This window comes from Aggregicoccus sp. 17bor-14 (assembly GCF_009659535.1).
Classification (GTDB): Bacteria; Myxococcota; Myxococcia; order Myxococcales; family Myxococcaceae; genus Aggregicoccus.
The window spans coordinates 55987-113077 of sequence record NZ_VJZZ01000008.1 but is presented as its reverse complement, the minus strand read 5'-3'; the positions used below and the strand labels follow the sequence as shown (position 1 = coordinate 113077).

Annotated in this window: 50 protein-coding genes and 2 tRNA genes (2 of these 52 running past the window's edge); 39 read left to right on the top strand and 13 right to left on the bottom strand. The window is 72.4% G+C overall.

All coding sequences use genetic code 11. The annotated features are described in order from the left end of the window. From rsmD to FGE12_RS16590, 3 genes are all read left to right on the top strand, one after another. A protein-coding gene (gene rsmD, locus FGE12_RS16600) for a 16S rRNA (guanine(966)-N(2))-methyltransferase RsmD (protein ID WP_153867464.1) crosses the window boundary here: on the top strand, positions 1 to 549 show its 3' portion. It extends 9 nt beyond the left edge of the window; 549 of the gene's 558 nt are visible here — the last part of the coding sequence; its start codon lies off the left edge, out of view; it ends in the stop codon at positions 547 to 549. A 31-nt stretch (positions 550 to 580) separates the two neighbouring features. Continuing rightward, positions 581 to 1063 (top strand): pantetheine-phosphate adenylyltransferase, encoded by a 483-nt coding sequence (coaD, locus tag FGE12_RS16595; RefSeq protein ID WP_153867463.1) that lies wholly within the window; start codon positions 581 to 583, stop codon positions 1061 to 1063. A gap of 61 nt (positions 1064 to 1124) precedes the next feature. Beyond that, the gene (locus FGE12_RS16590) at positions 1125 to 2315 is read left to right on the top strand and encodes a pyridoxal phosphate-dependent aminotransferase (RefSeq protein WP_153867462.1); all 1191 of its coding nucleotides are present in this window, start codon (positions 1125 to 1127) and stop codon (positions 2313 to 2315) included. Positions 2316 to 2333: 18 nt separating this feature from the next. Here FGE12_RS16590 and FGE12_RS16585 read toward each other — a convergent pair whose 3' ends face one another. From FGE12_RS16585 to FGE12_RS16575, 3 genes are read right to left on the bottom strand one after another with little or no spacing between them, the layout of a single operon-like run. Continuing rightward, a complete protein-coding gene (locus FGE12_RS16585; RefSeq protein WP_153867461.1) occupies positions 2334 to 3056 on the bottom strand; it encodes a hypothetical protein in 723 nt (240 codons plus the stop codon). 59 nt (positions 3057 to 3115) lie between these two features. After that, positions 3116 to 3670, bottom strand: coding sequence for a DUF2378 family protein (locus tag FGE12_RS16580; protein WP_153867460.1), 555 nt, complete (start codon positions 3668 to 3670; stop codon positions 3116 to 3118). An 8-nt stretch (positions 3671 to 3678) separates the two neighbouring features. Continuing rightward, positions 3679 to 4428, bottom strand: coding sequence for a hypothetical protein (locus FGE12_RS16575; protein ID WP_153867459.1), 750 nt, complete (start codon positions 4426 to 4428; stop codon positions 3679 to 3681). Positions 4429 to 4552: 124 nt separating this feature from the next. Between FGE12_RS16575 and carB the strand changes: the two genes are divergently transcribed. The 8 genes from carB (at position 4553) to FGE12_RS16535 (ending at position 15179) form a co-directional block, all read left to right on the top strand. Further along, positions 4553 to 7792 (top strand): carbamoyl-phosphate synthase large subunit, encoded by a 3240-nt coding sequence (gene carB / locus FGE12_RS16570; protein ID WP_153867458.1) that lies wholly within the window; start codon positions 4553 to 4555, stop codon positions 7790 to 7792. 177 nt (positions 7793 to 7969) lie between these two features. Then, complete coding sequence (gene greA, locus FGE12_RS16565) at positions 7970 to 8458, top strand: transcription elongation factor GreA (protein ID WP_153867457.1); 489 nt, start codon at positions 7970 to 7972, stop codon at positions 8456 to 8458. A gap of 114 nt (positions 8459 to 8572) precedes the next feature. Beyond that, positions 8573 to 11401 (top strand): ATP-dependent DNA helicase RecG, encoded by a 2829-nt coding sequence (gene recG, locus FGE12_RS16560; protein ID WP_194797947.1) that lies wholly within the window; start codon positions 8573 to 8575, stop codon positions 11399 to 11401. 65 nt (positions 11402 to 11466) lie between these two features. After that, the gene (locus FGE12_RS16555; protein WP_153867456.1) at positions 11467 to 12030 is read left to right on the top strand and encodes a hypothetical protein; all 564 of its coding nucleotides are present in this window, start codon (positions 11467 to 11469) and stop codon (positions 12028 to 12030) included. Next, positions 12027 to 13361, top strand: a complete 1335-nt coding sequence (gene thrC, locus FGE12_RS16550; protein ID WP_153867455.1) for a threonine synthase — start codon at positions 12027 to 12029, stop codon at positions 13359 to 13361. Before FGE12_RS16555 ends, thrC begins: the two co-directional genes overlap by 4 nt. Before the next feature lie 46 nt (positions 13362 to 13407). Then, positions 13408 to 13749 carry a hypothetical protein gene (locus FGE12_RS16545; RefSeq protein WP_153867454.1) on the top strand — a complete coding sequence of 114 codons (342 nt, stop codon included), beginning with the start codon at positions 13408 to 13410 and terminating at the stop codon, positions 13747 to 13749. Next, on the top strand, positions 13746 to 14432 hold the full coding sequence (tmk, locus tag FGE12_RS16540) for a dTMP kinase (RefSeq protein WP_194797946.1): 687 nt from the start codon (positions 13746 to 13748) through the stop codon (positions 14430 to 14432). Before FGE12_RS16545 ends, tmk begins: the two co-directional genes overlap by 4 nt. 12 nt (positions 14433 to 14444) lie before the next feature. Beyond that, positions 14445 to 15179, top strand: a complete 735-nt coding sequence (locus FGE12_RS16535; protein ID WP_153867453.1) for a molybdopterin-binding protein — start codon at positions 14445 to 14447, stop codon at positions 15177 to 15179. Here the strand turns inward: FGE12_RS16535 and FGE12_RS16530 are convergent, their stop codons facing one another. Next, the gene (locus tag FGE12_RS16530) at positions 15180 to 20237 is read right to left on the bottom strand and encodes a tetratricopeptide repeat protein (protein WP_153867452.1); all 5058 of its coding nucleotides are present in this window, start codon (positions 20235 to 20237) and stop codon (positions 15180 to 15182) included. Between the two features lie 153 nt (positions 20238 to 20390). After that, positions 20391 to 21917 (bottom strand): histidine ammonia-lyase, encoded by a 1527-nt coding sequence (gene hutH, locus FGE12_RS16525; RefSeq protein ID WP_153867451.1) that lies wholly within the window; start codon positions 21915 to 21917, stop codon positions 20391 to 20393. 152 nt (positions 21918 to 22069) lie between these two features. On the opposite strand from hutH, the gene FGE12_RS16520 reads away from it, so the two are divergent. The 4 genes from FGE12_RS16520 (at position 22070) to FGE12_RS16505 (ending at position 26985) form a co-directional block, all read left to right on the top strand. After that, on the top strand, positions 22070 to 23308 hold the full coding sequence (locus FGE12_RS16520; RefSeq protein WP_194797945.1) for an aspartate kinase: 1239 nt from the start codon (positions 22070 to 22072) through the stop codon (positions 23306 to 23308). Positions 23309 to 23313: 5 nt separating this feature from the next. After that, positions 23314 to 23718, top strand: coding sequence for a helix-hairpin-helix domain-containing protein (locus FGE12_RS16515; protein ID WP_194797944.1), 405 nt, complete (start codon positions 23314 to 23316; stop codon positions 23716 to 23718). Between the two features lie 37 nt (positions 23719 to 23755). Then, positions 23756 to 25657, top strand: a complete 1902-nt coding sequence (locus tag FGE12_RS16510) for a zinc-ribbon domain-containing protein (RefSeq protein WP_370459026.1) — start codon at positions 23756 to 23758, stop codon at positions 25655 to 25657. Between the two features lie 152 nt (positions 25658 to 25809). Then, the gene (locus FGE12_RS16505; RefSeq protein ID WP_153867449.1) at positions 25810 to 26985 is read left to right on the top strand and encodes a glycosyltransferase family 2 protein; all 1176 of its coding nucleotides are present in this window, start codon (positions 25810 to 25812) and stop codon (positions 26983 to 26985) included. A 10-nt stretch (positions 26986 to 26995) separates the two neighbouring features. On the opposite strand, the gene FGE12_RS16500 is transcribed toward FGE12_RS16505, so the two are convergent. Continuing rightward, a complete protein-coding gene (locus tag FGE12_RS16500) occupies positions 26996 to 27817 on the bottom strand; it encodes a CHAP domain-containing protein (RefSeq protein WP_153867448.1) in 822 nt (273 codons plus the stop codon). A 109-nt stretch (positions 27818 to 27926) separates the two neighbouring features. Between FGE12_RS16500 and FGE12_RS16495 the strand changes: the two genes are divergently transcribed. From FGE12_RS16495 to FGE12_RS16435, 13 genes are all read left to right on the top strand, one after another. Next, positions 27927 to 29621 carry a HEAT repeat domain-containing protein gene (locus FGE12_RS16495; protein ID WP_153867447.1) on the top strand — a complete coding sequence of 565 codons (1695 nt, stop codon included), beginning with the start codon at positions 27927 to 27929 and terminating at the stop codon, positions 29619 to 29621. A 59-nt stretch (positions 29622 to 29680) separates the two neighbouring features. Continuing rightward, positions 29681 to 31780, top strand: a complete 2100-nt coding sequence (locus FGE12_RS16490) for an ATP-dependent helicase (RefSeq protein WP_153867446.1) — start codon at positions 29681 to 29683, stop codon at positions 31778 to 31780. A gap of 89 nt (positions 31781 to 31869) precedes the next feature. Further along, the gene (locus FGE12_RS16485) at positions 31870 to 33492 is read left to right on the top strand and encodes an Hsp70 family protein (protein WP_153867445.1); all 1623 of its coding nucleotides are present in this window, start codon (positions 31870 to 31872) and stop codon (positions 33490 to 33492) included. Between the two features lie 10 nt (positions 33493 to 33502). Next, complete coding sequence (locus tag FGE12_RS16480) at positions 33503 to 33931, top strand: SCP2 sterol-binding domain-containing protein (RefSeq protein ID WP_194797943.1); 429 nt, start codon at positions 33503 to 33505, stop codon at positions 33929 to 33931. A gap of 59 nt (positions 33932 to 33990) precedes the next feature. Continuing rightward, a complete protein-coding gene (locus FGE12_RS16475) occupies positions 33991 to 34269 on the top strand; it encodes a hypothetical protein (protein WP_153867444.1) in 279 nt (92 codons plus the stop codon). Between the two features lie 55 nt (positions 34270 to 34324). Further along, positions 34325 to 34396, top strand: a tRNA-Val gene (locus tag FGE12_RS16470). A 147-nt stretch (positions 34397 to 34543) separates the two neighbouring features. Beyond that, positions 34544 to 35098, top strand: coding sequence for a hypothetical protein (locus FGE12_RS16465; RefSeq protein ID WP_153867443.1), 555 nt, complete (start codon positions 34544 to 34546; stop codon positions 35096 to 35098). 58 nt (positions 35099 to 35156) lie between these two features. After that, positions 35157 to 35230, top strand: a tRNA-Arg gene (locus tag FGE12_RS16460). 21 nt (positions 35231 to 35251) lie between these two features. After that, positions 35252 to 36523: a CCA tRNA nucleotidyltransferase gene (locus FGE12_RS16455; protein ID WP_153867442.1), complete on the top strand. Its 1272-nt coding sequence runs from the start codon at positions 35252 to 35254 to the stop codon at positions 36521 to 36523. Positions 36524 to 36597: 74 nt separating this feature from the next. Then, a complete protein-coding gene (gene mnmA, locus FGE12_RS16450; protein WP_153867441.1) occupies positions 36598 to 37641 on the top strand; it encodes a tRNA 2-thiouridine(34) synthase MnmA in 1044 nt (347 codons plus the stop codon). A gap of 43 nt (positions 37642 to 37684) precedes the next feature. Next, the gene (locus FGE12_RS16445; protein WP_370459043.1) at positions 37685 to 38038 is read left to right on the top strand and encodes an integration host factor subunit beta; all 354 of its coding nucleotides are present in this window, start codon (positions 37685 to 37687) and stop codon (positions 38036 to 38038) included. A gap of 5 nt (positions 38039 to 38043) precedes the next feature. Further along, positions 38044 to 39201 carry a tetratricopeptide repeat protein gene (locus FGE12_RS16440; protein ID WP_153867439.1) on the top strand — a complete coding sequence of 386 codons (1158 nt, stop codon included), beginning with the start codon at positions 38044 to 38046 and terminating at the stop codon, positions 39199 to 39201. 117 nt (positions 39202 to 39318) lie between these two features. Further along, positions 39319 to 40164 (top strand): SPOR domain-containing protein, encoded by an 846-nt coding sequence (locus FGE12_RS16435; protein WP_228530856.1) that lies wholly within the window; start codon positions 39319 to 39321, stop codon positions 40162 to 40164. Here FGE12_RS16435 and FGE12_RS16430 read toward each other — a convergent pair. Further along, the gene (locus FGE12_RS16430; RefSeq protein WP_153867437.1) at positions 40161 to 40853 is read right to left on the bottom strand and encodes a hypothetical protein; all 693 of its coding nucleotides are present in this window, start codon (positions 40851 to 40853) and stop codon (positions 40161 to 40163) included. The genes FGE12_RS16435 and FGE12_RS16430 overlap by 4 nt on opposite strands. 69 nt (positions 40854 to 40922) lie before the next feature. On the opposite strand from FGE12_RS16430, the gene FGE12_RS16425 reads away from it, so the two are divergent. The 10 genes from FGE12_RS16425 (at position 40923) to FGE12_RS16380 (ending at position 50957) form a co-directional block, all read left to right on the top strand. Then, a complete protein-coding gene (locus tag FGE12_RS16425; RefSeq protein ID WP_153867436.1) occupies positions 40923 to 41102 on the top strand; it encodes a ribbon-helix-helix domain-containing protein in 180 nt (59 codons plus the stop codon). 20 nt (positions 41103 to 41122) lie between these two features. Beyond that, positions 41123 to 42097 carry a UDP-glucuronic acid decarboxylase family protein gene (locus FGE12_RS16420; protein ID WP_153867435.1) on the top strand — a complete coding sequence of 325 codons (975 nt, stop codon included), beginning with the start codon at positions 41123 to 41125 and terminating at the stop codon, positions 42095 to 42097. Between the two features lie 57 nt (positions 42098 to 42154). Beyond that, entirely contained in the window at positions 42155 to 43099 is a 945-nt protein-coding gene (locus FGE12_RS16415; protein WP_194797942.1) for an NAD-dependent epimerase/dehydratase family protein, read from the top strand. Positions 43100 to 43415: 316 nt separating this feature from the next. Then, positions 43416 to 45227, top strand: coding sequence for a translation elongation factor 4 (gene lepA / locus FGE12_RS16410; RefSeq protein ID WP_153867433.1), 1812 nt, complete (start codon positions 43416 to 43418; stop codon positions 45225 to 45227). Beyond that, complete coding sequence (gene lepB / locus FGE12_RS16405; protein WP_228530855.1) at positions 45227 to 46468, top strand: signal peptidase I; 1242 nt, start codon at positions 45227 to 45229, stop codon at positions 46466 to 46468. The genes lepA and lepB overlap by 1 nt, the downstream gene beginning before the upstream one ends. A gap of 97 nt (positions 46469 to 46565) precedes the next feature. Beyond that, the gene (locus FGE12_RS16400) at positions 46566 to 46964 is read left to right on the top strand and encodes a hypothetical protein (protein WP_153867432.1); all 399 of its coding nucleotides are present in this window, start codon (positions 46566 to 46568) and stop codon (positions 46962 to 46964) included. Between the two features lie 21 nt (positions 46965 to 46985). Continuing rightward, the gene (locus tag FGE12_RS16395; RefSeq protein ID WP_153867431.1) at positions 46986 to 47873 is read left to right on the top strand and encodes an aspartate carbamoyltransferase catalytic subunit; all 888 of its coding nucleotides are present in this window, start codon (positions 46986 to 46988) and stop codon (positions 47871 to 47873) included. Then, the gene (locus FGE12_RS16390) at positions 47870 to 49171 is read left to right on the top strand and encodes a dihydroorotase (RefSeq protein ID WP_194797941.1); all 1302 of its coding nucleotides are present in this window, start codon (positions 47870 to 47872) and stop codon (positions 49169 to 49171) included. Before FGE12_RS16395 ends, FGE12_RS16390 begins: the two co-directional genes overlap by 4 nt. Then, on the top strand, positions 49168 to 50283 hold the full coding sequence (carA, locus tag FGE12_RS16385) for a glutamine-hydrolyzing carbamoyl-phosphate synthase small subunit (protein ID WP_194797940.1): 1116 nt from the start codon (positions 49168 to 49170) through the stop codon (positions 50281 to 50283). The genes FGE12_RS16390 and carA overlap by 4 nt, the downstream gene beginning before the upstream one ends. Positions 50284 to 50297: 14 nt before the next feature. Beyond that, entirely contained in the window at positions 50298 to 50957 is a 660-nt protein-coding gene (locus FGE12_RS16380) for a hypothetical protein (protein WP_153867430.1), read from the top strand. A 15-nt stretch (positions 50958 to 50972) separates the two neighbouring features. On the opposite strand, the gene pyk is transcribed toward FGE12_RS16380, so the two are convergent. From pyk to FGE12_RS16360, 4 genes are all read right to left on the bottom strand, one after another. After that, positions 50973 to 52373 carry a pyruvate kinase gene (gene pyk / locus FGE12_RS16375; RefSeq protein WP_153867429.1) on the bottom strand — a complete coding sequence of 467 codons (1401 nt, stop codon included), beginning with the start codon at positions 52371 to 52373 and terminating at the stop codon, positions 50973 to 50975. 181 nt (positions 52374 to 52554) lie between these two features. Further along, the gene (locus FGE12_RS16370; RefSeq protein WP_370459023.1) at positions 52555 to 53244 is read right to left on the bottom strand and encodes a bifunctional nuclease family protein; all 690 of its coding nucleotides are present in this window, start codon (positions 53242 to 53244) and stop codon (positions 52555 to 52557) included. A 103-nt stretch (positions 53245 to 53347) separates the two neighbouring features. Then, entirely contained in the window at positions 53348 to 53725 is a 378-nt protein-coding gene (locus FGE12_RS16365; protein ID WP_153867428.1) for a hypothetical protein, read from the bottom strand. A gap of 147 nt (positions 53726 to 53872) precedes the next feature. Further along, complete coding sequence (locus FGE12_RS16360) at positions 53873 to 55183, bottom strand: citrate synthase (protein WP_153867427.1); 1311 nt, start codon at positions 55181 to 55183, stop codon at positions 53873 to 53875. A gap of 202 nt (positions 55184 to 55385) precedes the next feature. On the opposite strand from FGE12_RS16360, the gene FGE12_RS16355 reads away from it, so the two are divergent. Continuing rightward, on the top strand, positions 55386 to 55583 hold the full coding sequence (locus FGE12_RS16355) for a hypothetical protein (RefSeq protein ID WP_153867426.1): 198 nt from the start codon (positions 55386 to 55388) through the stop codon (positions 55581 to 55583). Here the strand turns inward: FGE12_RS16355 and FGE12_RS16350 are convergent. Next, positions 55556 to 56821 (bottom strand): 3-phosphoshikimate 1-carboxyvinyltransferase, encoded by a 1266-nt coding sequence (locus FGE12_RS16350; RefSeq protein WP_370459021.1) that lies wholly within the window; start codon positions 56819 to 56821, stop codon positions 55556 to 55558. The two genes, FGE12_RS16355 and FGE12_RS16350, sit on opposite strands and share 28 nt — an antisense overlap. Beyond that, on the bottom strand, positions 56818 to 57091 hold the 3' end of the coding sequence (locus tag FGE12_RS16345; protein ID WP_153867425.1) for a 3-dehydroquinate synthase family protein. 797 nt of this gene lie beyond the right edge of the window; only the last 274 of its 1071 coding nucleotides appear in the window; its start codon lies beyond the right edge, outside the window — the gene reads right to left on this strand; its stop codon occupies positions 56818 to 56820. Before FGE12_RS16345 ends, FGE12_RS16350 begins: the two co-directional genes overlap by 4 nt.

Here is a 57091-nt window from a genome sequence, read left to right as displayed (position 1 = left end):
GTCGCCGGCAGCGCGCGGGGCCGCCCCCTCGCGGGCCCCAAGCCAACCTCCTCGCACATCCGCCCCACGGCGGACCGCGTGCGCGAGACCCTCTTCAACATCCTCGGCCAGACGCTGGAGGGCCTGCGTGTGTTGGATCTCTACGCGGGCACCGGCGCGCTGGGGCTGGAGGCCGTGTCGCGCGGCGCCGCGCGCGCGGTGCTCGTGGACCAGGACCGCGAGGCGCTCTCCCTGTGCCGGGCGAACACGCAGGCGCTGGGCTTCGAGAAGCAGGTGGAGGTGCTCGCGCTGCCGGTGGCGCGGGCCGCCGACTCGCTCGCCAAGCGCGGGGAGCCCTTCGACCTCGTCTTCGCGGACCCGCCCTACGCCGCGCGCATGGTGGAGGGGGTGCTGGAGCTGGTGGCGGCGGGAGGGCTCCTCGCGCCCGGCGGCCAGGTGGTGGTGGAGCACGACAAGCGCGAGAGCGCCCCGGAGGCGCACGCGGGTTTCTCCCGCGTGGACCAGCGCCGCTTCGGGGACACCCTCGTGAGTTTCTTCACCACTTCTTGACCGGCTCGGGAGGGCGCCCGAGACTCGGGGAATGCCGGTCGCCATCTACCCGGGCTCGTTCGATCCGCTCACGAACGGCCACCTGAGCATCATCCAGCGCGGTCTGAAGATGTTCGATCGGCTGATCGTGGCCATCGCCGTGAATCCGAAGAAGGCGCCCACCTTCACCATGGAGGAGCGGTGTGAGCTCATCCGGGACGCGGTGAACGACCCCCGCGTCGAGGTGGACAGCTTCACCGGGCTGCTCGTGGAGTACGCGCAGAAGCGCAACATCCACGTGCTGCTGCGCGGCCTGCGCGCCGTGAGTGACTTCGAGTACGAGTTCCAGATCGCCAACATGAACCGCAAGCTCGCCCCGAGCATCGAGACGGTGTTCATGATGACCGGCGAGGACTACTTCTACATCTCGAGCAACATGGTGCGGGAGGTGGCCTCCTTCGGGGGCGACGTCTCGGGCCTCGTGCCGCCCAACGTGCACGACAAGCTGCGCGCGAAGTTCGCACGCAAACCCTGAATCGCTCGGCCACACACCGCGCCCCTTGTCGGGCTGGACGAGGAAGGATAGGTCCCGCGCCATGAAACTCGCCCAGCGCCTCAAGTCCGCGAAGCCCTCTCCCACGCTGGCCCTCAACGCCAAGGCGAAGGCGCTCGTGGCCGCGGGGCAGGACGTGGTCGGCTTCGTCGCCGGCGAGCCGGACTACGACACCCCCGAGTTCATCAAGCAGGCGGCGATCGACGCCCTGCACGCGGGCTTCACGAAGTACACGGCCACCAACGGCATCCTCGAGCTGCGCCAGGCCATCTGCGACAAGCTGCAGCGCGACAACCGCCTCAGCTACACGCCGGACCAGGTGCTGGTGTGCACGGGCGCGAAGCACGCGCTCTACAACCTCTTCCAGGCGCTGCTGGACGAGGGCGACGAGGTGCTCATCGTCGCCCCCTACTGGGTGAGCTACCCGGAGATGGTGCAGCTCGCGGGCGGCAAGCCCGTGGTGCTGCAGACGCGCGAGGAGGACGGCTTCAGCCCGGACCCGGAGGCCATCCGCCGCGCGCTCACCCCGCGCACGCGCGCCATCATCCTCAACAGCCCCAACAACCCCACCGGCGCGGTGCTCAGCCGCAAGGCGCTCGAGGGCATCGCCGCGGCCATCCGCGACCACGACTGCCTCGTGGTGAGCGACGACATCTACGAGAAGCTGCTCTACACGGGCGAGTTCCAGAACCTGGGCAACGTGGCGCCGGACCTGGTGCCGCGGCTCGTGGTGGTGAACGGCATGAGCAAGGCCTTCTCCATGACGGGCTGGCGGCTCGGCTACGCGGCGGGGCCCAGGTGGCTCATCGCCGGGATGGGGCTGGTGCAGGACCAGTCGACGTCGAATCCCTCGTCCATCGGGCAGAAGGCGGCGCTCGCGGCGCTGCAGGGGCCCGCGAGCTCCACGAAGGCCATGGTGGCCGAGTACCACGCGCGCCGCGACCTCTTCGTCGCGGGCCTCAACGCGCTGCCCGGCGTGAGCTGCCGCGTGCCGGAGGGCGCGTTCTACGTCTTCCCCAACATCACGGGGCTGCTGGGCAAGAGCTACCGCGGCAAGACGCTCACTACGTCCCTGCAGGTCTCCGAGCTGCTGCTCGAGGACCACAAGGTGGCCGTGATGCCCGGCTCGGCCTTCGGTGCCGAGGGCTTCCTGCGCTTCAGCTTCGTCACGGCGCGCGAGAACATCGAGAAGGGGCTCGCGCGGCTGAAGGCCTTCGTCTCCGAGGTGCGCTGAGCGGCAGCGCGGCCGGTCTCAGGGCTGCGGCGAGGGGGCGAGCACCTCGAGCGGGAAGGTGCCCTGCCGCTCGTGCACCTCACTCCCGTACGCGCCACCGAAGGTGAGCACGTAGGGGATGTTCACCGTCCCGGGCGAGACGTTGTCCTTCAGCTTCAGGTGCAGGGGAGCCGTCTCGGTGGCGTAGCCGAAGTTCGCGCTGCCGAAGCCCTGGGTGAACGGTCCGTCGAGCGGGACGTAGACCTGAAGTCCCTTCGTGAATCCATTGGTACGATCCACGGAGACGGTGACGTCGACGTCGCCCCCAGCGAAGGCGCTCGTCCGCTCGAAGTGCAGCTGGGGTTCGACGCCCGCGGGAACGTCCACCACCTGGAGGGGCAGGGTGACGTTCCAGGTTCCGCCGCCCGAAGTGACGACGTGGAAGGGCACGTCGAGCAGGCCAGGCATCGGACCGTCGCTGATGGCGATGGTGACCGAGGCGTCCGTCGCGTCGCCCGGAATGTCGAATGGCGCGAAGCTGAAGCCGAGCGACGGCTCGTCGACGGTGACGTGGAGAGGCCCCTCGATGCTGCCCTTGCGCTCGGCGTGCACGGTGTAGGTGTGCTTGCCGCCGAGCTGCAGGGGAGACGGGTCGACGAAGCTGAGTGCGATGCCTGCAGCTCCGCTCGGCGTGCTCTCGCCGCAACCCAGGGAGAGACAGAGGAACGCAAGGGGCGCGAGCCGAACAGTCCGGAGAGTCATGGGGGCGCAAGCTCCGCGAAACGCGGCGGGCGGGCAAGTCCTATGACCACAGAGCGCGCTCAGTCCTCGCGCCAGCGGATGTCATAGTCCACGTCCTCGGGGCCGAGCACTCGCGCCGTGACATCGCCACCCTTCATCCCGGCGACTCGCAGCGAGGACGTGAGCGCGCCCACGTAGAACTCCGACGGGATGGGGATGCCGCGGAACTCCAGGAGGTACTGCCCCGGGCCCACCTGGCGGATGGTGCGCGTGCCGAAGGGCGCGTTGCGACGGAAGAGGTCCGGCGACATCATCGCGATGCGGTGCGGGCCGAGCAGCGGCAGCGTCGCCAGCTGCAGCTTGCCCACCAGCGTCTGCTGGTAGCCATCCACGAGCCGCAGGCCCACCTCGTAGATGCCCTGCGTGGGGATCAGGGTGGGGAAGGCCGTGCGCGCGGCCCAGCGCATCAGCTCCACGTACGACTCCACGGGGACGATCGCGGGCAGCGCACCGAGCTGTCCACCCAGCAGGCCGGCGGCCTCGCGCCAGGCGGGAGAGCCCGGGGCGTGGCCGAGGCCACGGAGGATGGCCTCCAGGGCGCTGACGCGGACGGGGCGTTCGAGAGGGGTCGACATGCGTGCGCTCAGTCCGTGTACGCCACGGCCTTCACCTCGCCGCCGCTGAGCCGGAACACGGCCACCGCCGCGTGCCCGGAGAGGTTCGCCACCGTCACGAAGGTATTCGGCGCGCGGTAGTCGAGCGTGCCCAGCCGCTTGGGCGGAGCGCCGTACTTGCGCTCCATCTCCTCGGGCGTGAAGACCTCGATGTCGTAGAGCGTGACCAGGTCCGTGCGCCGCTGGCGCAGCGCCTTCACCCACTCTGACACCAGCGCCTCGCTCGTGTCGAAGCGGCGCGACTCGAGCTGGAAGGGGAAGTCCAGGCGGAAGGCGAGGGCGCGCACGTCCCCGGAGAGCAGCAGCGAGAAGAACACCCGCGCCTCGTCCGCCACGCGCTCGCGCGCGCTCACCTTGCCGGGGACCGCGGGCTCCCGCGAGGGCGGCGGCGCGGGGGGCTCCTCGGCGGGCTTCGCCGGCTCGGGCGCGGCTGCCGCGGGGAGGGCCGGCGGGCTCTCGGGCTTCGGGGCCTCGGGCCTGGTGGCCTTCGCGGCGGGCTTGGGCGCCGGCTTCTGGCGCTTCTTGCGGGAGGTGGGTGCCTCGGCCGGCGCGTCCGGGGACGGGGTCTCGGTGGCGGGGGCCTGCTCGCTGGGCGCGGGGGCCGCGGGCTCGGCCTGGGCAGGCGCCTGCGCCGGAGGAGGCGTCGCGGGGGGCTCGGTCGCCTCCTGGGCGAGAGCGGGGAGGGCGAGCAGGAGGGCGGTGAGCGTGAGGCGGCGCATGGCGTCTCCAGAAAGGGCGGAAGCGTAGCACCGCTGGGCGCCGGAGCGGGATTTAGCCGAGAGAAAATGCCGCGCCGCACAAGGGGCGTGCAAGGCCCCGGGAACGTGGTATGGCGGCCGCCCGATGCCTAAGCGAAACGACATCCGCAAGGTTCTCGTCATTGGCTCGGGCCCGATCATCATCGGGCAGGCCGTCGAGTTCGATTACTCCGGCACGCAGGCGATCAAGGCCCTGCGAGACGAGGGGGTCGAAGTCGTCCTCCTCAACAGCAACCCGGCCACGGTGATGACCGACCCGGAGTTCGCGCACCGGACCTACATCGAGCCGATCACGGTGGAGGCCGCGGAGAAGATCATCGCCGCCGAGCGCCCCGACTCGGTGCTGCCCACCATGGGCGGCCAGACGGCGCTCAACCTCGCCAAGGCGCTCGCCGAGCAGGGCATCCTCGAGAAGTACGGCGTGCGCCTCATCGGCGCGTCGCTCGAGGCCATCAACAAGGCCGAGGACCGCCAGCTCTTCAAGGCGGCGATGCAGAAGATCGGCGTGAACCTGCCCAAGAGCGGCTACGCCACGACGCTCGAGGAGGCCCTCGCCCTCATCGACAGCCTCGGCTTCCCCGCCATCATCCGCCCCTCGTTCACGCTGGGCGGCACCGGCGGCGGCATCGCGTACAACCGCGACGAGTTCGAGACCATCTGCCGCCAGGGCCTCAAGGCGAGCCCCACCAGCACCATCCTCGTGGAGGAGAGCGTGCTCGGCTGGAAGGAGTACGAGCTCGAGGTGGTGCGCGACACGGCGGACAACGTCATCATCGTCTGCTCCATCGAGAACCTCGACCCGATGGGCGTGCACACCGGTGACTCCATCACCGTGGCCCCCGCGCAGACGCTCACGGACCGCGAGTACCAGCGCATGCGCCAGGCCTCGCTCGCGATCATCCGCGAGATCGGCGTGGACACGGGCGGCTCGAACATCCAGTTCGGCATCCATCCGCAGGACGGCCGCATGGTCGTCATCGAGATGAACCCGCGCGTGAGCCGCTCCAGCGCGCTCGCGTCCAAGGCCACCGGCTACCCCATCGCGAAGATCGCCGCGAAGCTCGCGCTGGGCTACACGCTGGACGAGCTGCGCAACGACATCACCCGCGATACCCCGGCGTCCTTCGAGCCCACCATCGACTACGTGGTGGTGAAGATCCCGCGCTTCAACTTCGAGAAGTTCCCGCACGCGGACCGCACGCTGGGCACCAGCATGCGCGCGGTGGGCGAGGTGATGGCGATCGGCCGCACCTTCCAGGAAGCGTACATGAAGGCGCTGCGCTCCATGGAGCTGGGCCGCGTGGGCCTCGAGAGCCCGGACCTGCCGGCGGACGCGGACGAGCGGCGCAAGGTGCTCGAGGAGGCGCTGCGCGTGCCGCGCCCCGAGCGCCCCTGGTTCGTCGCGGCGGCCTTCCGCGAGGGGATGAGCGTGGAGCAGGTGCACGCGCTCTCGAAGATCGACCCCTGGTTCCTCAAGTACATCGAGCAGCTGGTGCAGGAGGCGCGCACCCTCCAGGAGCTGGGCCGGCTCGAGGAGCTGCCGGATGAGGTATTGCGCCAGGCCAAGCGCCACGGCTTCTCGGACAAGTACCTGGGCGTGCTGCTCGGCTACAGCGAGAGCGAGGTGCGCACGCACCGCCAGGCGCGCGGCATCCGCCCCGTCTACAAGCGCGTGGACACCTGCGCGGCCGAGTTCGAGGCCTACACGCCCTACCTCTACTCGACCTACGAGGAGGAGGACGAGGCGCCCCCGACGGACCGCAAGAAGGTGCTCATCCTCGGCAGCGGCCCCATCCGCATCGGCCAGGGCATCGAGTTCGACTACGCCTGCGTGCACGCCGCCTTCGCCCTGCGCGAGGCCGGGTACGAGACGGTGATGGTCAACTGCAACCCCGAGACCGTCTCCACCGACTACGACACCTCGGACCGCCTCTACTTCGAGCCGCTGACCATCGAAGACGTGCTCGAGGTGTCCCAGCGCGAGAAGCCCGTCGGCGCCATCGTGCAGTTCGGCGGACAGACGCCGCTGCGCCTGAGCGTCCCGCTGGAGAAGGCGGGCCTGCCGATCCTGGGCACCACGCCGGACGCCATCGACCGCGCCGAGGATCGCGAGCGCTTCGCGAAGCTCATCGAGAAGCTGGGCCTGAAGCAGCCGGAGAACGGCGTCGCGCGCAGCCACGCCGAGGCCTTCAAGATCGCCGAGCGCATCGGCTACCCGGTGATGGTGCGCCCCAGCTACGTGCTGGGCGGCCGCGCGATGGAGAGCGTGTACGACCAGACCAGCCTCGAGCGCTACATGCGCGAGGCCGTGAGCGCGAGCCCCGAGCACCCCGTGCTCATCGACCGCTTCCTCAAGGACGCGATCGAGGTGGACCTGGACCTCGTCGCGGACCGCACCGGCGCGGTGCTGGTGGGTGGCGTGCTCGAGCACATCCAGGAGGCGGGCGTGCACTCCGGCGACGCCGCCGCCACGCTGCCGCCGCACTCGCTCAGCCCGGACCTGGTGGAGCGCATGAAGGACCAGGCCATCGCGCTCGCGCGCGAGCTCAAGGTCGTGGGCCTGATGAACGTGCAGTTCGCCATCCAGGGCAAGACCATCTACATCCTCGAGGTGAACCCGCGCGCGAGCCGCACCGTGCCGTTCATCTCCAAGGCGACGGGCGTGCCGCTCGCGAAGCTCGCGGCGCTGTGCATGGTGGGCAAGACGCTGCAGGAGCTGGGCGCCACGCAGGAGGCGGAGTTCCGCCACGTGGCCGTGAAGGAGAGCGTGTTCCCCTTCGCGCGCTTCCAGGGCGTGGACGTCATCCTCGGGCCCGAGATGAAGAGCACCGGCGAGGTGATGGGGCTCGCGGACGACTTCCCGTCTGCGTTCGCCAAGAGCCAGCTCGCCGCCGGCGTGAAGCTGCCCAAGGGTGGCAAGGTGTTCCTCTCCGTGAAGGACGAGGACAAGCCCGCGGTGGTGGACCTGGCCAAGCGCCTGCGCGCGCTCGGCTTCCAGCTCGTCGCCACCAGCGGCACCCACGGCTACCTCGCCACCAAGGGCGTGGAGACGCAGCGGGTGCTCAAGGTGAAGGAGGGGCGCCCCAACATCGTCGACAAGATCGTGGACGGGGACATCCAGCTCGTCATCAACACCACCTTCGGCAAGCAGGAGATCAGCGACAGCTTCTCCATCCGCCGCGAGGCGCTGATGCACGGGCTGCCCTACTACACGACGGTGCAGGCGGCGCGCATGGCGGTGGGCGCGCTCGAGGCGATGCGGCGCGCGGACCTGAGCGTGAAGCCGCTGCAGGACTACCTCGGCATGGAGCGCCAGCAGCGCTAGCGCGGCAGGAGGGCAGGGGAGAACGGGACCGTGTGGGGATGACAGAGCCCCCCATTCCCGTTTGACCCCTGTCAGAGCCGTTGCCTACAGTCGCGGGCTCCCGCAGCGGCCGCCTGCCCTCTGATCGGGCGTGGCCGCGCGGTGGTTCAACCCAGGGTTTTGGAAGGAGCAGTTGCGATGAGCGGGAACATCCCGATGACCCCGTCTGGGCTCCGCAAGCTGAAGGAGGAGCTGAAGCTTCTCCAGACCGTCGAGCGCAGCAAGATCTCCCGCGAGATCGAGGTCGCTCGCGCGCACGGCGACCTGCGCGAGAACGCCGAGTACCACGCGGCCAAGGAGAAGCAGTCGCACATCGAGGGCCGCATCCTGGACCTCAACGACTGGATCGCCCGCGCCGAGGTCATCGACACCGCCAAGCTCGGCGGCGACAAGGTCGTCTTCGGCGCCACCGTGGACCTGGTGGACCAGGAGACCGAGAAGCCCGTGAGCTACCGCATCGTGGGCGAGCTCGAGGCCGACCTGAAGAAGCGCTGGCTCGCGGTGACGTCGCCGGTGGCCCGCGCGCTCATCGGCAAGAAGGTGGGTGACATCGCCACGGTGCAGAGCCCGGGCGGCGTGCGCGAGTACGAGATCACCGAGGTCCGGTTCGAGGACCCCACGGAGTAGGGCGAGGGGCTGCTCGCCCGCCGAGCAGTCAGGCAGCAGATGCTCCCCGTCCCGCGGGGAGCCCGCACTGTCAGGCAGCGCCTCTAGGATGCCGAGCTTTCAGCCCGGAGCGCCGTGACCCACCCCCTCGCCAGCCTCATCGGACCCCTTCGCTACGCCTGCCAGCGGGACTTCGCCCAGCTGGGGACGGTGAAGGATCTGCGCGGGCTGCTCGAGCGCGCGCTGGCCGGTGCGAGTGGGGTGAATCCGCAGGCGCTCTCGCAGCTGCGCTCGGCCCTGCCGCACGTGGACCACCCCGTTGCGGAGCAGCGCAAGAACGCGCTGCGCAAGGTGGTGGTGGGGCTGCGCGGCAGCGGGCTCGAGCTGCCTGCGGAGCTCGCGCAGATCGCGGCGAGCGCGGGCCCTCCTGAAGTCGCGACAGCGGCGCCAGCAGTCACTGCGTCAGGGAGCGCTTCGGTGGGGCGCATGAGTGGCGTCCCGGCGGGCTCCGCGGCGTCACGAGCAGCCGGTACCGTGACTCCCCCGCGGGCTACCGCTGGAGCGGGGCAGGGCGGGCCACTTCTGGCGGCGCGTCCGGGCGCACCGGGACGCAGTGCAGAGCGCTCTTCCCTCACCCCGACCCTCTCCCAGGGGGAGAGGGGACAGGCTTCGCGTCCGGGCTACGCCAATCCTTTCGAGCGGGGCACGGCGGCGGCGAAGGCGGCGTCGCCCGCGGCACCTGCGAAGGCCCGCAAGCCGAAGCAGCAGTCGCTGGGGACGGAAGGGGAGCGCCCGCGCAAGAAGAAGCGCGCGGCGGGCCAGGAGGAGGCGCGCGCCGAGGCGAAGCTGCTCTCCATCGCTCCGCGCGAAGGGCCGCTCTCCACGCTGCTCAAGGACGCCGGCAAGCGCATCAACCCGCGCCTCGTGGCCACCCTCAACAAGAAGGGCCTGCGCCGCGTGGGCGACGTGCTCTTCCTCCTGCCGCGCTGCTACGAGGACCGCCGCCGCCTGCTCACCATCGCCGAGCTCAACCCGGGCGAGCGCGGCGTCATCGTGGGCACGGTGAAGAGCGCGGGCGAGGTGCCGGTGCGCACCGGGCGCCGCGTGTTCCGCGCCGTGCTCGCGGACCGCTCCGGCAGCATCGCGGCGAGCTTCTTCCAGAGCGGCCCCTGGCTCAAGGCGCGCTTCCCCCTGGGCAAGCAGCTGGTGCTCTCGGGCGAGGTGCGCGTGTCGGGCGGTGGGCGCGAGATGGTGCACCCGGAGATCGAGCCCGCGGACGACCTCGAGGTCTCCTCGGTGCACTTCAACAGGGTGGTGCCCATCTACCCGGGCTTCGAGCGCGGCGAGCAGCGCACCTTCCGCGAGCTCGCGGCGCGGGTGAGCGAGCTGTACGCGGACCACCTCGAGGAGCCGCTGCCCGAGGCCCTGCGCGAGCGGCTCGGGCTGCTCACGCTGCCGGACGCGCTGCGCTCCATCCACTTCCCGCAGGACGGCGCGGACCTCGAGCAGCTCGATGCGCACATGAGCCCCGCGCACCGCCGGCTCGCCTTCGACGAGCTGTTCTTCCTGCAGCTCGGCGTGGGGCTCAAGCGCCAGGGCGTGAAGGCGGAGCGGGGCATCTCCTTCGACACCTCGGAGCCGCGGCTCGCGAAGGCGCGCGGCGCGCTGCCCTTCCAGCTCACCGGGGCCCAGGCGCGCGTCATCGGGGACCTCTGCCAGGACATGGCGCGCGCGGAGCCGATGAACCGGCTCGTGCAGGGGGACGTGGGCTCGGGCAAGACGGCCGTCGCGGTCGTCGCGGCGCTGCTCGCGCTGCAGGACGGCTACCAGGCCGCGGTGATGGCCCCCACGGAGATCCTCGCCGAGCAGCACGAGCGCACCTTCCGCAAGCTGCTCGAGCCGCTGGGCTACCGCGTGGGCCTCGTGACCTCTGCTGGCACGCCGAAGCAGAAGCGCGAGGTGCGCGAGCAGCTCGCGCGCGGTGAGCTGCACCTCGCGGTGGGCACGCACGCGCTCATCCAGGACAGCGTGAGCTTCCACAAGCTGGGGCTCGTGGTCATCGACGAGCAGCACCGCTTCGGCGTGATGCAGCGCCACAAGCTGATGAGCGCGGGGATGCGCCCGGACGTGCTGGTGATGACGGCCACGCCCATCCCGCGCACCCTCGCGATGACGCTGTACGGGGACCTGGACGTCTCGGTCATCGACGAGCTGCCCCCGGGGCGCACGCCCATCGTCACCCGCGTCTTCAACGACAAGCAGCGCGCCCGCGTCTACGAGGCGGTGGGCAGCGAGCTCGCGAAGGGGCACCAGGCCTACATCGTCTATCCGCTCGTGGAGGAGTCGGAGAAGCTGGACCTGGAGGATGCGACCCAGGGCGCGGAGAAGCTGCGCGCGGTGTTCCCCCAGGCGCGCGTGGGGCTGCTGCACGGCCGCATGAAGCCCGAGGAGAAGGACGCGATCATGGACGCGTTCCGCAAGCGCGAGCTGGAGATCCTCGTCGCCACCACCGTCATCGAGGTGGGCGTGGACGTGCCCAACGCATCCGTCATGGTCATCGAGCACGCCGAGCGCTTCGGCCTCTCGCAGCTGCACCAGCTGCGCGGCCGGGTGGGGCGCGGCGCCGCAGCGAGCTTCTGCTACCTGGTGGCGAGCCTCGCGCGCTCCATGGACTCGAGCGAGCGCCTCGCGGTGATGGAGCACAGCTCGGACGGCTTCGTCATCGCGGAGAAGGATCTGGAGATCCGCGGGCCGGGCGAGTTCCTGGGCACGCGCCAGAGCGGCCTGCCGGAGCTCGCGGTGGCGAACCTCGCGCGGGACGGGGACCTGCTCTCGCTCGCGCAGGCGGAGGCCCGGCGCATCCTCGCCGAGGACCCGGGGCTGCGCCGCCCGGAGCACCGGGGCCTCGTGAAGGCGCTCGAGGAGCGGTGGGAAGGCCGCCTGGCCCTCGCGCGAGTGGGCTGAGGAGGACCCACTCCCACCTGCCTCCTGCGTTGCCCGCCAGGAGGGCCCGCCGCTAACGTGGGGGCATGATCATCTGCCCGGTGTGCGAGCACCCCCAGGCCCAGGGCGACGAGTGCGACCAGTGCGGCAAGCGGCTCTCCACGCCCCGGAGTGCGGGCGCGGCCCCGGTGGCGCCCCTGCCGGAGCTCGAGCTCACCCCGCACGTCGGCGGCAAGGCGCCCGTGCCGGTGGAGCGCGTGGCGGAGCTCGCCCCGACCCGGGAGGCGCCCGTGGGGGCGCTTCCGCCCGAGCGGGTGCCGGACCTCGAGGCCACCCGCAGCGCCCCGGCGCTGAACGTGGTGGAGCTGCCCCTGGACGAGCTGGAGACGGGCCGCGCCGAGGACGACGGCGTGCGCACCGCGGCGCCCGCGGGGGCGGCGGTGTGCCGCTACTGCCGCAACGTGCAGGCCGAGGGGCTCGTCTGCGACAAGTGCGGCATGCGCCTTCCCCGGCTGCGGCCCACGGCCAAGGCGGCCGCCGAGCGCGAGGACGCGGACGCCACCTATGCCCGCTGCCCGCGCTGCCACGTGCGCGGCCGCGTGGGCCGGCCCTGCACCGACTGCGGCACGGTGGTGCGGGCCACCTCATGAGCCGCGCCCTGCACGCCGCGTACGTGTGCAGCGAGGGCTGCGGCTTCGGCGCGCCCCTCACGGAGATCGTCTACCGCTGCCCGCGCTGCGGGGCGCTGCTGGACGTGCAGCAGGACCTCGAGGCGCTCCGGGCCACCCCCGCAGCCGAGTGGCGGCGGCGCTTCGAGGGGCGCTCGGCGCTCGCGCGCGGGCCCCTGGGCTCGGGCGTCTGGAGCAAGCAGGAGTGGGTGTACCCGCAGCTGCCCGCCGAGCACATCGTCACGCTGGGCGAGGGGCACACCCCGCTCAAGGGCTTGCCGCGCATGGCGCAGCGCCTCGGGCTCGGGAGCCTCGAGCTGAAGGAGTGCGGCGTCTCTCCGACCGGCAGCTTCAAGGACTGGGGCATGACGGTCCTGGTGTCCGCGGTGCAGCACCTGCGGGCGCTCGGTGCGCCGGTGCGCGCGGTGGCCTGCGCCTCCACCGGCGACACCTCGGCGGCGCTCTCCGCGTACGCGGCCGCCGCGGGCATCCCGGCCGTCGTCTTCCTCCCGCGCGACAAGGTGAGCCTCGCGCAGCTGGCGCAGCCCATTGCCAACGGCGCCCGGGTGCTCTCGCTGGACACCGACTTCGACGGCTGCATGCGCTTGGTGCAGGCGGTGACGGAGTCGAAGGACGCGGGGCTCTACCTCGCCAACTCGATGAACGCGCTGCGCATCGAGGGGCAGAAGATGGTGGCGGTGGAGCTCGCGCAGCAGCTGGGCTGGGAGGTGCCGGACTGGGTGGTCATCCCCGGCGGCAACCTCGGCAACGCGAGCGCGCTGGGCAAGGGCTTCGAGCTGCTGCACGCGCTGGGGCTCATCTCGCGCCGCCCGCGGCTCGCCGTGGCGCAGGCCGAGCGCGCGAACCCGCTCGCCCGGGCCTTCCGCGGGGGCTTTCGCGAGCTGCTGCCGATGCAGGCCGGCGAGACGCTGGCCTCGGCCATCCGCATCGGCCACCCGGTCTCCTTCCGCCGCGCGGTGCGCACGCTGCAGGCCTTCGACGGGGTGGTGGAGGACGCCACCGAGGCCGAGCTCGCGCAGGCGGCGGCCGAGGCGGACCGCGAGGGGACGTTCACCTGCCCGCACACGGGGGTGGCGCTCGCCGCGGTCGCCAGGCTCGCCCGGGCGGGCACCATCGCCCCTGGGGCCCGGGTGGTGGTGGTCTCCACCGCCCACGGGCTCAAGTTCACCGACTTCAAGGTGGGCTACCACCGCGGCAGCCTGCCCGGGGTGTCCAGCGAGGGGGCGAACCCACCCCTGGAGCTGCCTGCGGACCTGGGGGCGGTGCGCGAGGCCCTGGCCTCCCTCGGCTGAGCCCCCAACTCGACGCGGGGGGCCCTCTTCGCGTAAACAGCCCCCTGTGAACGCAGATACCCAGCAGCAGCAGCGCGCCGAGCTCGAGCGCCTCCAGGCAGGCCTCGCGAGCCGCAAGAGCATCCGCCACTACGCCCACGCCGCCGTCAGCACGGTGGTGGCGCTCATCGTCACCGGGGCGGCGATCAAGCTGTTCCGCGACTCCGCGAAGGTGCCCTACCTCGGGTACGTGGCCGCGGCGATGGCCCTGGGCCTGTTCACCTACGCGCTGGTGCAGGGGCTCAAGGGCCGCCGCCACATGGCGGACGAGCTGGAGCGCTTTGCCTCGCTCGAGGCGCTGCGCCGCGCGCTGCACCTGGACGACCCGTCGCAGCTGCTGCCCCGGTGAGCGCGGCGAAGACTCCCCGCGCGGCGGCCTCCGCCCGCGGCCGCTTCATCGTGCTCGAGGGGCTGGACGGCGCGGGCACCACGACCCAGACGGAGCGCCTCGCCGCGGCGCTGCGCGCGGACGGGCACCGGGTGCTCACCAGCCGTGAGCCCTCGGACGGGCCCATCGGCACGCTCATCCGCCAGGCCCTGACGGGCCGCCTCGTCATCCCCGGCAGCAACGCCCCGCTCTCGCCGGAGACCCTGGCGCTGCTCTTCGCCGCGGACCGCACGGATCACCTGCAGGCGCGGGTGCTGCCGGCGCTCGCGCGGGGGGAGACGGTGCTGTGCGACCGCTACGTGCTCTCCTCGCTCGCCTACCAGGGGATGAACCTGCCCATGGACTGGGTCGAGGTCATCAACGGCTGCGCCATCTCGCCGGACCTCACGATCTTCGTCGAGGTGTCCCCGCAGGTGGCCGCCCAGCGGCGCGCGGGGCGCGGCGGGCCCCAGGAGCTCTTCGAGGCGGACGAGGCCCAGCGCCGCATCGCCAAGGCGTACGTCTCGGCCATCCGGCGGCGCGAGGGGCGCGAGCGCATCGTGCGCATCGACGGGGGTCAGCCCCCCGAGGCGGTGACGGCCGCCTGTCTGGTGCACGTGCGCAAGCTGCTCGCGCGCCGCACCTCGCGCCCGCGCGTGGGCTAGAGTCCGGGGCGCATGGAGCGCTCCGGGGCAGCCGCGGTCATCATCGGCAACGAGGTCCTCACCGCGAAGGTGCAGGACGCGAACGGCCCCCTGCTCATCCGGCGGCTGCGCGAGTGCGGGGTGCCCCTGCGCTCGCTCGAGGTGGTGCCGGACGAGATCGACGCCATCGTGGACGCGGTCTCCCGCGCCCGGGCGAAGGCGGCCCACGTCTTCACCAGCGGGGGCATCGGCCCCACCCACGACGACGTCACGGTGCGCGCGGTGGCGCTCGCGCTGGGCCGCCGCGTGGTGCGGCTCGCCGGCATGGAGCAGCTGCTGCGCGAGCGCTACCGCGACGCGGTGACCCCCGAGGCGATGCGGCTCGCGGATGCGCCCGAGGGCTCCGAGCTGCTCACCCAGGAGGGCACGTGGTACCCGGTGCTCTCCGTGGAGGGCATCTACCTGCTGCCCGGCGTGCCGCAGCTGTTCCGGCTGCAGCTGGAGACGGTGCTCAAGCGGCTCAACGGCAGCCCCGTGCACCTCAGCAGCCTCTACCTGGGGCTGGGGGAGGGGGCGATCGCCGCCGTGCTGGACCGCGTGGCGCTGGACATGCCCCACGTGGCCATCGGCTCCTATCCGGAGTTCGACCCGGCGAAGGACTACCGGGTGAAGGTCACGGTGGAGGCGGCCGAGAGCGCGCCGGTGGGTGAGGCCGTGCGCCGCATCCGCGAGGGGCTCCCCGCGGATGCGGTGCTGCGCTGCGAGTAGCTAGAGCGCGAGCCCCAGCTTCTGGCGCAGCCGGAAGAAGTCCTCGCTGAGGGCGAAGTCCAGCAGCGCCCCCAGGTCCGCGCGCTCGCGCACGGCGGCGAGCACGGGGTCCGCGCCCTCGAGGCGCACCGTGGAGACGTTGGGGTCCTCGCGCAGCACCACGCCCAGCGCCACCGAGACGTCGCCGCACAAGAGCAGGCCCGCGCGGTCCGCCGAGTAGCCGAGGGCCTCCAGCGTGGCCTGCAGGTCCAGGGACGCCCCGTCCGCGAGCGCCTGCGCCGGGGCCTCGAGCGCCTTGAGCGCCTTGCGCGAGTAGGCCTTGCGCAGCTGCTTCACCAGCTCGTCGTTGCGCCGGCCGAGGCCCGGGTAGGTGGGCACGTGGATGCGCACCGAGTTGCCCAGCAGCTCCGCCGTCTCGCCCGCCGAGAGCTTCTGCAGCACGGCGGACTTGTTGAGCAGCCCGAGCGCCGCGCGGCCCATGAGGAACTTCTGCTCGCGGGCGTTGAACTTGCGCACCACGTCCTGGCCCACCCAGACGGAGAGCGGCTCGGTGGTCTCCAGGCCCATCAGGCCGCGCCGGGCGCTGTAGACCTCGAGCTCCTCCACGCCGAACACCTGGGCCACCGCGCGCAGGGCGCGGTGCACCGGGTGGTCCGCCTTGAGGCGGTCCGCCTTGCGGTCCACGCCCAGCACCTCGAACTGCGGCGGGTACAGGCGCGAGAGCTGGTCGCCCACCGCGCGCAGCGTCTCGAGCACGGCGCCGCGGGCCGCGGGGTGCAGGAGCACGCCCTCGACCTCGGCGGGAGCGAGCCGGCCCTGGGGCTCGGCCGGCAGGCGGTTCTTCGCCTCGGTGTAGAAGGCAAGCTCGGCGTCGTTCGCCGAGCGCAGGAACTGCAGCACGCTCGCGACGCAGAAGGCCTTGTCCTGCTGCTGCTGCCCCGCCCAGAGGCGGAAGAGCGCGTGCAGGCTCTCCAGGCGCCCGGCCTCCAGGTGCAGCAGCGTGCGGTGCTCCTCCACTGCGAGCGGCATGCTCGCCACGTCGCGCATGTACAGCTGCGCAAGCGCCGCGCGGGCCGCCACGTGGCCCGCGTCCGCCTCGAGCACCTGGCGGTAGAGCCCCACGGCGCGCTCGTTCTGGGCGAGGGGCCCTGCGCACAGCTCCGCGGCCTTGAGCCGCAGCGCGAGGGCCCGGCGCGCATCGCCCGCCCCGGCGGCCGTCTGGCCTTGCGCCTCGAGCAGCGCCGCGAGCTCGGAGAGGTTCCCCGCGCGCTCGGAGAGCGAGACGAGGCGCTCGACGATGCGCGCGTCGTCCGGCGCGAGCTCCAGCGCCTGGCGGTAGAGGGCGCTCGCCGCGGGCACGTCGCCGAGCCCCTCGTCGTGCACCTTCGCGAGCGCGATGGTGTGGCGGGCGCGCGCCTCGCGCGAGAGGTCCAGCTCGAGCAGGCGCTTGAGGCAGTCCACCGCGCCGGTCCAGTTGCGGCCCTGGGCGTGGATCTCCGCGAGCCGCTCCAGCGCCTCCTCGCTGCGGGGCAGCGCCGCGAGCGCCGTCTGAAGATGCGCCGCCGCGCGGCCCGGGTCCGCGAGCTGATCGTGGTAGAGCCCGCCCAGCGTCAAGTGCAGGGTGGCCATCGCGGTGGGGTCACCGCCCAGCTGCACGCGCTGGGCGAGCATCGCGGCCCCTTCCGCGAACTGCTGGGCCTCGATGCACAGGCGGCCGCGCAGCTCGAGCGCGTCGGGGTGCGTGGGCAGGGCCGCGAGCGCGCGCTCGGCCGCGGCGAGCGCGCGGGGGCGGTCGTTCAGGGACTCGAGCCAGATGCGCGCGGCCGTGTAGAAGGAGGCGGCGGCCGCCTGCACGTTGCGCTGGGCGAGCCGGGCCTCGGCGCGCCGCTCGTGCAGGGCCGCGAGATCCTCCGCGCCGCCGCGCTGGGCGAGCAGGTCCTCCAGCGCCGCGCTCGCGGTGGGATCCAGCGGGTCGCGCTCGAGCGCCTTGCGGTAGAGCGCGACGGCGCCCTCCGCGTCCTGCAGCGCTCCCTGCGCGAGGCGCGCCGCGGCCACCAGCGCCTCGATGGCGCTGCGCGGGTCGCGAGACGCACGCGCCTCGGACTCGTACAGCGCGCGGGCTGCCGCCCAGTCCTCGCGCTTGAGGGCCACGCGCCGCGCGCCCTGCAGGGCAGGCAGCGCCTCGGGCTGAAGGGCGAGCGCGGCCTCGTACTGGGCCTGCGCGCGCGGCAGGTCGCCGAGCCGCGTCTCGAGCAGCTCGCCGCTTCGCAGCAGCAGCTCGAGGCGCTCGGAGGGCTCCTGCGGCACGTCGAGCCGGCGCAGGTAGAGGCCGGCGAGCGCTTCGTGGTCTGCCGCCTGGCGCAGCCCGCGCTCGAGGGCGAAGGCGAGGCGCGAGTCGCTCGGGTCCTCGGCGAAGGCGCGGCGGTACTCCTCGAGCGCCGCCTCGGCACCGGGCTTGTCCGCGTCCGCCGCCACCCCCAGGCGCAGCGCGGTGCGCAGGCGCCCGTCCTCCACGCGCTCCACGATGCGCCCGCGCAGCTCGGCGCGGCGCACGCGGTCGGAGGCGCGGATGCGCTCGAGCGTCTTGAGGGCGAAGAGGTGGCCGGCTTCCAGCGCGAGCACGGACTCGCAGCACTGGGCCGCGCGCGCCGGCTCGTTGAAGCGGTCCAGGTAGAGGCGGGCGAGCTTCGTGTACGCGGCCACCTTGGCCTGCGCGGTGGCGGCGGTCTGGGTCTCGCGGTCCAGCACCACCACCAGCTCCTTCACGTTGTCCTGGGCGGCGTAGAGCCGCTCGAGGGCGCGCAGGGTGGCGGGGTGGCCGGGGGTGAGGCGCAGCACCTCCTGGTAGCTCTCGATGGCCATCTCGGGGCGGTGCAGTGGCTCCTCCCAGATGGCGGCGGCCTGGTACAGGGCGTTCGCGCGCTCGAGCGGGTCGGTGCGGTTCGCGGCCTCCGAGCGCAGCACCTCGATGAGGCTCTCCCACGCCCCGTTCGCGCGGTAGATGCGTCCGAGCGCGCGCAGCGCCGGGAAGTAGCTGGGGGCGAGCGTGAGCACCTCCTGGTAGCTCGCCACCGCCTCGTTCTCGTTCTTGACCTTGTGCTCGTACAGCTCGCCGGTCTTGTAGATGAGCGCGGCCGCGTGCTCGGTGGAGGAGGCGATCTCCGCCTCGGCGCGGTACATGCGGATGAGGTCCTCCCAGCGCCCGTCCTGCGCGTAGAGGCGGCCCAGGGCGCGCAGCGCGGGCAGGTAGGAGGGGCTGAGCGCGAGCAGCCGCTCGTAGGCGGCGGTGGCGCCCGCGCGGTCCTTGAGGTGCTCGTCCAGGATCTCCGCGTTGCGGTGGTGCAGGCTGAGCACCTGCTTCGTGTCCCCGGCGAGCGAGGCCTCCAGCTCGTGGTTCTGCAGCAGCTCCTGGAAGCGCCCGGCGCGCTCGTAGAGGCGCGAGAGGTTGCGGATGCTGGGCAGGTGGTCGCTGGAGAGATCCAGCACCCGCTTCATGCACTCGATGGCGTGGTCCAGGTCGCTGAGGCGCTCCTCGTAGAGCACCGCCATCTTGTTGAGCGTGGAGATGATCTGGTCGCGGTCGCTGGTCTGCAGCAGATCCTGCTCGTACATCGCCACCAGCTCGGCGAAGCGGCCCTGGCGCTCGTAGAGCCGGGTGAGCGCCTTCTGCGCGGGCAGGAAGCCGGGCTGCAGCTGGAGGCAGCCGTTGTAGCGGCCGATGGCCTCCTCCTGGCGCCCGAGCCGCTCCTCGAGGATCTCGGCCGCCTTGTACATCTTGGCGGCCTTCTGCTTCGGCTCCTCGGCCGCGGCGAGCTCCGCGTCGAAGACGGTGACCAGGCCCTCCCAGTTCTGCAGCCGGTAGTAGAGCTTGCCCAGCCCCGCGAGCGCCGCCGCGTGGCCCGGGATGCGCGCGAGGATGGCCTGGTAGCGCGCCACGGCCTCGCCCTCGCGCTTGAGCTCCTCCTCGAAGAGCGCCGCGAGCCGCAGGTTGATCGCCACCAGCTCGCTCTCGTCCGAGATGGAGCCCACCCAGGTGAGCAGCACGTCCGCCAGGTCCTCGAAGCGCCCTTGCGTCTCGTAGATGCCCGCGAGCGCGCTGAGCACCAGCGGCTCGTTCGGCGTCACCCGGCGCGCCGCGAGCAGCGCCGCGAGCGCCTCGTCGCGCTTGCCGAGACGCTCGTACACCTTGCAGATCTGCAGGAACGCAGGCGTGGCCTGCTCGCCGAGCAGCTCGGCCTCGGCCTGCAGCGCCTGCAGCAGCTCCTCGCTCGCGCCCTCGCGCTCCGCCACGCGCTTCACCGCGGAGAGCAGCAGCAGGTCGCGCCGGTCCAGCGCGAAGGCCTCGCGGAATGCGCGCGCCGCCGCCTCCGGCTGCTTCAGCCGGTCCTCGAGCACGAGCCCCGCGCTGGTGAGGAAGTGCGCGCGCAGGGAGGGCTCCTCGAGCGCACCGGCGAGCAGGCGGTACACGTCCACCAGCGCCGCGTGGTCGCCGCGCGCCGCGTGCAGCACCTCGAGCTGGGTGAGCAGGGTCACGTCCGTGGGGCCCAGCTCCAGGCACTGCCGGTACGCCGTCGCAGCCTCCTCGGCGCGGCTCAGGCGCTCCTCGAGCACCGTGCCCTTCTCGAAGAGGAGGGAGGCGCGCTGGCGCGGCTCGCTCACGCCCGCGAGCTCCGCGTCCAGCAGCTGCAGCACCATCTGCCAGTTTCCCACGTCCGCGAAGAGGCGGCGCGCGGCGCGGATGTTCGCGAGGAACCTGGGCGCGAGCTTGTACGCGTTCTGGAAGGCGACGGCCGCGTTGCGCGGGTTCTTGAGCGGGTCCTCCCAGAGCAGGCCGATCTCGTGGAAGAGCAGGGCGGCCTGGGCGTCGGTGCCCAGGGCGCGCGCCTCGCGCTCCAGCGTGGCGATGCGGGCGCGGGCCTCGTCTTCTTGAGACGTGGGCGCCGGGGGCAGCGCGCCGAGCGCACTCGCGAGCACCTCGGAGGCCGGGCGGGGAGCGGGGCTCGCGGGAGGCATGGCGGGGGCAGGCCCGCTCTGCAGGACGTCGTTCCGCTCGCTCATGTGGCTTGGCTCCAGGGGTAGGCGTGCGCCGGGCGTACGTGCCCGGGGCGCAGGGGAGCAGTCGTACCACGTGCCCCCCTGCTCCCTCAACTGCGCGACATCCCTGGAAAAAAGGCGGCCCGCCGGCCTTCCTGGACGGCGGGCGGGAGAGCGCTAGGCCGTGGCGTCACGCACCGCGGCGACGAGCGCGCCCGAGTCGATGAGCCGGCTCACCGCCTCGATGTCCTTGTGCAGCTCGCGGTCCTTGTCCATCGCCGGCACCACGGAGCGCACCAGCTCCCACGCGGCGCGCGCGCCCTTGCCGGGCTTCACCGGGAGGCGGAAGTCCAGCGCCTGGGCTGCCACCAGCACCTCGATGGCGAGGCAGGAGCGGGCGTGCTCGGCCACCTGGCGGCCCTTGAGCGCGGCCGTCATGCCCATGGAGACGTGGTCCTCGCGGCCCGCGGAGGAGGGGATGGAGTCCACGCTGGCGGGGTGGCTGAGCACGCGGCTCTCGGCCACCAGCGCCGCGCTCGTCACCTGGGCGATCATGAATCCCGAGTTGAGGCCGCTGTTGCGCGCGAGGAAGGGGGGCAGGTTGCTCAGGGAGGGGTTCACCAGCTGCTCCACCCGGCGCTCGCTGATGCTGGAGAGCTGGGTGAGCGCCATGGCCACCACGTCCAGCGCGAGGCTGATGGGCTGGCCGTGGAAGTTGCCGCCGGACACGATGCGGCCGCTGTCCACGAAGACGAGCGGGTTGTCGGTGGCGCTGTTCACCTCCACCTCCAGCACCCCGCGCGCGAAGCGCAGGCCCTCGCGCGCCGCGCCGTGCACCTGCGGCATGCAGCGCAGCGAGTAGGGGTCCTGCACCTTGCTGCAGTTCACGTGCGTCTCCACCAGCTCGCTGCCCTGGAGGATGCGGCGCAGGTGCGCGGCGCAGTCCTTCTGGCCCTGGTGCGGGCGCACGTCGTGGATCTCGTTCATGAAGGGCTTGTGGCTGCCCAGCAGGCCCTCCAGCGTCATGCTGCCCGCGATGTCCGCCACGTCCGCGAGCATCTCGGCGCGCAATTGGAGATGGGTGCCCACCGCGCACATGGCCTGGGTGCCGTTGACCAGCGCGAGGCCCTCCTTCGCCTCGAGCACCACCGGCTGCAGCCCCGCGCGCTCCAGCGCCTGGCGCGCGGGGAGCCGCTGGCCCTGGAAGAAGGCCTCGCCCTCGCCGATGAAGACGAGCGCGAGGTGCGCGAGCGGCGCGAGGTCACCCGAGGCGCCCACGCTGCCGCGCTCGGGCACCACCGGCACCACGTCCCGGTTGAGCATCTCCAGCGCGAGCGCGAGCGTCTCGGGGCGGATGCCCGAGTAGCCCTTCGCGAGCACGTTGCAGCGCAGCAGCAGCAGCGCGCGCGCCTCGCCGTGGGGCAGGGGCGTGCCCACGCCGGCCGCGTGGCTGAGGATGAGGTTGCGCTGCAGCTCGCGCAGGTCCTTCTTGTCGATGCGCACCTCGGCGAGCGTGCCGAAGCCGGTGTTGATGCCGTAGGAGGGCGTGTCGCCGGCGGCCACCCGGTCCACCAGGTCGCGGCTCGCACGCACGCGCGCTGCGGCCTCCGGGGCCAGCTCCACCAGCGCCTCGTTGCGCGAGACCTGGAGGATCTCCTCCAGCTTGAGGGTGTCACCGTCGATGAGGATGCGCGGGCGAGACATGCGGAAGCTCCGAAAAGGGGTAGGCAGGCGGCGCACCCTATACCAAGCCCCCTCCCGCAGCGCGCGGGTCTCTTTGACAACACACGCGCTGCGTCATTAGCTCCCCCGCACCTCGCGATGGCGAGGCCCACAAGGAGAGAACGACCACCCCCGTGGCACTCATCGTCCAGAAGTACGGCGGCACCTCTGTTGGTGACATCGAGCGGATCAAGAACGTGGCGCGCCGCTGCATCGCGGCGCAGAAGGCCGGCAACCAGGTCGTCGTCGTCGTGTCGGCCATGTCCGGCGAGACCAACCGCCTGCTGAAGCTGGTGGGCCAGATCACCGAGCGCCCCGACGAGCGCGAGCAGGACGTGATCGTGGCCACCGGCGAGCAGGTCTCGGTGGGGCTCGTGGCGCTCGCCATCCAGGCGCAGAAAGGCAAAGCCACCAGCCTGCTCGGCCACCAGGTGCGCATCGTCACCGACAGCACCTTCTCCAAGGCGCGCATCAAGAGCATCGACGCGGAGCGCATCCACGCGGCCCTGAAGAAGAAGCACATCGTGGTGGTGGCGGGCTTCCAGGGCGTGGACGAGGAGGGCAACGTCACCACGCTGGGGCGCGGAGGCTCGGACACCACGGCGGTGGCGATCGCGGCGGCGCTCAAGGCGGACGCCTGCGAGATCTACACGGACGTGGACGGCGTCTACACCACGGACCCGAACATGGTGCCCGCGGCGCGCAAGCTGGACCGCATCTCGTACGACGAGATGCTGGAGCTGGCGAGCCTCGGGGCGAAGGTGCTGCAGATCCGGTCGGTCGAGTTCGCGATGAAGTACAAGGTCCCGCTCTGGGTGAAGAGCAGCTTCACCCAGGACCCGGGCACGCTGGTGTGCGAGGAGGACAAGGCGATGGAAGAGGTGCTGGTCAGCGGCGTGGCGTACGAGAAGAACGAGGCGAAGGTCTCCATCCGCGGCCTGACGGATGCCCCGGGCGCGGTGGCCAAGCTCTTCGGCGCCCTGGACGAGCAGAGCATCGTGGTGGACATCATCATCCAGAACCCGTCCCACGACGGGCGCCTCGACCTGACCTTCACCGTGGGCAAGAGCGACCTCGTCAAGGCGCGCGACATCGTGAAGAAGCTCACCCGCGGCGCCAAGGGCGCCACCGTGGACACGGACGATCAGATCGCCAAGGTGTCCATCGTGGGCGTGGGCATGCGCAACCACTCGGGCGTCGCCGCGAAGATGTTCAAGGTGCTCGCGGACGAGGGCATCGCGGTGCAGATGATCTCCACCTCGGAGATCAAGGTGAGCTGCGTGGTGCACTCGAAGTACACCGAGCTCGCGGTGCGCGCGCTGCACACCGCCTTCGGGCTGGATCGCCCCGACGGCGCGGTGGCCGCGAGCTAGCGCGGGTGACCCGGACCCGCGCGCTCGCGGTGCTGCTGCTCGCCCTCATCGGGGTGGGCCTGCTCGGCCTCTGGCGCTGGCCTGCGGCCGAGCCCGCGCTGGACTGCGCGCCCGGAGACGTGCGCCTCGTGGACGGGGGCAGCGGCCTGCCGCCGCTCGCCGTCTGCGGAGGGGAGGGGAGCGCACCCCGAGGCGCCGCGGCGCTCGCGCTGGGCCAGCGGCTGGACCTCAACGCGGCGAGCGAGGAGGAGCTCGCGCTCCTGCCTGGCGTGGGGGCCGCGCTCGCGCGCCGGCTCGTGGAGGCGCGCGCCGCGCGCGGGGGCTTTCACGCCTGGGAGGAGGTGGACGCGGTGCCCGGCGTCGGGGATGCCAAGCTCAAGACGCTGCAGGCCTCGCTCGAGCTGCGCTGACGGGACGCGCTCCGACGGGGCGTGTTAAGCACGGGGCGTGCAGATCGCCTGTCCCCAATGCGCCATGCAGTACGTCCTCGACGAGCGGCTGCTGCCGCCCGGCGGGGCGCCCGTGCAGTGCACCCGCTGCAGCCACGTCTTCACGGCCGTTCCCGGGGGCGCCCCGGCGCGCGCCAGCACCCAGGTCTTCGGGGTGGGCGCGGTGCAGGGCACCCCGGCCCGCTCGCAGACGCAGGTGTTCGGCGGCGCCTCCCCCACCACGCCCCAGGAGCGCGACGCGGCCGCCTCGCTGCGCTCCACCCAGGTGTTCGGCGCGCCGGCCTCCGCGCCGCCCGCTGCCTCCGAGCCCCCGTCGTCTTCGCGTGCGTCGACCCAGGTGTTCGGCAGCGCGCCTCGCGCCCAGACGCAGGTGTTCGGAAGCGCGGCGAAGGAGGGCACGGCGCCGCGCGCGTCCACGCAGGCGTTCGGAGCGCCGGGCGCCGAAGGTGGCGTGCCTCGCTCCTCGCCCCAGGCCCCGGGCAGCGCGCCAGGTGAGAGCGCAGCGCCGCGCGCCTCCACGCAGGTGTTCGGCAGCCCCGCTGCGGAGTCCGGGAGGCCCCGGGCCTCCACGCAGGTCTTCGGCACCCCGGCCGCCCACCCGCCGCCGCCGCGCGCCTCCACGCAGGTCTTCGGCACGCCGGCCGTAGAGGCCGGGGCGCCCCGGGCCTCCACCCAGGTCTTCGGGAGCCCCGCCGCGCCCGACGCGGCGGCGCCCCGCACGTCCACGCAGGTGTTCGGGAGCCCCGTACCCCCGCCCCCGCCGCGGGCGACGACCCAGGTGTTCGGTGCGCCCTCCGCGGAGGAGCCGCGCGCGGCGACTCCCGCCTTCGGCGCCCCCGCGGGCTCGCCCGGCGCAGCGCGAGGCTCGACCCAGGTGTTCGGCGCGGAGCCCTCCGCTGCTCCCGGCGCCTCCCGGGTGGAGCTGCCGCCGGAGCTGCTCTCCGAGCGCGGTGCGCGGGTGCAGGGGACCCGCGCGCAGCGCGGCGAGGCGCCCCCGCGCAGCCGCACCGGCGTGTGGCTCGTGCTCCTGGCGGCGCTGCTCGCAGCGCTCGCCTTCTTCGCCTGGCGCACCGTTCAGCGCAGGGGGGGCGCCTTCCCGGTGCAGGCGGTCGCGGCGCGGGACAGCGCGGCGGCCCTGCTGCGCCGTGACGACTCCGGCTCGCGTGCGCAGGCCATCGAGGTGCTGCAGCAGGTGCTGCGCGCGCATCCCTCCTACGCCGAGGCGCGCGGCGAGCTCGCGCTGGCGCTGGCCCTGGAGCTCGACGACGCGAAGGTGCGCGAGAGCCAGGCGCGGCTCCTGGAGCAGGGCGCGCAGCGCGAGCGGGAGGAGCTCGAGGCTGCGCGCGCGCCCGAGGGCTGGGAGCGGCGCAGCGAGCAGCTGCGCTCCGTGCAGGCGCGGCACCACGAGAAGGTCGTGGCCGAGTCCAAGCGCGTCCAGGAGGCCCGCGCGCGCGCCGAGGCCGCGATGACGGCCCTGGGCCCGGCGCCCAGCCCGGATGCCCCTGCCGCCGAGCTGGCCTCCCGCGCGCGCGCCGAGGCGCTGCTGAGTGCCGTGGAGGGCAGCGCCGAGGCGCCGGCCGCGCTGCAGCGGCTGCGCGCGACGGGCGCCGCGCAGGGCTGGGATGCGATCGCCCAGGCCGAGTACGCGCTCAACGGGCCCCCCGAGCGGCTCGGCGGCGCAGCGCTGCAGGAGGCGACGGCCGCGCTCGAGCAGCTGCGCCAGTCCGACGCCGCCTTCGTGCGCGCCTACGTGCTGGGCGCGCGCCTCGCGCTGGCGATGCACGCGCCGCGCGGGGCGGCCGCTCTGTTGGACATGGCACTCTCGCTCAACCCGGAGCACGAGGGCGTCCGTTCGCTGCAGGCCGCCGCTTCCGACGCCTCCGGCCCGCGCGTACCCTGATCCTGCAAAAAGGCGGCTGAAATTCCTTCAGCCCTGTGACCGCAGGACAGGCAGATTCCCAGTTCTTCCGCTGGCCTGGGGCATTCGACCCCGGCACGCGCCTTGCTCTACTCCCCGCCGAGCCCAAGGGCGGGTCAGGGGAGGCAATGGTGATGGCGGAGGTTCTGTTCTGGTGTGCGGCGCTGTTCCTGGTGCACACGTACTTTCTGTATCCGGTGATCCTGTTCGCACTCGACGGGGTGGAGCAGGTGCTGGCGAACGTCCGCACCATGCGGCGCGGCCCCCGGGCCGCGGCCGCGCACCCGCATGCGGCGCTGCCGCGCGTCAGCCTCGTGGTGGCGGCATACAACGAGGCGAGCTGCATCGGCGAGAAGGTGAAGAACAGCCTCGCGCTGGAGTACCCCGCGGACCGCTTCGAGATCCTCATCGGCTCGGACGGCTCCACGGACGGCACGGACGAGATCGTCCGCAGCACCCCGGACGCGCGCGTGCGCCTGTCCGCGGCGCCGCGCGCCGGGAAGACCTCGGTGCTCAACCGCTGCATCCCGGTGGCCTCCGGTGACATCGTGGTCCTCTCGGACGCGAACACGATGATCGACCCGGACGCAGTGCAGAAGCTGGTGCGCCACTTCGACGACCCCGAGGTGGGCGCCGTGTGCGGCAAGCTCAAGCTCTTCAACCCGACCAACGCCGAGTACGAGGAGAGCGCGTACTGGAGCTACGAGTCGCTCATCAAGTTCTACGAGGGCAAGCGCGGCGCCGTGATGGGCGCCAACGGCGGCCTCTACGCCATCCGCCGCACGCTCTTCACCCAGCTGCCGCCCTCGACCATCGTGGACGACTTCGTCATCCCGCTGCGCATCCTCGAGAACGGCTTCAAGGTCGTCTACGAGCCGGAGGCCGTGGCGCACGAGGAGACCACCGAGGACTACGACCAGGAGTTCGGCCGGCGCGCGCGCATCGCCGCGGGCAACTTCCAGAGCCTGCAGATGGTGCCGGGGCTGCTCTCGCCCACCGCGGGGTTTCGCGCCTTCGCCTTCTGGAGCCACAAGCTGCTGCGCTGGTGCGCGCCCGCGCTGATGGGGCTCGCGCTGCTGGCGAACCTGTTCCTGCTGCAGAGCACCTTCTACCGGCTCGCCTTCTTCGGGCAGGTGATGTTCTACGCCCTCGCTTACCTGGGCAAGACGGGCGCGCTCACGGGCACGGGGCGGCGCGTGGCCTCGGTGGCGTACTACTTCGTCACCATGAACCTGGCGATCGCCGTGGGCTTCTGGCGCTTCCTGCGCAACTCGCAGCGCGCCGCCTGGGATCGCACGGCGCGCGCCTAGCCGACCGCGCTCAGCGCTGCGCGACCGACGCCACCGGCAGCACCGTGGCGTAGGCCGCGAACAGCTGGCCGGTGAGGGCCTGGGGGCGCCCGCGCCCCGGAGAGCGCAGCAGATCGTTGAGCACCTCGCCCGTGCGCGGATCCTTGCGGAGCTGCGGACGGGCGAGGTTCATCCGGTAGCGCACCACGCCGCTGCTCACCCGGTGGATGACGGTGACGGTGCCCGCGGCGCTCACGTCCTCCACCAGCCCCACGTGCGTCAGCCCGTCGTTGCGGCGCCCGTCGCGGTTCTGATCGTAGGTGTCGCGGAAGAAGACGAGGTCCCCGGGAAGGGGCCGCCCGCCGGTGAAGATGCGCCCGTGCACCTGCGCGTAGCGGTAGAGCGCGGTGACGCCGTTGTCTCCGGCCTGGGCGGCGCCGCGCAGCGGATGGCCGCCCTGCGCGAAGGCGCCCTGCACCAGCCCCGTGCAGTCCGAGGGCCACTGCCTTCCGGCGAGCACCACCCGGGTCTGGCCCAGCGCGCTGCGCGCCGCGGCGACCACGCGCTCGCGGGCCTCCGCGGGCGCGGCGGGCGCGCTGCGGGCAGGGGAGGTCGGGCGGGCGGCGACGGGCGCAGCGGAGGACGGAGCCGGGGCGCGCGGGGCAGGTGTCTCGCGTGGGGTCTCCACGCGCGCGAGTACGGGGGCGCTTCGCGAGGGCACGGCGCGCGGCGCGGCGGCCGGCGTGAGGGGGCGGTAGCGCAGCGCGGCCTGGGCCGAGCGTCCTCCGGTGGGCGCCCCGGTGGCGCAGCCCGTGAGGGCCAGGGTGGCGAGCAGCGCGGGGATGCGGTTCATGGCGCCTCCAGTGGCGCCGCGGATGGTCCGGGCAGCGGGCGCACCCGTCAACAAAGCGGCCGGGGCGCAGGAGGGCGCCGGCGCTGTGCTAGCGTGCGCCTCCCTCCGGATGCCCTCTCTCCCGCGCTCGCTCCTCCTGCTTCCGCTGTGCCTCACCGCTGCGTGCTTCCCGCGCGCCTACCAGCGCGCCGCGGAGCAGGACACGCCCCAGGCCTACCGGGACTTCCTGCGCGAGCACCCGAAGGATCCCTACACCGCGGCGGCGGAAGAGCGGCTCGCGGAGCTGGACTTCCAGGAGGCCTCCCGGGTGCACTCGGTGGTCTCCTACAAGCGCTTCCTCGAGGCCCACCCGGACGCGGCGCAGGCGCGGGCCGCGGGCGCGCTGCTCGAGGCGCTGCGCTTCAACGCCGTGCGCGAGTCGCACGAGCCACAGGCCCTGCGCCAGTTCCTTCGCGAGCACCCGGACGGCGCGCACCGCGCCGAGGCGGAGGCGCTGCTCGCCGAGGCCGAGCGCGCCCAGGCGGCGCGCAGCACGGATCCCGCGCAGCTGGAGGCCTACCTGCGCGCCTCGCCGGACGACCCGCGGCGAGAGGAGCTGGAGGCGCGGCTGGACGGGCAGCGCTTCGAGGAGGCGCGCGCAGGCGGCGCCTCCCGGCTCCTCGCCTACCTGCGCGATGCGCCCGCCGGCGCGCACCGCGAGGAGGCCCGCGTGCTGCTGCTCGAGCGCGAGGTGCAGGGCCTGCTCGCGAGCGGCCTCCTTGAGGAGGCCGAGGCGCGCGTGGCGGCGAGCCCGCTCGGCCCGCAGCTGCAGGGCTTCGCGGCCCAGCGCGAGCGGGCCCAGGCCGAGCGCCGGGCGCTGCAGACGCCGCAGCCCCTGGTGCGCGCGGCGCAGGCGGGCCACTACCTGCGCTCGCGCGAGGACCTGGAGCGCGCGCTGCAGGCGCCGGATCCGCTGGACCGCTGGGAGGCGGCGCAGGAGCTCGGAGAGCACGTGACGGTGCGGGTGCTGGACCCGCTGCTGGACGCCTTCCGCACCGCGCGCAACCCCCGCGTGCGCGAGGCCGCGCTCGCGAGCCTGCGGCGAGTGCTCGCCGCGCTGCCGCCTCCCGTGGCGGACTACGAGCTCTCGGTGCGCATGCAGGCCCTGCGCGAGCGCGCGAGCAGCCCGGAGGTGTACCTCGCGCTCGCGGTGCTCCTGGACCTCGCGGGCCGGCTGGAGGAGGCCGCGACCGAGTACCAGCGCGGCTACGTCACCGCGAGCCCGGACCCCGTGGTGCTGCACCGTTGGGTGGACCTGCGCCGCGAGCGGCGGCAGGCCTACTCCTCGGCCGTGGCGGCGCGGCAGCTCGCCCTCTGGGCGCGCGGCGTCGCGCAGGACGAGCCGGTGTCCGAGGAGGGCGGGGTGCCGCTCGCCGCGGCGCGCGGGCTGTGCGCCGCGGCCGTGGAGGCGCGTTTCGCGGAAGGGGCGATTGCCGCCGCGCGCGCCCAGGCCACCGAGTTCCCCGAGGACCTGGACGCCTTCGCGCGCGAGGCCGCCGACGCGCGCCGGCTCGCCGAGGCGCGGCTCGCGGACGCGGAGCTGCTCCTGCGCACGGGCCGCCCGGACGCCCCGCGCTGCGAGGACGCCCGCGTCGTGGAGCGCCTGAGGGATGCGGCGGCGCAGCGGGAGCAGGCGCTGCGCCGCCTGCCCGCCCAGCTGCCCCGGCTCGCGCCGCTGCTCCTGCAGGCGGCCCGCGAGCGAGACCCCGCCCCTGAAGTGCGCGCCGCGGCGGCCCAGCAGCTCGCCGCGATGGCGCCTCCCTAGGGGGCAGGCCTACTGAACAGGCTTTCCCGGGGCCGCCCGGCGGTTACAGTGAGGACCGCATGGCCACCCGGACGTACTCCCTCAAGGTCGCGCCCAGTGCGCCACCCCCGCTGCGCATCGACTACGCCGCGCTGCTCAACCCGGAGCAGCTGCGCGCCGTGGAGGCGCCCGAGGCCCCTGCGCTGGTCATCGCCGGCGCGGGCTCGGGCAAGACGCGCACGCTCACCTTCCGGGTGGCGCGGCTGCTCGAGCGCGGCGTGCCTCCCGAGGGCATCCTCCTGCTCACCTTCACCAACAAGGCCGCGCGTGAGATGACGCGGCGGGTGGAGCAGCTGGCCGGCGGCTTCGTGGACGTGCGCCGCATCCTGGGCGGCACCTTCCACCACGCGGCGCACGCGCTCCTGCGCCAGCACGCGGGCGCCCTGGGCTTCTCCACCGGCTTCGGCGTGCTGGACCGCGAGGACGCGCGCGACCTGATGGCTGCGTGCGTGGGCGCGCTGCAGCGGCCGCGCGGCGCGCCGCGCTTTCCCAAGCCCGAGGTGGTGCTGGATCTCGTCTCCTCGGCCATCAACCTGCAGCGCCCGCTCGCCCAGCTCATCGTGGACAAGCGGCCGCAGTTCCTGCCCGTGGCGGACGAGCTGCTCGCGGCCGCGGTGCGCTTCCAGCAGCGCAAGGCCCAGATGGGCCTGATGGACTTCGACGATCTGCTGATGCACCTCAAGCGCCTGCTGGTGGAGCACCCGCGCGTGCGCGCCCAGCTCAACGAGCGCTTCCGCTGCGTCCTGGTGGACGAGTACCAGGACACGAACCGCCTGCAGGGCGACATCGTGGACCTGCTGGTCGAGGAGCGGAAGAGCCTCACCGTGGTGGGCGACGACTGCCAGTCCATCTACAGCTTCCGCGGCGCGGACTTCACCAACATCATGGAGTTCCCGCAGCGCTACCCCGGCTGCGGCGTGTACCCGCTCACGCGCAACTACCGCTCCACGCCGCAGATCCTGCGGCTCGCCAACGCCTCCATCGCGCTCAACCGCCGCCAGTTCCCCAAGGAGCTGCGCGCCGAGCGCCCCGCAGGCCTGGCGCCCGTGGTGGTGCCCGCGCGCGACGTGGAGGAGCAGGCCGCCTTCGTGGCGCAGCGGGTGCTGGAGCTGCGCGAGGAGGGGATGCCGCTCGAGGAGATGGCGGTGCTCTACCGCGCCCACCACCACTCGATGGAGCTGCAGGTGGAGCTCGCCCGGCGCGGCATCCCCTTCCGGGTGCGCTCGGGCGTGCGCTTCTTCGAGCAGGCCCACATCAAGGACGTGCTCGCGCACCTGCGGATGGTGCACAACCCGCTGGACGAGCTCGCCTTCAGGCGGGTGGTGAAGCTGGTGCCGGGCGTGGGACCCGCGAGCGCCGAGTCGCTGTGGACGGCCGTCTCGTCGCTGCCCCCGGTGCTCGCGCTCGCGGACGCGCTCGCGCACCCGCTGGTGGCGCGCGAGGTGCCGCGCAAGGGGACGGCGGGCTACGCGCGCCTGTGCGAGCGCTTCGCGAAGCTCGGGGCCCCGGGCGCGCAGGAGCACCCCGGCCAGCTCATCCTGGACGTGCTGGAGGGCGGCTACGCGGACTATCTCAAGCAGGAGCTGGGCGCGGACGAGCGGCGCGCGGACGACGTGCGCCAGCTCGCGGAGTACGCGGGGCGCGCGGCGAGCCTGCAGGCCTTCCTCGAGGACATCGCGCTCGTGGCCGAGCTCGCGGCGGAGGAGGGGGGCAGCCCGGGCGAGCCGCCGGACGAGCTGCTCACGCTCTCCTCGGTGCACCAGGCCAAGGGGCTCGAGTGGCGGGCGGTGTTCGTCATCTGGATGGCCGACGGGCGCTTCCCGCTCGCGGCCGCCTCGCGCCAGCCGGAGGACGAGGAGGAGGAGCGGCGGCTCTTCTACGTCGCCTGCACCCGGGCGAAGGACGAGCTCGCGCTGGTGTACCCGCTCATGGCCGCTCCCCAGGAGCGCGAGCGAGTGATCCTGCGGGTTTCGCGCTTCATCGAGGAGCTGCCGGGTGGGGAAGGGGAGGAGGATGCCCCCTATGACCGCCTGCTGCTGGAGCCGGTGGCCGTGGAGGACCCACACGCGCTGCCGAGGCTTGCGCCGGGCAAGGGGCCGGGCCCGGACGTCCCGTTCTGATCCGGTGGTCAATCCCTCGCGCACGCGGCCGGTTCCCGTGGTACACAGGAGGACCTTCAGGTTCAGGGACTCCGGGCTACAGCATCTACATGGCGGACAAACCTCGCATCGTCGGGATCGATCTCGGCACGACGAACACCTGCGTGGCGTCCGTGCGCAACCGCATCCCGAAGATCGTCCCTACCGATCGCGGCAACCTCATCCTGCCCTCGGTGGTGGCGCTTTCGGCGAAGGGAGACCTGCTGGTCGGCGGCGTGGCCAAGGACCAGATGGTCACCAACCCGAAGAACACGCTCTACGGCACCAAGCGGCTCATCGGGCGCAAGTACCACTCGCGGGTGGTGGAGGAGCTCAAGGAGCACTTCCACTACGACATCGTCGAGGGGCCCGAGGGTGAGGCGGCGGTGCTGCTGGGCGGCAAGCGCTACACGCTGCCGCAGATCTCCAGCTTCGTGCTCGCGCAGGTGAAGACCATCGCCGAGCAGTTCCTCGGCGGTCCGGTGGACGGCGCGGTCATCTCGGTGCCCGCCTACTACAACGACAACCAGCGCAACGCGGTGAAGGAGGCCGGGCGGCTCGCGGGCCTCGACGTGAAGCGCATCGTCAACGAGCCCACCGCGGCGGCGCTCGCCTACGGCTTCAACCGCGGGCTGGACCAGAAGGTCCTGGTCTACGACCTGGGCGGCGGCACCTTCGACGTCTCCGTGCTGCACCTCAACAACAACGTGTTCGAGGTGCTGGCCACCGGCGGCGATACGTTCCTGGGCGGCGTGGATTTCGACAACCGGGTGATGGACTACATCCTCGAGGCGTTCCGCGAGGAGACGAAGGTCGACCTCACCACCAGCCCCATCGCCCTGCAGCGCATCAAGAACGCGGCCGAGGCGGCGAAGATCGATCTCACGCTCATCCCCAACGTGCTCATCGAGCTGCCGTACATCGAGGAGCGCAAGGGCAAGCCGCTGGACCTGCGCATCCCGCTCACCCGCGAGCAGCTCAACGCGCTCACCGGGGACCTGGTGGACCGCACCTTCGAGATCTGCGACCGCGTGCTCGCCGAGAAGGGCATCGCGCGCTCGGAGATCGCCGAGGTCATCCTGGTGGGTGGCCAGAGCCGCATGCCCCTGGTGCAGCAGAAGATCCAGGCGCACTTCGGCAAGCCGCCGCGCAAGGGCGTGCACCCGGACGAGTGCGTGGCGCTCGGCGCCGCGCTGCTCGCGGACAGCCTGGGCAGCGTGGACTCCATCACGCTGCTGGACGCGCTCTCGATGCCCATCGGGTACGCGCTCGCCAACGGCAAGTTCCGGCCGGTCATCGAGAAGAACTCGATCATCCCGCTGATGAAGAGCTTCCGCCTGCCGGCGCCTCGCGAGCCCGGCGCTGCCCACATCGAGCTGGACATCTTCCAGGGCGACAGCGAGTACATCGTGGACAACGAGTACCTCGGCACGCTGCGCGTCCCGGCGGCCGCGGCGGGGCGGAAGATCGACTTCCGGCTCAACGAGGAGTGCCTGCTCGAGGTGCTCGTCGAGGAGCCGGGCGGCACCCGGCGCGTGGAGCTCGCCACGCGCGACACGCCGGAGTCCCTGCGCCGTGCGCTGGAGGAGGCCGCCGCGGCCGACGCCGCCGCCGCGGGCAGCGCCCCGGGCGCCGCCGCCGGCGCCGAGGGCGGGCTCTTGTCCAGCATCAAGCGCATCTGGCGCAGGGGGTAGGGGACTCGACGTGGCAATCTTTCCGTCCAAGGAGTGGGTGGACGAGGCCGTGCGCCTCACGAACTCGGACCCCGAGAGCGCCGCCGCGGGCCGCGGCTGGGTGGGGGACTTCGGCGCGGTGATCCAGGCGGAGAAGGGCACGCTCGCGCGCACCTTCACGGTGCACGTGCAGCCCAACCGGCTCGGCCACATCGAGCGCGTGGAGGTGCTCGACGATCCGGACGACCTCGACGACATCGAGCCTGCGTACCTGGCGCGCGCGCCCTACTCCGTCTGGAAGGCGCTGCTGCAGGGCACGCTGGACCCGGTGGAGGCCGTGCTCAAGCGCCGCATCGAGGTGCAGGGAGACCTGCAGCCCCTCATGGAGCGCATGAAGTACAAGGGCATCGCGGACCGGGTCTTCGCGCAGCTGAAGACCGAGTTCGTCGACGAGGCCTGAAACGCGGCCTGAAGGACGGGCCCCCAGCGCCGCCGCAGGGCGGCCAGGCGAGGAATCCAATGGGCATCCGCAAGAACCTCAAGCAGCAGGCGATGGGCGTCTCCCAGAAGGCGATGGAGAAGCTCTTCGCGGACGAGCAGCGCGCGATGAAGATCGCCTCGGCGATCGGCACCGTGCAGCGCGGCAAGAAGGCGCTGGACCGCAGCCAGGACGAGCTGATGCGCGTGCTGCACCTCGCGCCCAAGAGCGACTTCAAGGCGCTGGGCAAGCAGCTGTCCGGCCTCAAGCGCCGCCTGCGCGCGCTCGAGGAGAAGGTGGCCGCAATTTCGGGCGAATAAAGGCGTTGACGTCGCGGAGCGGGGATGGCAAATACCGCCTCGCTTCGGACGTGCCGGGCGTATAGCTCAGCGGTAGAGCACTGCCTTCACACGGCAGGGGTCGTAGGTTCAATCCCTACTGCGCCCACTTCGAAGAGGGCCGGAAGTTCCGGGCGAAAGCCCAGGACTTCCGGCCCTTCTCTTTTGTCCCACGTCAGTGTGCGCCAGCCTGCCTTCGGCGGCGCCCCGGGGGACGATGCGACACCGGTGGCGGGCGCTCACCTTGGGCGGCACCATGCCCACCCTCCGGCCCCTCCTGATGCAGGCGCTCGTCGCGGGCGCGCTCGCGCTCCCCGGCTGCAGGCCGCACGCGGCCACCGCGCAGGTCCCGCGCGCGGAAGCCCGCGCCCCGCGCGGCACCGAGGTCTCCTTGAGCTTCGAGGGCGGCCTGCGCTCGCACTACCAGGCCCTGCCGCTGCTCGAGGCACAGGGGATCGCCGCGCGCTTCGTCGTCCCTGAACGAGCGCTGGGGACGCCCGGGCACCTCACTCGGCTGCAGCTGGGGCTGGTGGAGGAGGCGGGGCACGAGGTGGTGCTGCGGCCGGAGGACGTCCCCTGCGGGGGCGCTCCGGTGCCCGAGGGGGAACTGCAGCTCGTGGTGGACGGGCGCACGCCGCCCTCGCAGCTCGCGGCCGCGGTGGGGCTCGCGGAGGCGGCCGGGGGCGGACGGGTGGAGCTGGTGTTCTGCGACCTGGAGGAGGGGCGCGGCTACGAGACGCTGGCGCAGTTCCTCGCCTGGGTGGCCCCGCGTGCCCAGTCGGGAACGCACGTGCGGCTCGCGCGGCGCTGAGCGTGCGCGGCGGTTGCCTCGGCCGGGGGCCTGCGCTATCTCGCGAGGCGACGCTCCCGACCCCGTAGCTCAGTTGGATAGAGCGGCGGTTTCCTAAACCGCAGGCCGTGCGTTCGATCCGCACCGGGGTCACTCGTTTCCTCCTCCGCGCCCATGACGCCCGCTGTCCTGAAGAACGCGGCCATCCCGCGCCCGGTGCTCGACGTGCTCTCCCGGCTGCGCGAGCAGGGGCATGCGGCGTACCTCGTGGGCGGCTGCGTGAGGGACATGCTCCGCGGGCGCGAGCCCAAGGACTTCGACGTGGCGAGCAGCGCGCGCCCCGAAGAGGTGCAGCGCGCCTTCCGCAAGGTCATCCCCACCGGCATCGAGCACGGCACCGTCACGGTGCTCAGCGGCGGCGTGCCGGTGGAGGTCACCACCTTCCGCAGCGAGGGTGAGTACGTGGACGGGCGGCGCCCCGAGTCCGTCACCTTCGAGCGCGAGGTGACGGCGGACCTCTCGCGGCGCGACTTCACCATCAACGCCATGGCCTACGACCCGGTGGGCGGCGAGCTCTGCGATCCCTTCGCGGGCCAGCAGGACCTCGCCCGCAGCCTCATCCGCGCCGTGGGCGATGCGCACGCGCGCTTCTCCGAGGACGGCCTGCGCCCCTTGCGCGCGGTGCGCTTCGCCGCGGTGCTCGGCTTCGGGCTGGACCCGGCCACCGAGGCGGCCATCGCGCCCACCGTGCCGGTGTTCCGCAAGGTGGCGCTGGAGCGGGTGCGAGAGGAGTTCGTGAAGCTGCTGCTCTCGCCGCGCGCCGAGCAGGGCCTGCTCCTGCTCGCCCGCACGGGGCTGCTCGCGGTGTTCCTGCCGGAGCTCGCGGCGCTGCCCGACACGGAGGCCGCCCGCGTGCGCGCCTCGGTTCAGGCCGCCCCCGTCGACCTCGACGTGCGGCTCGCGGTGCTGCTCGCGGACCTCGTGCCCGCGCCGGCCGCGCGGGACGTGGCCCTGCGCCTCAAGTTCCCCAACAAGGTGGCCGAGCGCGTGGGGCTGCTCGTGGCGCACCACGCCCTGCAGCGCCTCTTCGAGGCCCCGGACGCGGAGCTGCGCCGGCTCCTCGCGAAGGCCGGCCCCGAGAACGCCGAGGCGCTGCTCGCCATCGCCCGCGCCCGGCTCCAGGTGCGCGCGCCCGCGCAGCTCCCGGCACTCGAGGCGCTGGGTGCCCGGCTGCGGGCCCAGGTGGAGGCGCGCCCGCCGCTCAACGCCCGCGCGCTCGCCCTCAACGGCGCCGCGGTGATGGCGGCCCTCGGCGTGGGCCCCTCGCCGGCGGTGGGGGAGGCCACGCGCTTCCTCGTGGAGCGCGTGCTCGAGGACCCCTCCCTCAACAGCCCCGAGGGGCTGCAGGGCCTGCTCGCCGGGTGGAAGGCCTCCCGCCCCGCGTAGGCGGGTGGGGCAGGCGAGGGGCCGGCCGCCCGCGAGGGTCGCGCCGGGAGGGAAGCGGGTGTAGAGAGCCTCCCATGCGCGTCGTCGTTGCCATGAGCGGTGGGGTGGACTCCTCGGCCGCTGCCGCCCTGCTCAAGGAGCAGGGCCACGAGGTGATCGGCATCACCCTGCGGGTCTGGTCCTACGAGGGCAAGGCCCAGTGCGGCAGCTGCTGCAGTCCGGACGACATCGACGATGCGCGCGCCGTGGCCCAGGCGCTGGACATCCCGTTCTACGTCGCGAGCGCGGAGGAGATCTTCAAGGAGCGGGTGGTGAACCCCTTCGTGCAGAGCTACCTCGGCGGCAAGACGCCCATCCCCTGCGTGGCCTGCAACCGCGACGTGAAGTTCAGCTTCCTGCTCAAGCGCGCGCGTGCGCTGGGCGCGAAGCTCGCCACCGGGCACTACGCGCGCGTGGCCTCCGGCGCGCAGGGCCACGAGCTGCTCAAGGGCGTGGATGCGGCGAAGGACCAGAGCTACTTCCTCTTCACGCTGGGCCAGGCGGAGCTCGCGGACGTGCTCTTCCCGGTGGGCGGGATGACCAAGCCGGACGTGCGCGCCGTGGCCGAGCGCCACCGCCTGCCCACCAGCCACAAGCCGGAGAGCATGGAGATCTGCTTCGTGCCGGACGGGGACTACGCGGGCTTCGTGGAGAAGGTGGCGGGGCCGCAGCCGGGCGGGGAGATCGTGGACGCCGAGGGCCAGGTGCTCGGCACGCACGCCGGCGTGCACCGCTTCACGGTGGGACAGCGCCGCGGGCTGAACCTCAGCGGGCCCGAGCCGCGCTACGTGCAGCGCATCGACGCGGCGACGAACCGGGTGGTGGTGGGCCCGGACGCGGGCACCGCGCGCGGCAACTTCGGGCTGCTGCAGCCGCACTGGGTGCACGGCGCGCCGCCCGAGGGGGCCGTGCAGGTGCGCATCCGCCACCGCCACGCGGGCACTGCCGCCCGGGTCGAGGTGGGGGCCGACGGGGCCACGCGGGTGCACCTGGAGGTGCCCGCGCGCGCCGTGACGCCGGGGCAGGCCGCGGTGTTCTACGACGGGGAGCGGGTGCTGGGCGGGGGCTGGATCGTCTGAGCGGGCGCGCCCTGCACCCGGGGCGGCCTTGTAGCGGAAGGCGATTTCAGTAGAGTCGGCCGACTCTGTCCCCGAGGCCCCCATGACCAAGAGCCAGCTCATCGAGCGCATCGCCGAGCGCGCGCCGCACGTCCCGCGCCGCGAGGTGGAGGCGATCGTGAACGCCGTGTTCGACCAGATGGCGGAGGCGCTCAAGGCAGAGCAGCGCATCGAGCTGCGCGGCTTCGGGGTGTTCGGCGTGCGGGTGCGCGAGGCGCACGCGGGCCGCAACCCGAAGACGGGCGAGGCCGTGCAGGTGCCCGCGCGCCGCAACGCCTTCTTCACGCCGGGCAAGGAGCTGCGCGACCGGCTCAACCCCTCGCGCGAGCTGCCGGCGCCGCAGCGGGCGACGGGCTAGCGCACGTGGAGCTGCCGCACCTCCAGTCGGGCGGCGCCGTGCTGTGGCTGCTGGTGGCGACCGCACTCGGAGCGCTCGTCGCGCTCTACGCGGCGCTCTCGCGCAAGGGCCGCACCGAGGACCAGGCGCGCGCCTACCTCGCGGGCTTCACCTACGTGCTCTCGGACGATCCGGACGCCGCGATCGCGGAGCTCTCGCGCGTGGCCGAGCTGAGCAGCCAGACGCTGGAGACCTACTTCGCGCTCGCGGCCCTGTTCCGCCGCAAGGGTGACCTCGAGCGGGCCATCCGCCTGCACACCAACATCCTGCTCAGCCGCGGGCTCTCGACCGAGGTGCGCCGCCGCGCGCAGCTGGCGCTCGCGCGCGACTACCGCCAGGCAGGCCTGCGCGACGAGGCCACGGCCACGCTCGAGCGCGCGCTTCGCGAGGACCCCGAGCACCCCGAGGCGCTGCTCCTGCTGCGCCAGGTGTACGAGGACGCGCGCGCGTGGGCCCGCGCCGCCGAGGTGGAGGCGCGCCGGGTGCCCCGCGGCAGTGGGGGGCAGGAGGTGCTCGCGCACCTGCTGGCGGCCGAGAGCCGCGCCCTGGTCGCGAGCCACCAGGTGCCAGAGGCGCTCGCCGTGGCCGAGCGCGCGGTGGCGCTGTGCGAGGCCTCCGCGGACGCGCAGCTCGCCCTGGGCGAGGCCCGGCTCGCGGCGGGGCAGGGGCCCCAGGCGGCGGGGCGGCTGCAGGCCGCGGTGACGCTCGAGCCGGAGCTCGCCCCGCGTGCGGTGCGGCTGCTCCGCTCGGCCCTACCGCCGGACGTGGTGGAGCGCTTCCTGCGCGAGCGCAGCGGCGAGGCCGGAGAGCCCTTCGCGCTCGCGCTCGCGCTGCTCGCCCGGCAGCGCGGCCAGGTGAACGAGGCCATCGACCAGCTCAAGCGGCTCGTGGAGCGCGCACCCCGCCTGTGGGAGGCCCGCCGGGAGCTCGGCGCGCTGCTGCTCGAGTATGACCGCAGCGAGGAGGTGCGCGCGGACTACCAGGAGATCCTCGGCACCCTCGGCCAGCCGGCGCTCGCGTTCGGCTGCTCGGCCTGCCGCCAGAAGGTGCTCGAGCACCAGTTCCGGTGCCCGGGCTGCGGGGCGTGGGACACGGTGCGGCGCGGGCCCACCGCCGCCCACTAATTTGACCGACCCCGCCACCGCGCGTACGGTCCGCCGCAACTCGACGCTACAGGCCGCAACACGCGCCGTGGCCCGTCGAGCCCGAGAGAAAGCCAGACCATGCGGGACGCCCATCGGATGAAGGAAAAGTTCGACCTTTCGCTCGACAACCGCCAGATCGTGAGCCTGCTCATCGCGGGCATCGTGGTGATGGGCGCGGTCTTCGTGCTCGGCGTCGTGGTGGGCAAGAAGCTCGCGGACAACAAGCAGACCGCCGCCGCCCAGGACCTGCTCTCCGCGCTGGATGCCAAGGCCGAGGCGCTCGACAAGGTGCAGCAGGAGCCCGCGCTCACCTTCCCCGACGAGCTCACGCGCCGCAGCCCCAGCGAGCCCGCGCTCCCGGCGCAGGCGCCCAAGCCCGCGGCGAAGCCCGCGCCCGAGAAGGCCGTGGCCGAGAAGGCTCCGGCCGACAAGGCCCCGGAGAAGCTCGCCGAGGCGGCGGCGCCCTCCATCGAGCCCAAGGCCGAGCCCAGCACTGAGGCCAAGGTCGAGGCCAAGGTCGAAGCCAAGGCCGCGCAGGCCGAGATCGAGAAGCCCGCCGCGACGAAGCCGGCCGAGGCACCGCGCGGCAAGGTGGCGGAGGCGCCGGTCACGGCGCGCACGGCCTCGCCGGACGGTGGGCTCAAGAGCGCCATCGCGCGCGCCCAGCAGCAGCAGGCTCCGCGCCATCCCGCGGAGGCCACGACCGGGGGCGCCTTCACGCTGCAGCTCTCGGCGTACCAGGCCCGCGCGGAGGCGGACCGCTTCGCCGCGCGCCTGCGCGACCGCGGCTACGCGCCGTACATCGTGGCGGCGCAGGTCCCCGGCAAGGGCACCTGGCACCGCGTGCGCATGGGCAGCTTCGCCACGAAGGAGGCCGCGGCGCGCTACCTCGCGGACTTCAAGCGCGAGACTCAGCTGCCGGCCTTCGTCACCCCGCGCTAGGTCCCCCCGTCCGCGCCCCCTCCCTTGGCCGGGGGAGGGTGGGGCACGTTGGGGTTGAGCGTGGTCTCGTCGGGCTTGCCGTCGCCGTCCTTGTCCTCGGCGATGCGCTCCACGCGGCCGTCCTTCCAGTACTCCCAGGAGTCCGCGCGCCCGTCGCCGTTGGTGTCGCGCTCGGTGAGCGTCTGGCGGCCGCCCACGTAGTGCACCCACACGTCGGGGCGCCCGTCGCCGTCCAGGTCGCGCTCCTGGCGCACCACGAGGCCCTTCTCGTAGACGGTGACGGTGTCCGGACGCCCGTTCAGGTCCGAGTCCACCTGCTCGCGCACGAGCACCTCGCCCTCCTCGGCGGGGTGGCTCACGTCGTACTCCTTCGTCACGTCGAAGGTGCCGTCGTAGTTGATGTCCAGCTCGCGGCGCACCACGCGCTCCACGTCGGCGCCGTCCGGCCCCTTCACCTTGCGCGTGATGATGCGCACGTCCGGGCGGCCGTCGCCGTTGGTGTCCTCGGTGTGCTCGCTCTCGCCGGGGGCGAGGCCCTGCCCCGGCGCCGCCGAGAGCCCCCCGTCCGCGGCGCCCGGCGCCTGGGCGCCCGGGGCCTCACCCGAGGGCTTCTGCGCCGGCCCCTGCGAGGAGCACCCGGCGAGCCCTGCCACGGCCACCAGCGCGCCCAGCCACCGTCCGGGTCTCATCGGGTCCCTCCCCTTGTAAAATCAATGCCTTTGCCGGCGACGTAGTTCGACATACCCTCACATATCGCCATGGCCCGAAAGAAAATCAGCACCACCATCTACATCACGCCGGAACAGAACGAACGCCTCAAGGCCCTGAACCAGAAGACGAAGGTGCCGGTGGCGGAGTACATCCGCCAGGGCATCGATCTGGTGCTGGAGAAGTACAAGGCCCAGCTGCCGGGTCAGGCGACGTTCGACGAACTGTGACGGGATCCAGAGGAGAAAAGATGGCGACGGCGACGGTGCGTGGGAAGCGGGCGGTGGTGCTGGGCGGGGCGGGATTCGTGGGCTCGCACCTGTGCGAGCGGCTCCTGGACGAGGGGGCCGCGGTGGTGTCGGTGGACAACCTCATCACGGGCGCCGAGCGCAACGTGCGCCACCTGCGCGAGCGCCCGGGCTTCGAGGACCTGCGCCAGGACATCACCCAGGGCCCGCTGCGCGTCGAGGGGCCGGTGGACTTCGTCTTCAACCTCGCCTCCCCGGCGAGCCCCATCGACTACGCGCAGCTGCCCATCGAGACGCTGCGGGTGGGCAGCATCGGCACGGAGAACGGCCTCGAGCTCGCGCGCGCCAAGGGCGCCCGCTTCCTGCAGGCCTCCACCTCCGAGGTGTACGGCGATCCGCTCGTGCATCCCCAGACCGAGGACTACTGGGGCAACGTGAACCCGGTGGGCCCGCGCAGCTGCTACGACGAGTCCAAGCGCTACGCCGAGGCGCTGTGCATGGCGTACGCGAAGGTGCACCAGGTGCCGGTGCGCATCATCCGCATCTTCAACACCTACGGGCCGCGCATGCGCCTCAACGACGGGCGCGTGGTGCCCGCCTTCGTGGGCCAGGCGCTGCGGGGCGAGGACTTCAGCCTCTTCGGCGACGGCAGCCAGACGCGCAGCTTCTGTTACGTGTCGGACCTCGTGGACGGCATGTACCGGCTGATGCTCTCGGACGTGGAGGGCCCGGTGAACGTGGGCAACCCGCGCGAGATGACCATCCGCGAGTTCGCCGAGGCCGTGCGCCAGGCGAACGGAGGGGGAGGGAAGCTCCAATTCCAACCGCTACCGAAGGACGATCCCAAGCAGCGCAAGCCGGACATCACCCGGGCGCGGCAGCTGCTGGGCTGGGAGCCGCGCGTGGCGCTGGAGCAGGGCCTGCAGCAGACACTGCACTGGTTCCGGACGGTTGCCGGAGCGGGCAGCCGCCCCTAACTTGCCCGCCATTCGGGATGCTTGAGCGCCGCGGGTGCGCGGCCGGGGAGTGCGAGCGTGAAAGTACTGGTGACGGGAGGCGCGGGCTTCATCGGCTCGCACGTGTGTGACGAGTTCGTCCGCGGGGGCCACGAGGTCATCGCCCTGGACAACCTCTCCAGCGGCAAGCGGGAGAACCTGGACCGGCGCGTGCGCCTCGCCGTGCTGGACATCCGCAGCCCCGAGGCCGCGGACTTCATCCGCTCCGAGCGCCCGCAGGTGCTCTGTCACCTCGCCGCGCAGATGGACGTGCGCCGCAGCGTGGAGGACCCGCGCTTCGACGCCGAGGCCAACATCCTCGGCATGCTCAACCTGCTCGAGGCCAGCCGTCAGTCGGGCGTGAAGAAGGTCATCTTCAGCTCCACGGGCGGCGCCATCTACGGCGAGCAGGACGTGTTCCCCGCCCCCGAGAGCCACGCCACCCGGCCGGTGAGCCCCTACGGCGTCTCCAAGGCCGCCGGCGAGCTCTACCTCGGCTACTACCGCGCCCAGTACGGGCTGCAGAGCGTGGCCCTGCGCTACGCGAACGTGTACGGGCCGCGCCAGAACCCGCACGGCGAGGCGGGCGTGGTCGCCATCTTCAGCCAGCGCCTGGTGTCCGGGCAGGGCTGCACCATCAACGGCGAGGGCAAGCAGACGCGCGACTTCGTCTTCGGCAAGGACGTGGCGCGCGCCAACTACCTCGCCTTCGAGAAGGACTTCGTCGGCGCGGTGAACATCGGCACCGGCATCGAGACGGACATCAACCGCCTCTACGAGCTGATGGCCGCCGCCGCGGGCTCCAAGACCCCGGCGAACCACGCCCCCGGCAAGCCGGGCGAGCAGATGCGCTCGTGCATCGACAACTCGCTCGCGAAGAAGGTGCTCGGCTGGGAGCCCACGGTGGGGCTCGAGCAGGGCCTGAAGGAGACCGTCGCCTTCTTCCGCGAGCGCGCCAGCGCGCCCGCGCGAGGCCACGGCTAGAGGCCGCGGGCGGGCCCGCTCACGCGCCGCGCTCCACCCGGTCCACACCGGGAGGGGGCGCGGCGCTTCTGCTTCCCGGGGTGGGCAGGCGGGCAGGGGAGCGCGGGCTCGCGGGCCGGGGAGGCGGGGCCCGGGCAGGGCCGCACAGGCGCTATGCTTCCCGGAGCGCGGGACGCACACCCCGGGCGGGTGCTCCGCCAGAGGGCACGCCCGCGTAGATTTCAGCCGGGTTCGGTGTTACGCAGCCCCGCTTCGGCTTCCGCCTCGCGCCTTCGCCTCGCGTCTCGCCCCGAGCCTCACAAGAGCCCAGAGAACAATGCCGTCCGAGAACGCTCACATCCGCAACTTCAGCATCATCGCCCACATCGACCACGGAAAGTCGACGCTGGCCGACCGCCTCCTGGACAAGACCGGCACCCTGTCCAAGCGCGAGGCGCAGGCCCAGTTCCTCGACAACATGGACATCGAGCGGGAGCGCGGCATCACCATCAAGGCCCAGTCCGTGCGCATGAACTACACCGCGCGCGACGGCCAGAAGTACGTGCTGAACCTCATCGACACGCCGGGACACGTGGACTTCGCGTACGAGGTGAGCCGCTCGCTCGCCGCGTGCGAGGGCGCGCTGCTGGTGGTGGACGCCACCCAGGGCGTCGAGGCGCAGACGCTCGCCAACGTGTACATGGCGCTGGACCACGACCTCGCCATCATCCCGGTCATCAACAAGATCGACCTGCCCAGCGCGGACGTGGACCGCACCCGCGCCGAGATCGAGGACGTGATCGGCATCGACGCGTCCGTCGCGGTGCCGGCCTCCGCCAAGGAGGGCATCGGCATCGAGGACATCCTCGAGGCGGTGGTGAAGGTCGTGCCGCCCCCCGCAGGCGACCCCGCCGCGCCCCTCAAGGCGCTCATCTTCGACAGCTGGTACGACAACTACCGCGGCGTGGTGGTGCTGGTGCGCGTGCTCGAGGGCACGCTGTCGCTCAAGCAGAAGATCATGCTCTGGACGAACAAGAAGAAGTTCGAGGTCCAGGAGCTGGGCGTGTTCAGCCCCTTCTCGCGCCCCGTGCAGCAGCTGATGGCGGGCGAGGTGGGCGTGCTCGTCGCCAACGTGAAGGAGCTGCAGGACGCGAAGGTGGGCGACACCGTCACCGAGGAGCTGCGCCCCACGGACGCGCCCTTCCCGGGCTTCAAGGAAGTGAAGCCGATGGTGTTCTCGGGCATCTTCCCGGTGGACGCCGCGGACTACGAGAACCTGCGCGACGCGCTCGCCAAGCTCACGCTCAACGACGCCGCCTTCACCTACGAGCCCGAGGTCTCCACCGCGCTGGGCTTCGGCTTCCGCTGCGGCTACCTCGGCCTGCTGCACATGGAGATCGTCCAGGAGCGGCTCGAGCGCGAGTACAACCTCTCGCTCATCACCACCGCGCCCTCGGTGGTCTACAAGGTCTTCACCAACAAGGGTGAGGAGCTGCTCATCGACAACCCGGCGAAGCTGCCGGCCGTGCAGCACATCGAGCACATGGAGGAGCCGCTGCTCATCAGCCACATCCACGTGCCCAACGAGTACCTGGGCGCGGTGCTCAAGCTGTGCCAGGACCGGCGCGGCGTGCAGAAGGACATGAAGTACCTGGGCACCAGCGGCCAGCGCGTGCAGGTGACGTACGAGATGCCGCTCGCCGAGGTGGTGTTCGACTTCTTCGACAAGCTCAAGAGTGTGACCCGTGGCTACGCGAGCCTCGACTACGAGCTGGGCGGCTACCAGGAGAGCGACCTGGTGAAGCTGGACATCCTCATCAACGGCGACCCCGTGGATGCCCTGAGCGTCATCGTGCACAAGGAGCGCGCCTACCAGCGCGGCCGCGAGGTGTGCACGAAGCTCAAGGAGGTCATCCCGCGGCAGATGTACGAGGTGGCCATCCAGGCGGCGATCGGCGCGAAGGTCATCAGCCGCGAGACCATCTCCGCCATCCGCAAGAACGTGCTCGCCAAGTGCTACGGCGGTGACATCAGCCGCAAGCGCAAGCTCCTGGAGAAGCAGAAGGAGGGCAAGAAGCGGATGAAGCAGGTCGGCTCCGTGGAGATCCCGCAGGAGGCCTTCCTCGCCGTGCTCAAGACGGAGGAGTGATGCCCGCCGCCGCTTCCACGCCGCTCTCGCTCGACGAGGCGATGAACGCGCGCCGTCCCGAGGCCCAGGCCCGCGCCACCCGGCAGCTTCGCTGGCGCGAGCGGCTCACCAGCCTCTGGGCGCCGCTCACGCTGCTGGGCCTCGCCTTCGTGCCCTACGTGCTGCTCATCGAGCTGGTGCCGGGCTCGGGGCGCTGGGCGCAGCCCCTGATGCAGTACCTCGCCCTGCTGCTGCTCATCGCGTTCGTGGGGCTGCTGCTCTGGCGGCTCGCCTCCTCACGCGAGCGCCAGCTGCGCGCGCTGCGGCGTGACGCACGCGAGCTGATGCAGGAGATCGACGTGCTGCTCGCGCGCGCCCGCGGCAAGGTGGGCGAGGCGGCGGCGGCGCAGCTGGGCGAGCAGGCGCTGCGCGTGGAGAGCGCCTCGCTCGAGTCGGATGCGTCCGCGCTCAAGCGCGAGCTGGAGGTGCTGGGCACGCTGACCAGCGAGCACCTGGGGGCCTACCGCCGCCAGTCCGCCATGGACTTCGCCTCGGGCTTCCTCAAGGCGCTCGCCATCGCGCTGCTCATCCGCACCGTGGTGGTGGAGCCGTTCAAGATCCCCTCCGGCTCCATGCTCCCGACCCTGGAGATCGGCGACCAGGTGTTCGTGAACAAGTTCCTCTACGGGGTGCGCATCCCGTTCACGAACTACGTGCCCTTCGTGGCGGTGCGCCCGCCCCAGCGCGGGGATGTGATCGTCTTCAACAACCCGATGGACGAGTCCAAGGACTTCATCAAGCGGGTGGTGGGCGTTCCCGGGGACACGGTGGAGGTCGTGGACGAGGTGGTGCACGTCAACGGCCAGCCGCAACCGCGCACCCTGCGCGCCGAGGACTTCGTCACCTGGAGCCTGAGCGACACCGACTGGGTCTCGGACGAGCAGGTGCTCTACGAGGAGAACCTCAGCGGCCACGCGCACGCGGTGCTGCAGAACGCCGGGCACCCGGAGGGCCACGTCACCGAGGGGCCCTACGTGGTGCCGCCCGGGCACGTCTTCGTGATGGGTGACAACCGCGACAACAGCGCGGACAGCCGCCACGAGCTGGGCGGGCGCAGGGGCGTCGCCGCCTACGTGCCCTTCGGCCACATCAAGGGCAAGGCAATGGTCATCTGGTTCGCCTGGGGCCACGGCGGGGTGGGCAGCAGCCTCTTCGGGGGCTCGGGCCTGCGCACCGACCGGCTCTTCCTGCCGGTGCGCTAGCGGGGCTCCGCCGCTCCCGGTACGGCCCCCCCGCGAGCACGCTTGACCCCCCGGGGGCGCGCTGGTACGCGTGCGCGCCGTGCGCGAATCCGGGAAGGTGAGCCTCGGGACTCTGGTGCTGCTGCTGCTGCTGGGCGGCGCCGTGTACGCGGCGTCGCTCTACGTCCCGCTCTGGGTGGACAGCCTGGACGTGAAGGAGGCGGTCGCCGCAGCGCACGCCCTCTCCGGGCAGAACACCAACGACGCTCTGCTGCGCAACGAGATCCGCAACCGCACCACGCACATGGGCACCCACGTGGAGTCGGACGGGTGGGGCGGCACGCGCACGGCGCCGGGGCTGGGGCTCACGGACGACCAGATCCTCATCGATCGCGACCCGGTGACCGGCTCGGTGCGCATCGAGGTGAGCTGGGACCGGCCCGTCACCCTCAAGCCCACCGCCCGGGTGCACCTCTTCCACTTCCGCGTCGTCAAGGAAGGCCTCCCCCCGCGCTAGCCAGCCCCCGGGACTCCCGCCATGAGACACCTGCTCGGCATCGAAGGCCTCTCCCGCACGGACATCGAGGCCATCCTCGATCGCGCCGAGCGCCACCTGCCGGGCGGCCCGGCGAGCGCCGCGCTCGCGGGCAAGCTGGTGGCGAACATGTTCTTCGAGGACTCCACCCGCACGCGCTCCTCCTTCGAGGCGGCGGCCAAGTCGCTGGGCGGCGAGGTGCTCAACTGGACTGCCAAGGGCTCCTCGGTGTCCAAGGGCGAGACCCTGCTGGACACCGTGCGCAACATCGAGGCGATGGGCCCGGTGGCCATCGTGATGCGCCACGCCTCCTCGGGCGCGCCGCACCTGGTGGCCAAGCACGTGAAGTGCGCGGTCATCAACGCGGGTGACGGCACCCACGAGCACCCCTCGCAGGCGCTGCTGGACGCCTTCACGCTGCGCAAGCACTGGGGCAGCCTCGAGGGGCGCCGCGTGCTCATCGTGGGCGACATCCTGCACAGCCGCGTCGCGCGCTCCAACGCGCTGTGCCTCACGCAGCTCGGCGCGGAGGTGGTGCTCTGCGGCCCGCCCACGCTGCTGCCCGCCTTCCCCGAGGTGCTGGGGGCGCGCACGAGCTTCCGGCTGGACGCGGAGCTGCCGCGTGCGGACGCGGTGATGTGCCTGCGCCTGCAGCTGGAGCGGCAGGGCGAGTCGCTGTTCCCCTCGGCGCGCGACTACTCGCGCCTCTTCGGCCTGACGCCGGCCCGCGCGCAGAAGCTCCCCGCGCACGCGCTGGTGCTGCACCCGGGCCCCATGAACCGCGGCGTGGAGATCTCGCCGGCGGTGGCGGACGGCCCGCGCAGCGTCATCCTCGAGCAGGTGCGGTACGGGGTGGCGGTGCGCCGGGCGCTCCTGGAGGTGTGCACGTGACGGCTCCGCTCCTCTTGCGCCGCGGGCGCGTGATCGATCCCCGCAGCGGCCTGGACGCCGTGCGCGACGTGCTGGTGCAGGGCGGCAAGGTAGCCGAGGTGAGCGAGGCGCCCCTTCAGGTTCCGGGCGCCCAGGTGGTGGACGCCGCGGGCAAGTGGGTGGTGCCCGGCCTCATCGACCTGCACGTGCACCTGCGCGAGCCGGGCGAGGAGGGCAAGGAGACCATCCTCACCGGGGCGCGCTCGGCGGTGGCCGGCGGCTTCACGGCGGTGGTGGCCATGCCCAACACCAAGCCGGTGAACGACAGCGCGCTGGTGACCGAGCTCGTGCTGCAGCGCGCGCGCGCCGCGAACCTGTGCCGCGTCTACCCCGCGGGCGCCATCACCAAGGGTCTCAAGGGCGAGGAGATGGCGGAGATGGGCGAGCTGGTCGCCGCGGGCTGCGTCTGCATCACGGACGACGGGCGCCCGGTGATGAGCGCTGCGATCATGCGCCGCACCCTGCAGTACGCGACCATGTTCGACCTGCCGGTGATGGTGCACGAGGAGGACCTCACGCTCTCCGCGCGCGGCGTCCTCACCGAGAGCCCCACCGCCACGCGCCTGGGCCTCCTGCCCATCCCCGCCTCGGCCGAGGTGGCGATGGTGGCGCGCGACCTGGTGCTCCTGGAGGAGACCGGCGGCCGGCTGCACATCGCCCACGTGTCCTGCGAGGGCAGCGTGCGGCTCATCCGCGAGGCCAAGCGGCGCGGCCTCAAGGTGACGGCGGAGGTCGCCCCGCACCACTTCACCCTGCGCGACGACGCGGTGAGCGGCTACGACACCCACGCCAAGATGAACCCCCCGCTGCGGCTCGACCGGGACGTGCAGGCGCTGCGCGAGGGGCTCGCGGACGGCACCCTGGATGCCATCGCCACGGACCACGCGCCCCACGGCGTGCTGGACAAGCAGCTGGAGTACGAGAAGGCGATCAACGGGGTGGTGGGCCTGGAGACCGCGCTCGCGCTCACGCTCGCGCTGGTGCGCGACGGGACGCTCAGTCCCACGCGCGCCATCACGCTCCTGAGCGAGGGGCCGGCGCGGGCGTTCGGGCTGCCGGGCGGTCACCTGGCCGTCGGCGCGCCGGCGGACATCGCGCTGGTGGACCCGGAGGAGGAGTGGACCGTGGATGCGGACCAGTTCTTCTCCAAGAGCCGGAATACGCCCTTCCACGGGCGCAAGCTGAAGGGCCGCGCCGTCCAGGTCTGGGTGGGCGGTCGCTGTGTCTTTGAAGGGCGGGAGCCCAAGGAGTCGACGTGACGAAGCAGGCAAGGCTCGCGCTGGCAGACGGGACCGTGTTCGAGGGTCAGGCCTTCGGCGCCACCGGAGAGCGGGTGGGCGAGGTGGTCTTCAACACGTCCATGTACGGCTACCAGGAGATCCTCACGGACCCCTCGTACGTCGGGCAGATCGTGACCATGGCCTATCCGGAGATGGGCAACGTGGGCACCACGCCCGAGGACGAGGAGGCGCCGCAGCCGCACGCGGTGGGCATGGTGGTGCGCGCCTTCAGCGGCACCCCCTCCAACTGGCGCTCGAAGGAGTCGCTGGACGCCTACCTCAAGCGCCATGGCATCGCGGGCATCGAGGGGCTGGACACCCGCCGCCTCGTGCGCCACCTGCGCACGCACGGCGCCCAGATGGGCGTCATCTCCAGCGAGGGCCACTCGCCCCAGGCGCTGGTGGAGCGCGCCCGGGCGGCCCACGGCATGGAGGGGCTGGACCTCGCGACCGGCGTCTCCACGAAGCAGGCCTACACCTTCACCACGCCCTCGCAGGACGTGTGGGGGGCGCCCGCGAAGGCGCCCGAGCTGAAGTACGACGTGGTGGCCTACGACTACGGCCTCAAGCGCTCGATGCTGCACTTCCTCGTGGACGTGGGCTGCCGGGTGACGGTGGTGCCGGCGGGGACCACGGCGCAGGAGGTGCTCGCGAAGAAGCCGCACGGCGTGTTCCTCGCCAACGGCCCCGGAGACCCGGCCGCCGTGGTGGGTGCGGACAAGACGGTGGCGGCGCTGCTGGGCAAGGTGCCCATCTTCGGCATCTGCCTCGGCCACCAGATCCTGGCGCTCGCGCTGGGGGGCCGCACCTACAAGATGAAGTTCGGTCACCGGGGCGCCAACCAGCCGGTCAAGGACCTGGCTACCGGCCGGGTCGAGATTACGGCGCAGAACCACGGCTTCGCGGTGGATGATGCGAGCGTGAAGGGCAAGGCACTGGTGAGCCACCTCAACCTCAACGACGGCACGGTGGAGGGTCTCAGCCTCCCGGACGCCCGCGCCTTCAGCGTGCAGTACCACCCCGAGTCCTCGCCCGGCCCTCACGACGCGCGCTATCTCTTCGGCCGCTTCGCGAAGCTGATGGCAGGGTAGGATCCTCCGCACCCATGGACGCGCAGTCGCTCTCCTATCAGCCCTACCTCGATCAGCTCATCGCCTTCGCGAGTGAGGAGCCGCGCAAGGCGGACCTCATCTCGGCCAAGGCGGAGTACTTCCGCGCCACCGGCGAGGTGTTCGAGGACGACAAGATGTTCGAGCCGAGGATGGCGTCCTTCCTCGACTACTACCTCTTCGACCGGCCCTCGCCCCTCGCCGGGGTGACGCCCGCGCAGGAGCTGTACCGCCAGCGCCAGGGCGTGGCCGCGCCCGAGGAGGTCAACGCCTTCCGCTCCTTCACGGAGACGGTCCACGGCCTCTTCGAGGTGCGCAAGATCGCGAAGGGCATGGTGCGCCTGCGCGAGCTCTTCAGCGGCAAGGACTTCGACGTCACCGAGCGCCGCACCACGGCGGGGCTCGAGGCGGGCGACATCCTCGAGGCGCGCCTCATCCCCTTCGGCGGGCACCTGCTCTTCTCGGCGGCCTTCTGCTTCCACCCGCGCGTGGTGGCCAAGGCCATCAAGAGCGAGATCAAGCGGCGCAAGAAGAAGGAGCCGGAGCGCAGCGCGCGCGAGTTCGCGTGGGAGTGCGCCCGGCGCGCGCTCAACCTCGAGCGCTACAAGCAGATCTCCGTCGAGAAGATCTACGACTTCGAGCAGAAGACCCTCTAGGCGCGCGCCGCGGATCTAGAGCCGGTGCACGGACAGCATGTTCGTGCGGCCGGGCTGGTTGAGCGGCACGCCGGCCACCACGATCACGGCCGCGCCGGGGGCGCACAGCCCCTGGGTCGCGCACAGCCGGCGCACCTGGCGGATCATCGCGTCCGTGGACTGCAGGCGCCCCACGCGCAGGCCCCGCACGCCCCAGTACATGTTCACGCGGTCCACCGTGCGCTCGTTGGGCGTGAGCGCCACGATGCGCGCGTGCGGGCGGAACTCGGAGATGAGCCGCGCCGTGTGGCCGCTCTCGGTGTAGGTGATGATGGTGTCGATGCCCAGCTGGCGCGCAGCCGCCACGGCCGCCGCCGCGACGCCCGTGGACACGTCGTCCGGGCGGCGGAAGTCCGGGATGAACATCTCGCGCGGCGAGCCCTTCTCGGTCTCCTCCACGATGCGCGCCATGGTGGAGGCCGCCTCGATGGGGTACTTCCCCGCGGCCGTCTCGCCCGAGAGCATCACCGCGTCCGCGCCGTCCAGGATGGCGTTGGCCACGTCGCTGACCTCGGCGCGGGTGGGGCGCTGGCTGTTCACCATGCTCTCGAGCATCTCGGTGGCCACGATCACGATGCCGCCCATGCGGTTGACCGCGCGCACCGCGCGCTTCTGGATGGAGGGCAGCTGCTCCAGGGGCATCTCCACCCCGAGGTCGCCGCGGGCGATCATCACCCCGTCCGCCTCGGCCGCGATGGACTCCAGGCGCTCCACCGCCTGGGGCTTCTCGATCTTCGCGATGAGGGGCGTGGCGAGCCGGGCCACGTGGGGGCGCGCCGCGCGCACGTCCTCGGCGGAGCGCACGAAGGAGAGCGCCACGTAGTCCACGCCCAGCTCCTGCCCGAGCGCCAGGTCCTCGATGTCCTTGGGGGTGAGGCAGGGGACGCTGACCTCCGCGCCCGGGAGGTTCAGGCCCTTGTGATCCTTGAGCACCCCGCCCACTTCCACCCGGCATGTCACGTCCCGGCGCGTCACGGACTGCACGCGAAGTCGCACGCGCCCATCGTCCAGGAGGATGAGGTCTCCCTTCGCCACGTCGCGCGGCAGACTCTGCACCGGGGTGGGGATGACGCTGCCCTCGCCAAGCACGCTGCGCGTGGTCACCGTCACCCGCTGGCCCGTGCGCACCGTGAGGCTGCCGCCCACGAAGCTCCCGAGCCGGATTTTCGGCCCCTGCACGTCCTGGAGCACGGCCACCGGGAGGCGCAGGCGCCGCGATGCCTTGCGCAGCAACTCCACTCGCCGTCGGTGCTCGTCGTGCGTGCCGTGCGAGAAGTTGAGGCGGGCCACGTCCATGCCCGCCCGCATCAGGCCCTCGATCACCTCGAGCGAGTCGGAGGAAGGACCGAGGGTACAGATCATCTTCGCCTTGCGCATGTGCGGGCACTCTACGCGCTGGGGGGTGCCTTGACTCCTGCGCGAGGTCCGCAATACTTCGGCCCGTCTTCCCGACAACGCGCGCAGGCGCGCGCGCTGCCGGGATCCACGCAACCTGCAGCTGCTATTGGATGTGGCGAAAGCCTGGCACTCCGGGAGGGGGGGCCGGGCTTTCGCTTTTCTAGAGATCGATCGTCGTGTCCTTGCCCTTGGGATCTCGCGAGCCCTCGGGCAGGGGCGCGGGGCCGCTGCCGCCCACGCCGGGGCCGCCGCCGCCGCGCAGCGAGTCGATCTCCTCGCGCGCGATGCCCGCCTCGCTCAGCACCTTGCGGGTGACCAGGATGCGCGCCTCGCCGCGCAGCGCGAGCGCGATGGAGTCCGAGGGACGCGCATCGATGGTGAGGCGCCGCTCACCCTGCTGGATGAAGAGGCGGCCCGTGTAGATGTCGTCGTGCAGATCGTCGATGCGCACCTCCGTCACCCGGCCTCCCATCTGCTGCACCACGGAGGCGAGCAGGTCCTGCGAGAGCGGGTGGGGCGGGTCGCGGTGCGCGAGCCGGAACGCGATCGCGACGGCCGCGCCCTCGTCCACGAAGATGGGCAGCACCGTGGCGCCGTCGCGCGTGGCGAGCACCACCGCGTGCGTGTGCGCCTCGCGCAGCGGGACCACGTCGCGCACGGTGAGCTCGATGAGCTCGGTACAAACCCGGGGGTCGCTGCCCTTCTTGGGCACGCAGCTCGGGCGCGCGAGCGGCTCGGGCTCGGCGGCGTGCGAGCTGCTCAGCGCAGGCAGGAGGAACAGGGCGCCCAGCGCCGCAACCACCGCGGTGAACGGAGCGAGGACGAGGCCAGCGGGAGGGGGCGCTTTCACCCTCCAAAGCTAGACACCTGGCACTGTTCCTGGAGGCCGGGACGAGGGTGGAGGCCCGCGCGGGGCCGGGAGCCAGGCCGGTGAGGGGGCAGGCGGAGGGAGCTCAGGGCTCCTCGCTGTCCTCCTCGTCATAGTCCTCGTCCTCGTCGTCGTCGTCCGACTCGTCCTCGTCGTCCTCGTCGAACTCGAGGTCCTCGTCCGCGTCGGCGTCCTCGTCCGACTCGTCCTCGTCGTCGTCCGCGTCGACCTCCTCCTCCACGTCCTCGGTCTCGAGCGCGAGGCTCACGGAGAAGGCCTTCTTGCCGAGCGTGGCGATCTGGAGGCGCATCTCGGCCAGGGCAGCGGTGAAGTCCGCGGCGAGCGCGGCGGGCGCCTTCGCATCACAGTGCGGGCACACCAGCTTCTCGGTCCCGTCGATGAGGTCCTGGGCGTCCAGCTCGAAGCTGGCCTCGCACTTCTGGCACGTGAAGTCGATGGTCATGGCGCGGTGCGCGAGATACTCAGCACCCCGCGCGCTGTCAACGCCGCCGTGCGGCGTTTGCCCCCGCAAAGGCGAAGGGGTGAGCGCCCCGTGGGCACCCACCCCTTCAGGACCTGCTCGGCAGGGAGCCCGGGGGCTCCCGTGCGCCTAGCGGGCGCCGCCCTGGCCGCGCTTCTCGTTGGGCAGGTAGTCGCGGCGCTTCGCGCCCGTGTACACCTGGCGCGGGCGGGCGATCTTCTGCTCGGGATCCTTCACCATCTCCTCCCACTGGCTCACCCAGCCCACGGTGCGCGGGATGGCGAAGAGCACGGGGAACATCTCCGCCTGGAAGCCCATCGCCTCGTAGATGAGGCCCGAGTAGAAGTCGACGTTCGGGTACAGCTTGCGCTTCACGAAGTACTCGTCCTGCAGCGCGATGCGCTCGAGCTCGACGGCGATCTCGAGCAGCGGGTTCTTGCCCGTCACCTCGAAGACCTCGTCCGCCACGCGCTTGATCACCTTCGCGCGCGGGTCGTAGGACTTGTAGACGCGGTGGCCGAAGCCCATCAGGCGGCTGCCGGCCTCGCCGCTCTTCACCTGGCGGATGAACTCGGGGACCTTCGAGATGTGGCCGATCTCGCGCAGCATGCGCAGCACGGCCTCGTTGGCGCCGCCGTGCAGCGGGCCGTAGAGCGCGGTGATGCCCGCGGCGCAGGCGGAGTAGGGGTCCACTTCCGAGGAGCCGACCACGCGCACCGACGTGGTGCTGCAGTTCTGCTCGTGGTCCGCGTGCAGGATGAAGAGCACGTCCAGCGCGCGCTCGAGGACCGGGTCCACCTTGTAGTTGGTGGTGCCGATCTTCTTGATCATCGCGAGGAAGTTGCCGACGTAGCTCAGGTCGTTGTTCGGGTAGACGTACGGCAGACCGAGGCTGTGGCGGTAGCTGAAGGCCGCGATGGTCGGCATCTTCGCGATGAGCCGGGTCATCTGGATGCGGCGGCTGCGCTCGTCCTTGGTGTGCTTCGCGTCCGGGTAGAAGCCCGAGAGCGCCGCGACGGTGGACGAGAGGATGGACATGGGGTGCGCGTCGTAGCGGAACCCGTCCATGAAGGTCTTGATGTTCTCGTGCACGTACGTGTGGTGCGTGACGAGGTGGATGAACTGCTCGAGCTCCTTGGGCGTGGGCAGCTCGCCGTTGAGCAGCAGGTAGGCGACCTCGAGGAAGGTCGACTTCTCCGCCAGCTGCTCGATGGGGTAGCCCCGGTACTCGAGGATGCCCTTGTCACCATCGATGTACGTGATGGCGCTCTTGCAGTTCGCCGTGTTGAGGAACGCCGGGTCGTATCCCATCAACCCGAAGTCGTTCTCATCCACCTTGATCTGATTGAGCGCCTTGGTGCGGATGCAGCCGTCCTCAATCGGGACCTCATAGGTCTTGCCGGTCCGATTGTCCGTGATCGTCAGCGTGTCCTTGGGCATGGGCGGGAGATTTCACATGGCCCTCAAAGCTTTCAACTAAAAAAGGGCGCACTGCGGCAACGAGCGACAGTCGCGCTGCACACGCGCTGACATCCGCGGGGTACTTTGCGCCCCTCCCGCGGGGCCCCGCCTGCACGGTCGCCTGCCAGGACGGCGCGAGCGCCTCCGGAAAGCCGTCCCTTTCCGCGAGGTTGCGTGGCCCATGAGCCCCGCTTCGATCACCGTTGAAAAACGCGAACGCCGAGGGGGCGGCCGGCGGGCCCTCTTGCTCGTCGCGGGCGTGGCCGGCGCCGAGCGGCGCGCGCTCGTGCAGGTGCTCTGCGCCGGCGCGCTGCTGCTCGTGCTCACCTACGGGCCGCGCCTGTGGCGCCGCTACGTGAGGCGCACGCCGGTGCGCTGAAGCTGCGTCCAGAAGCCCGGAAAGCTCTTCGCCACGCACTCCGGCCCGTGCAGCGTGAGCGGCACCCCGGAGAGCACGCTGAGGGTGGCCGCGGACATCGCGAGGCGGTGGTCCTCCCGGCTGTCCACCTCGAAGTGCGCGGGGCGCGAGGCCGGGGCCTGCAGCGTCAGCCCCTCGCCCTCGAGCGCGCTGCTGCCGCCGAACGCCGAGACGAGCGCGCGGATGCCCTCGAGGCGATCGCTCTCCTTGAGCCGCAGCACGCCCACGTCCGAGAGCACCGAGGGGCCCGGCAGCACCATCGCGAGCGCGGCCAGCGTGGGCAGCAGGTCGGGGCAGCGCGTGCCCGAGGCGCGCACGCCGCGCAGGGCCTCACCCTCCAGCCGCAGCACGCCCGGGGCCGGCGAGGCCGTGCGCAGCCCGGCCTCGCGCACGATCTCGAGCAGGGCCTGGTCCGGCTGCGCGCTCGCCAGGTCCACGCGCTCCACGCTGCCGCCGGAGCGCCACGCCACGAGCAACAGGTAGCCCAGCGAGGACCAGTCGCCGGGCAGCGCGGGCAGCTGCGCGGGCGGCGTGTGTCCCGTCACCGTGAGCCGGCCGGGCTCGCGGCGCACGTCGAAGCCGAAGCGCGCCATCCACGCGAGCGTGAGCTCGAGGTAGCCCGGGCTGGTGAGCCCTCCCTCCAGCTCCACGCTCCACGGGCGCCGCTCGCGCAGGTACAGCGCGGCCGCGCCCAGCAGGAGGCTCGAGGCGTACTGGCTGCTCTGCTCCGAACGCACGCGGAAGCGGGGAGGGGCACCCACGCTGTCCTGCGGCGCCCACAGCTCCAGCGGCCAGGGCCGTCCCTCCTCGAGCCGAAGCCCCACCGGCCCCAGCGCCTCGCGCAGCGCCTCGAGCAGTGGTGCGTGGGGGCGCTCGCCCAGCCGCGGCGTGCCGCGGAAGCCGCCGCGAAAGCCCGGCGTCGTCGCTGCCTGGGTGAGGAGGATGCGGAACGGCGCGCCTCCGTCGGCGCAGTCCAGCTCGCGCCGGGGGCCGGGCGGCAGGCGCAGTGCGTCGAGCCCACGCAGCAGCGTGCGCACGTCCGCGGGCAAGGACTCCACCGGCTCCGACTCGAGGCCCTCCAGCGTGCGAGCGCCCGAGAGGTGGGCGAGCACCAGCGCGCGCTGCGCGTCCGACTTGGACAGCGGCGGGGTGAGCTGCGCCGCTTGGAGAGCGGAGGGATCCACCCGCAGGACGGTCACGGCCGCACCTCGCGGGTCCACGCGGGCCACAGCGCGCGCCAGGCGGCCTCTTCCACGTCCCTCACGCAGGTGCTCCCCACGCCCGTGAGCAGCACCATGCGCAGCTGCCCCGCGGCGCCCGCCTTCTTGTCCGCCGCGAGCAGGGCCCGCACCTCCCCGGGCGTGCCCCGGCGGGCGAAGCGCGCGAGCGCCGCGCGGCCCAGCACGCCCACCTTCTGCGTGAGCGCCTCCTCCACCTGCGTGGCGACCTCGGGAGGCGTCACCCCGAGC

Coding starts and splice junctions, on each gene's coding strand:
- FGE12_RS16465 (WP_153867443.1), top strand. CDS start 34,544: ATGCCCACCCTCCGGCCCCTCCTGATGCAGGCGCTCGTCGCGGGCGCG.
- FGE12_RS16475 (WP_153867444.1), top strand. CDS start 33,991: ATGGGCATCCGCAAGAACCTCAAGCAGCAGGCGATGGGCGTCTCCCAG.
- hutH (WP_153867451.1), bottom strand. CDS start 21,917: ATGTCTCGCCCGCGCATCCTCATCGACGGTGACACCCTCAAGCTGGAG.
- FGE12_RS16455 (WP_153867442.1), top strand. CDS start 35,252: ATGACGCCCGCTGTCCTGAAGAACGCGGCCATCCCGCGCCCGGTGCTC.
- FGE12_RS16490 (WP_153867446.1), top strand. CDS start 29,681: ATGGCCACCCGGACGTACTCCCTCAAGGTCGCGCCCAGTGCGCCACCC.
- lepB (WP_228530855.1), top strand. CDS start 45,227: ATGCCCGCCGCCGCTTCCACGCCGCTCTCGCTCGACGAGGCGATGAAC.
- FGE12_RS16355 (WP_153867426.1), top strand. CDS start 55,386: ATGAGCCCCGCTTCGATCACCGTTGAAAAACGCGAACGCCGAGGGGGC.
- mnmA (WP_153867441.1), top strand. CDS start 36,598: ATGCGCGTCGTCGTTGCCATGAGCGGTGGGGTGGACTCCTCGGCCGCT.
- FGE12_RS16485 (WP_153867445.1), top strand. CDS start 31,870: ATGGCGGACAAACCTCGCATCGTCGGGATCGATCTCGGCACGACGAAC.
- FGE12_RS16435 (WP_228530856.1), top strand. CDS start 39,319: ATGAAGGAAAAGTTCGACCTTTCGCTCGACAACCGCCAGATCGTGAGC.
- FGE12_RS16360 (WP_153867427.1), bottom strand. CDS start 55,183: ATGCCCAAGGACACGCTGACGATCACGGACAATCGGACCGGCAAGACC.
- FGE12_RS16395 (WP_153867431.1), top strand. CDS start 46,986: ATGAGACACCTGCTCGGCATCGAAGGCCTCTCCCGCACGGACATCGAG.
- FGE12_RS16575 (WP_153867459.1), bottom strand. CDS start 4,428: ATGCGCCGCCTCACGCTCACCGCCCTCCTGCTCGCCCTCCCCGCTCTC.
- FGE12_RS16555 (WP_153867456.1), top strand. CDS start 11,467: ATGATCATCTGCCCGGTGTGCGAGCACCCCCAGGCCCAGGGCGACGAG.
- FGE12_RS16580 (WP_153867460.1), bottom strand. CDS start 3,670: ATGTCGACCCCTCTCGAACGCCCCGTCCGCGTCAGCGCCCTGGAGGCC.
- FGE12_RS16495 (WP_153867447.1), top strand. CDS start 27,927: ATGCCCTCTCTCCCGCGCTCGCTCCTCCTGCTTCCGCTGTGCCTCACC.
- carB (WP_153867458.1), top strand. CDS start 4,553: ATGCCTAAGCGAAACGACATCCGCAAGGTTCTCGTCATTGGCTCGGGC.
- thrC (WP_153867455.1), top strand. CDS start 12,027: ATGAGCCGCGCCCTGCACGCCGCGTACGTGTGCAGCGAGGGCTGCGGC.
- FGE12_RS16535 (WP_153867453.1), top strand. CDS start 14,445: ATGGAGCGCTCCGGGGCAGCCGCGGTCATCATCGGCAACGAGGTCCTC.
- FGE12_RS16500 (WP_153867448.1), bottom strand. CDS start 27,817: ATGAACCGCATCCCCGCGCTGCTCGCCACCCTGGCCCTCACGGGCTGC.
- greA (WP_153867457.1), top strand. CDS start 7,970: ATGAGCGGGAACATCCCGATGACCCCGTCTGGGCTCCGCAAGCTGAAG.
- FGE12_RS16590 (WP_153867462.1), top strand. CDS start 1,125: ATGAAACTCGCCCAGCGCCTCAAGTCCGCGAAGCCCTCTCCCACGCTG.
- pyk (WP_153867429.1), bottom strand. CDS start 52,373: ATGCGCAAGGCGAAGATGATCTGTACCCTCGGTCCTTCCTCCGACTCG.
- FGE12_RS16420 (WP_153867435.1), top strand. CDS start 41,123: ATGGCGACGGCGACGGTGCGTGGGAAGCGGGCGGTGGTGCTGGGCGGG.
- FGE12_RS16365 (WP_153867428.1), bottom strand. CDS start 53,725: ATGACCATCGACTTCACGTGCCAGAAGTGCGAGGCCAGCTTCGAGCTG.
- FGE12_RS16585 (WP_153867461.1), bottom strand. CDS start 3,056: ATGACTCTCCGGACTGTTCGGCTCGCGCCCCTTGCGTTCCTCTGTCTC.
- coaD (WP_153867463.1), top strand. CDS start 581: ATGCCGGTCGCCATCTACCCGGGCTCGTTCGATCCGCTCACGAACGGC.
- lepA (WP_153867433.1), top strand. CDS start 43,416: ATGCCGTCCGAGAACGCTCACATCCGCAACTTCAGCATCATCGCCCAC.
- FGE12_RS16425 (WP_153867436.1), top strand. CDS start 40,923: ATGGCCCGAAAGAAAATCAGCACCACCATCTACATCACGCCGGAACAG.
- FGE12_RS16430 (WP_153867437.1), bottom strand. CDS start 40,853: ATGAGACCCGGACGGTGGCTGGGCGCGCTGGTGGCCGTGGCAGGGCTC.
- FGE12_RS16530 (WP_153867452.1), bottom strand. CDS start 20,237: ATGAGCGAGCGGAACGACGTCCTGCAGAGCGGGCCTGCCCCCGCCATG.
- FGE12_RS16505 (WP_153867449.1), top strand. CDS start 25,810: ATGGCGGAGGTTCTGTTCTGGTGTGCGGCGCTGTTCCTGGTGCACACG.
- FGE12_RS16380 (WP_153867430.1), top strand. CDS start 50,298: ATGGACGCGCAGTCGCTCTCCTATCAGCCCTACCTCGATCAGCTCATC.